This window comes from Flavobacterium sp. AC274 (assembly GCF_979258275.1).
This window is the reverse complement of sequence record NZ_OZ409852.1, coordinates 346,029-403,699: the sequence shown is the minus strand read 5'-3', so window position 1 is coordinate 403,699 and position 57,671 is coordinate 346,029. Positions and strand designations below refer to the sequence as shown.

Below are 57,671 nucleotides of genomic sequence, written 5' to 3'. Positions count from 1 at the left end.
CCCAAAACGGACTTTTTTCAAACCGTTCCAAATGAGCATTAGAATTCGATAATTGTGCAAATAACATGTTGATAGTGTCGCCGGAAAAAGCATCGGAAATAAGGCTTTCCTTAAAAATCTTCAGGATTATAAATTTGGTAAGTGTTGCGTTTTGAACCGATTTTTCGATTGTCGATTCACTTATCTGGAGTTCTTTCAACAGCTTTTCTTCTATTTCGATGTTGATGTTTTGCGACGGAAAAAGGGTGTCCTGATTTAGGTGCAATTCATCGCTGTGATAAAATAACAAGGAACCCGGACCTACTGTTTCGCTAAAATTTTTTCGTTTTTCGGTAGTTCCGCCTTTCAGGAAAAGTGTAATATGTGCATTGTTGTGCGAATGCCAGCCCTCATAAACCTTGTTTTGATACTCCGTTTCAACAACTGCAATTCCCTGCGTATTGTCGAAGATTTTTTTGGTATTGCCTAAGTATTTCTCTTTTTGGAGTTCGTACATTTTGGGTGGATGTGGCGTTTTTACAGCGAGCAAAATACCACTAATTTAAAAAATAAAGAATACGATTTAGTATTGATTTTAAAGGATATGATATTATTGCAGAATTTGTAAGTTTATATCGCTTAACAAAAAGATTATGAAAAAATTAACGGTTATACAACGCACAAATAATGTAATATTTAATTGATTTGTAACAAAAATAAAATGTAGTAGACTAATTAGTCAACTATTTAAATCATTGATTATGTATAAAATTACGTTGAAATCAGTTTTTGTTGCGTCGGCATTTTTTGTTGGTGTCAGCAGTTCTTTTGCACAAGACGTTTTGGTTAACTCATTAAAGTTAAATGCAAGTGATAAAAGTAAAGAGAACTTTAAATTCACAGAACAAATTAATTTAGGAACAACTTCCGTAAAAACACAAGGCTCGTCAGGAACATGCTGGAGTTACGCTACAAACTCTTTTTAGAGTCAGAAATGATTCGTTTAGGGAAACAGCCTGTAGAATTGTCTCAAATTTACTCTGCCAGAAACGTTTATGTTGAAAAAGGAATTAATTATGTTCGCATGCATGGCGCGGTTACTTTGGGTGACGGAGGTGCTTTGCACGATGTAACCAATATGTATAAAAAATACGGAGCCGTACCAAGAGAAGTCTACACAGGTTTAAACTACGGAACCGATAAAAATAAATTTGGCGAAATGGCCGCGCTTATCGAAGGTGTTTTGACTGCTGTAGTTAAAAACCCAAATGGTGAGTTAACGCCAAACTGGCTAAAAGCATACACTGCCGTTATCGATTCTTATTTAGGAAAAGTGCCGGATAATTTTACCTACAAAGGAAAAAATTATACGCCACAATCGTTTGCTAAAGAAGTGGTAGGAATTAACCCTGATGATTACGTTGAAATGTCATCTTTTACAACTGCGCCATATTACCAAAAAACAACAATGATGGTACCGGACAACTGGTCATTTGATCAGGTTTACAACGTAAAAGTAAACGACATGACGGATGTTATCGACAATGCTTTGAAAAAAGGATATACGGTAGCATGGGCGACAGACGTAAGCGAGAAAAGTTTTAGCTGGAAAAATGGTGTGGCATACGTACCAACAAAAAAATTCGACGACATGACCGCTGAAGAAAAGGCAGACATGTTTAACGGACCAAAACCAGAACCGGAAATTACTCCGGAAATGCGTCAGGCTGCGTTTGACAACTACACTACTACAGACGATCACGGAATGCACATTATTGGTCTTGCAAAAGATCAAACAGGAAGAGAATATTACATCGTAAAAAATTCTTGGGGAGAAACAAACGACTACAAAGGTTTCTTGTTCGTAACCAAAAATTTCGTAAAATATAAAACTACTGCTTTAATGGTGAACAAAGGTGGAATTCCTACTGAGATTGCTAAGAAGTTGGGGGTTTAAGAGTTGATATTTTATAAAAAGCGCTGCAAGTAATTGTGGCGCTTTTCTATTTTAGAAATAAATTTATCTTAAAAGGAGTGTTATCTTAAAAAATAATTTAATAAATTTGTATCATGAATCAAGCAGATACAATATTAAGTATTATAAGCTCTCTGATATCCATAACTTCTTTTGTTTGGATAAAAAAATCTCAAGATTCTTTAAAAAAAATAGATTTTTTTTCTACTTTTGCACCCGCTTTCTTTGGTATTTATAAGTTCTTGATTTTTAAGTAATTGACACTTATGTTTTGTTTTTTAATTTTAAATAAAAATTTACGTATACTATTGAGTTTTTTATTAAAGCAGAAAAAATACAATAAAAATTTAGCTTAAAATATTATTATAGAGTACTATTAATTTGTTTTAAGATCTCTAATTCCACATCTTCATTAGCTTTAGATGTTACAGGTCTAACTTGACATGTGTATTTTCTTTGAGTTCTAAAATATTCCGATTTTTCTTTTAATTTTATAAATCTAGCTTGAATAAATCTAGCTCCAGCAAGTATTTTTATTGGAGTATTGCCTGAATTCACAACTTCAATTGATACGCAACCGCAATATCCAGGTTGTACAATTGTTGAGATAGTTAACCCTAATCTGCTATATGAACTTCTCAATGTTAAAATTGCATATACATCTTCTGGTAACTTTATATATTCTAGAGTCGAAAAAAGTATTGGTTGTGAAGGGTGTAAAAGAAAGCTTTCGCCTATTTTTCGTCGCGTTTCAGTAAAATGACTTTTAATGGGTCTTCTGTTAATTAGATCTTCAGTTGTGTCTATATAGGCTTGCCTTCCTTGGTGCAAAGCTAAAAAATCAGTTCCAATTCTTAGATCAACGCTAATTTCGCCAATTTGACTTTTATCTAATAGTGGTTCAATGAAAAGCCTTTTTTTAATAATTAAATTTTCAATGTCTTTTTTAGATAAAATACCATTACTGTCTAATCTAAGGACTTTTCGGATAAGATTTCCTGCCATTTTTGCTTAATTGTATAATTAGAAATTGACTTTTCAATAAGATTATTTATAACATGATATTTTTGTCGAGAATTGAATTTTTTTAAGAAATTGCTTTCTGCAGTATTCCAAAAATCCCACCCTAACTTAAATATATAATGTAGTTCAGAGTTATTATTTATTCTTTGAGGAATTAAATTTTGAAAGTCTGATTTTTTAATATTAATTTCTGTATGTCTGATTTTAAAATCTTGATATCCTGATCTTATTAAAGCTTGATTTATTTCTTGAATTTCATATCGATTTCTTCCCGATAGAAAATCATTAACAACTTCAACTCTTATTTTTGTTGAAGGATGGGTGTGTGAATCAGGATTATGAAAAGATATATAACTTAAAAACAGATTCGATGCATTATTTATGTATTGTGCAGCAAATAAATCTGCAAAATATTCCATAAAATGGTTATAATCTTTTATTTGACTTTCATTATAACTACCAAGTATTCCGTATTTGTTTATTATAATTTTTTCGCTGATATGAAGTTCTGTATCTACAAAATGACCTAATTCGTGATATAGTACAACTATAGATAAATAATCTCTTGACAAGACTTTAGGTAGAACTATCTTAATTAGTCTATTTGTTATATTTAATTTATATCTACGTTCAATGTGTGTATTTAAACCAATAAAAAACTCAGAATTCTCACTTTCAAATAAAAAATCTAAATTCCGATTAGAAAGAGAAGTAACAATTATAAAATTATCTTCTGTAATCCATTCATCTAAAGCTATTTGAAGACAGGATATTATTTCGTATGGAATTATATTTAATGTACTATTGTCTAAAAATTCTAATCCTTTGAAAATATACGTTAATATTTGAAAGTGTAGATTTATTTCTCCATCATCAAATGAACGATAATTACTTTCTTTAATTGCGATAAATAAATTGTGTAATTCAGAAAAATGAGTTTCTTTTTTTATCTGAATATATATTACTTCTACTTTTTGAAAAAGATTCTTCAAGCTGAAGTAATTGAAGTTCGATTGTTCTGTAATTCATGAAAACCTATTTCAAAATAATTAATATTTCTTTATATATATTATTTTGAAAGTTTTGATTTTCAATTTTGATTAAATTTTCGCTATATTTTGCAAGAAGTGTGGTAATAAAAAAGTAATGATCATTGTTAATGCTAAAAACATTTTTATCTCCCTTTGCGACTTGAACTGCTTCAAATATAGCAGAATCTATACTGTTTTTATTTTCGCCATCTATATCACCCGCGATGATGTTCTCTAAAGTATTGATATAAAATGGTGCTTGGGTCTGAAAAGTACTTAATTGGGCTAAATACATAGGATAGTGTTTTAGTTAATGAATCGATTAACTCTGTATATATAATAAATTTAATATTACCAAGCAAATATATTAACTTTTGTTAATAACAAATGTTGATAACTTGTTTTTTTGCAGTAGAATCATTCTTTTTTTGATTTTAAAGCATGATTTTAATCCACAGCTCTTAATTTATTCTTATAAGAAGCAAAAAAAGCATTTTAAATCACATAATAATAGGTATAATTACGTGTTTTTTAAAATTAAATGTTGTTTTTTATTTCGTATATATAATAAATTTAAGAACAATTTTTAATTATTTCAATGTGTTTTTTATATAAATTAACATAATCACTTATTATATATGTGCTTTAAATGTCTGAAAAAAAATTACGAAAAACAATCCTTATGTAATTTAAAGCAAAAAAGAGAAGACCTCGAAGAGTCTTCTCTTTTTTATTGTTATTGTTGTTTCTGTAAAATCTATTTCCCTTTCAACAACTTCTCCAAATATTCAACTTTCTCTTTTTCAGCCAAAACCAAACGCTCATAAAGTTCCACAACTTTATCAAGCGGATTGAAAGTACAACCATAATTAAATGAAGAAGCATTATCGTGATTATTAATTGTATTCCCAATAATATTTAAAACCGCTTCTTCAGAGAAATTTTTAATTCCTTCAACAGAAACACCTAAAACTTCAGCAATTGCTTTCAGTTTTTCTTCATCGATTGTTTCACTGTTTTCAATAGCCGAAATAGCTTGTTGGTTAGTTCCTAAAGCTTGCGCTAATGCTTCTTGTTTCATATCTCGAAGTTCACGAATACGGCTAATTTTTCGCCCTATATGATTTGGTTTTGTTAGTGTGCTCATAATTCAAAGATATTTAAAATTCTTGAGAAATTAGGGTTATAGTACATTACACGTTTTGTGCTGTAAGATACATTTTTAGTGTTTTTATAAGTCTTATGCTAAATTACAGTATATGAAACAAAAATACAATTTTTCGTACAGATGGCAATTGTATCTATTATAAAAACAATTGCAAAGCTTTTAACTGGGAGAAAGTTACACTTAAACGGTTTTTCAGGCAATTTAAGGCAAACATAAATCATAAGTTATTCAAAATCAGTATATTTATATAATGTTTTCACTGACAATAATCTTATTTAATCTATTATGAAAGCTTATGTACGATATTTTATAGCAACTATGTCTGTTCTTTCTTTTCATATTTACGGACAAACAACGAATGATATTGCAATCACTTCCACAAACGGAAATGCAGCTTCAAAAGCTGAAACGGCACCTAAAGAAGATCTCGTTATAGTGGGGTATTATGTAGAAGAAGTTATTAATATGACTTTCGGAAAAAGAATTACAAAATACGAAGTTTCAAAATTAGATATGGTCTACACAAACGATCTGGGACCAAATAATACCAGGACAGTAACTCCGATATACAGAAAAGCCAAAGTAAAAAAAGTCAATACAGCATTAGCATTACAGTCAAAAAGTATTGTTGATACCAGCGCTATAAAAATCGAACCGATCAAAGTAGAAGTAATTGCTCCTACTGAGGCACCAAAGTATATAAGTATAGATATAATTGACACCTATGCAAAAGTTTTGGACAAGGGGTATAAATCTATAATGATGCTTACAAAAGTTGCGGACAAGGCTTATTTTAATGGTGATTTGGTTATGGCGGCTAAATACTATGAAGAACTGTTTAATATGACTTCTGATTTAGAGTCAATTTACTATTATAGATACGCACAGGCATTAAAAGCAATTAACCAAAAGGATAAAGCTGATGAAATGATGCGTATGTTTGAAAGTGTAAACATGAGTAGTAATGAATTGAAGGGCACTAAACTGGTTAAAAACTAAGCTTGAATATTTCAAACTGTTGAGCGTTTGGCTTTTTTACCGCAGAGTGCACAAAGATTTTTTATCTTGTAGTGTGTTCACAAAACACAAAGTTCACAAAGCTAAATCAATACAAAGCTTTGCGTCCCGAAGCTTCGGGATTGCTTTTTTATAAAACCTAATAATAAAAAGACTTTTTGAATTGTGCGGTTAAATTTTTTCCTTGTTCAGATAATATGGTCTTTTCAGGGACTAGACACATATAAACAAAAAAAGACTATCGATTGATAGTCTTTTTTTAAGCTCCCCCTCTTGTCCCGATAGCTATCGGGGCTCTGATTAACAAGATCCTATGGGTATATATCAAAAAAAATACCACTTACAAAAAATAAGTGGTATTTAATAAGCTCCCCCTCTTGGGCTCGAACCAAGGACCCTCTGATTAACAGTCAGATGCTCTAACCAACTGAGCTAAGGAGGAATCACCTTAAAGGTAAATATGTTTGCTAAAAAAGTTGCTCCCCCTCTTGGGCTCGAACCAAGGACCCTCTGATTAACAGTCAGATGCTCTAACCAACTGAGCTAAGGAGGAAGTTGTTGCTCTTTTTAGCGAGTGCAAATATAGTCGAATTTTTAATTTCCCAAAAATATTTTCACACTTTTTATCAAATATTTTTACTTGCCTACAATTGCCTTGTAAATATCGTTTCCGTTAGCAAACAAAAGCAGTGTGATAAGTAATACGAAACCAACCATTTGGGCGTTTTCAAGGAATTTATCGCTCGGTTTACGGCCACTAATTATTTCGTATAATAAAAACATCACATGTCCGCCATCAAGCGCCGGAATTGGCAATAAATTCATAACTCCAAGCATAATCGACAATAAAGCCGTGATCGACCAGAACGTTTCCCAGCTCCAAGAAGTCGGGAAAATGTTAAAAATCGCCGCAAAACCACCTACTTGTTTGTATGCTTTTGTTTCTGGATTAAAAATCATTTTCAATTGTTTTCCGTAACCTACTAATTGGTCTTTCCCTTTTGTAAGTCCAACCGGAATAGATTCGAAAAAGCTATATTCTTTTGTGCTTATTTTATAGTAGCCTAATTTCTCCAGAGATTTAATATCCAAACCTCCAACAACAACACCTAATTTTGCGTCTTTAGAAACGTTTACAGTAATTGGAGTCTCTTTTAGGTCGCGTAATACAACCGCAGGAATAGATTTACCTTTATTAGCCTCTAAAATAACCTTTGCCTCATCAAAATATTTTATTTTTTGCCCATTCAGACTCACAATTAAATCTTTTGGTTTCAAAGCAGCATTTTTAGAATCTTCAGCAACTTTACCCACAACAAACGGCATTCTGATACCTACAAGCAATCCTTTTTCGTGTTTAGATAATTGATCTACAAAATCATTCGGAATATTGATTGTTTGTTGTTGTCCGTTTCTTTCAATCAAAACGTGTTTCGACATGATTACATTCATGTTCATATCGTTGTCAAAATTCTCTACTTTTTTTCCATCAATAGAAATAATTTTATCGCCGGTTCTAAAACCAGCTTTAATCATAGCAGGATTTTCGATGTAAACACCATCTTTCAAATCAGAATTGGCTACATATGTATCGCCGTAAGCAAATGCCATTCCGATATAAATAATAAAAGCAAGGATAAAGTTTACCGTAACTCCTCCCAACATAATAATCAAACGCTGCCATGCCGGTTTAGAACGAAATTCCCACGGCTGAGGTGGTAAAGCCATTTGTTCCTTGTCCATACTTTCGTCGATCATTCCCGAGATTTTCACATAACCACCAAGCGGCAGCCATCCAATTCCGTATTCAGTTTCGCCAATTTTCTTTTTTAAAAGCGAATATTTAACATCAAAAAATAAGTAAAATTTTTCAACCCTTGTTTTAAATAATTTTGCAGGAATAAAATGTCCTAATTCGTGAAGAATAATAAGTAAAGATAAACTCAATAGAAATTGAGAGAGTTTGATAACTATATCCATTTTGTATTTTTAGTTCGTAATTTAACGCACAAAAGTAACGTTTCTATTTTAATTTGATAGTGCAAGATAATACATAAGGTTTTAAATGTTTGTTAATTAATAAACATTTAGATTTCTTGTTTTATGAAGAAGCTTTAACTTTACTTTTTTAAACACTATCGTACCTAATAGGTAGCCCAAATTCATTAAAAGTTACAACTATGGCTTCAAAATTGTTTTCTCCGCTTACTATAAAAAAAATCACTTTAAAAAACAGGATCGTTATTTCGCCCATGTGTCAATATTCCTCAGTTGACGGATTTGCAAACGATTGGCATTTGGTTCATTTAGGAAGCCGTGCCAGCGGCGGAGTTGGCTTGATTATTCAGGAAGCCACAGCGGTTTCCCCGAAGCCCGAATTTCTCCTTCAGACTTAGGAATCTGGAAAGACGAACACATTGAGAAACTAAAAACAATCAACGAATTTATTGTTTCTCAAAATGCAATTCCCGGAATTCAGTTGGCACATGCAGGTCGAAAAGCAAGTGTTTCGGCTCCGTGGATGGGCAATAAAAAGTTAGATTTCGTTCATGGCGGATGGCAAACTGTTGCGCCAAGCGCAATCGCGTATCATGAAGATGAACCTTTTCAACCGGAAGCTTTAGATAAAGTTGGTATTCAAAAAGTAGCGTCAGATTTTAAAGCAGCAACAAAAAGAGCAGTCGAAGCCGGATATCAGGTTATGGAAATTCATGGTGCACACGGCTATTTATTGCACCAGTTTTTATCGCCTTTAACGAATACCAGAACAGATGAATATGGTGGAAGTTTCGAAAACCGAATTCGTTTTACTTTAGAAATCCTGGAAGCAGTTCAATCAGAATGGCCATCAGATTTGCCTTTGTTTATTCGAATTTCAGCCACAGACTGGGCAGAAGGCGGATGGAATCCTGAAGAATCTGTAAAACTTTCGAAAATATTAAAAGAAAAAGGAGTTGATTTAATTGATGTTTCTTCAGGCGGATTGGTTTCGCATCAGCAAATTCAGTTAAAGCCAGGTTATCAGGTTGAATTTGCAGAAAAAATTAAAAATGAAGCGACAATATTAACAGGATCAGTTGGTTTAATTACAGAAGCAAATCAAGCCGAAGAAATTTTACAGAACAATCAGGCCGATTTAGTTCTATTCGCCAGAGAATCGCTAAGAGATCCGAATTTGCCTTTGCATTTCGCCAAAGAACTAAACGAAGATATCCTTTGGCCAAAACAATACGCACGCGCTAAAGTTTAACCAAACATAAATGTTTTTTAATTTGGACCATTCAGAGATTAAGAAAATTAAATTCAAAGCTTAATGAAACTTAATATCTTAATGGTAGAAAAAATTAAACTTATTTTGATAAAAATTATATCATGCAAAAAATTAAAACAGCACTATTATCATACGGAATGTCGGGGAAAGTTTTTCATGCTCCGTTTTTAGATATTCATGAAGGATTTGAATTATTAGGTTCTTGGGAAAGAAGTAAAAAACTCATTCAGGAAGATTATCCAGCCGTAAAAAGCTATCCAACAATCGATGATTTGCTGGCAGATGATGTCGATTTGGTCATCGTAAATACTCCCGTAGGAACACATTATGAATATGCAAAAAAAGTGCTTTTGGCCGGAAAACATGCCGTTGTCGAAAAAGCCTTTACTACAACTGTGTCTGAAGCCGAAGAACTAGCCAAAATTGCCAAAGAAAAAGGATTAAAATTAGCCGTTTTCCAAAACAGAAGATGGGACAGTGATTTTAAAACTATTCAGAAAGTAATTAATGATGGCGTTTTGGGTGATTTAGTCGAAGCCGAATTTCATTTTGACAGATATAATCCGTTATTAAGTGCTAAAGCACATAAAGAAACCGTAAACGACGGCGCGGGAATCCTGAAAGATTTAGGTCCGCATTTAATCGATCAGGCGGTTTGTTTGTTTGGTTCTCCAAAGTCAGTTTTTGGAGATATTCGTTTCACCAGAGAAAATTCTTTGGTCGATGACTGGATCGATTTATTGTTAATTTATGAAGATTTCAGAGTCCGTTTAAAAGCCAGTTTTTTTGTTAGAGAAGCCAATCCTGCCTATACAATTCATGGTAAAAAAGGCTCGTTCTTAAAACCTCGCGGCGATGTTCAGGAAGATGAATTGAAACTGGGCAAAAAACCGAATTTAAAAGACTGGGGAACAGAACCGGAAATCTTTCAGGGAATTTTGCATACAGAAATTAACGGAGAATTAGTTCGCGAAAGAATACCTACACTTCAGGGGAATTATTTTTCGTTTTTTGATGGTGTTTACGATTCAATTGCAAACAATAAAACAGAGCCTGTTACTGCACAAGACGGTGTAAAAGTAATGCAGATCATCGAAGCCGTAATCGCAAGTAATGCAGAGCGAAAAGTGATTAATTTGCCCACGGATTTGGCCGATTAAACGGATTGTCGCTGATTTTTCTTTTGAAAATTTTATTATCAATAAAAAAAATGACGCACTGCTGTATACCTCTACAAATAATATTGTCATTATATGACTAGTTTTTTGCCACAGATTAATCGGATTGAAAAGATTAAAAATCAGCGACAATCCGTTTAATCTGTAAAATCCGTGGGCAAAAAGCTCACAATTTATAAACAATAACGTTATAAATAGACGAACAACGGGAGATAAATAGTCTATAAAGAAGGTTTTTATTATTTTTATACTACCAAACCCAAAAACCGCAAGCTTTGATAGATTTTAATCCGTTATCACTTTTCCAGACCAAAGGGAAAATCAAGAAAGTATTTAGAGAAGCAAAAGCCTCTTATTTAAAACGAATTCGATTTGCTGTCGGAATGTTTTATTTTGGAATGGGATTGAGTTTTGCAACCTGGGCTAGCCGAATTCCGGACATCAAAACCGCCTTGCATTTAACCGAAGGTGATTTAGGATCTATACTTTTTGCGCTTCCGGTGGGGCAGTTAATTATTATGCCTTTTTCAGGAAAAATGGTCACGAAATTCGGCAGTCATCGCATTTTGGTTTTCTCCTTAATTATGTACGTTTTATGTCTGGTTAATTTAGGATTGGCAACAACGGCATTGCAATTATCATTAGGTTTATTTCTATTCGGAATCTTTGGAAACTTAGCCAATATTGCTGTAAATACACAAGGTGTTTATACCGAAGTACTTTTCAAAAAAACAATCATGTCGGCATTTCATGGCATGTGGAGTTTCGCCGGATTCACAGGTGCTTTGGTTGGTTTAGGCATGTTAGCTCTAAATCTTACACCATTATATCATTTTATGATTGTAGGCGTTGTAGTATTACTTATGGTCGCTTTTAATTTTAAATTTTTGGTTAGAGCCAAAGAAAAAATCAAAAATAAAACAGAATCTAAAAAACGATTTACGAAGCCGGATAGCGCCTTGCTTTGGCTTGGTGTAATAGGTTTTTGCAGCATGGCCAGCGAAGGTGTAATGTTCGACTGGAGCGGTGTTTATTTTAAAGATATTGTACAGGCACCGGGACCTTTGGTAGTTTTAGGATATACCTCATTTATGATTACAATGGCAAGTGGAAGATTTTTAGGCGACGGATTAATCAATAAATTTGGTCGCGAACGCGTCATGCAAATTAGCGGTGTCATGATTTCTGCCGGACTTTTCACAGCCGTTTTTCTCCCTTATATTGTTCCGTGTACGATTGCTTTTATGGCAGTGGGTTTAGGCGTTGCTACAATTGTCCCTACTGTTTATAGTATGGCAGGAAAAAACCCAACCGTTCCGCCGGGAGAAGCTTTGACCATAGTTTCTAGTGTAAGTTTCCTTGGTTTCCTTATGGGGCCACCTGTAATTGGTCATATCGCCCAAAATTTCGGACTGCAATTTTCCTTTGCTTTTATAGGGATTTTCGGGGTTTTGATTGCCTTTATGGTTTCTAAGATTAGGACTACGTAATATTTTAATCACGCAAAGTTTTTGTTTCACGTAGATTTAAAAAAGATTTAAGCAGATTTACACGGATAATTAATATTGAATCTGCTCAAATCTGCAAAATCTGCATGAAAAAATTAAAATAAATCTCGGGAACAATGCTTTTATAAAAAAATAATTAACAAGAAATAACTTATTTATTGTTTTTTGTTTTACATTTGAATTTTCAGACTCTATCCCAAAAATCAATTTTATTCTTTGAATGAAGAATTGAAAATGGACTTTCACCAAATTCATTTTCGTTCAAAAAATATTTATTCAAATAAATTGGTTTTTCATGAGGAAAAAGTACTTGATCTTTTTTATTTTATTGCCTTTCAGTCTGGTTTTTGCACAACAGGAAACAGTTATTTCCGGATTAGTACTTGATGCTAAAACGCAAAATCCATTATCGAATGTTGTTGTAAGCATTCAAAATTCTTCTATTACAGAACTTACAAAACCAAACGGAAAATTCGAATTACATGTGGCACTGCAAGGACAGCAATTGCTTTTATTACGTAGTCAGGGTTATAAAGATTTGCTGTTAAAAATTAGCTCAAATCTGGGAATTGTTAATCTGGGAACATTGCAAATGGAAGAAAGTTTTTCTGATGAAATTCCGGGAACATTAATCACCTTATTAGAAAGTGATTTATCTGATGATAATAGCTCTTCTGAAATGACTTCGGGTCTTTTGCAATCTTCAAAAGATGCGTTTATGCAGGCTTCTGCTTTCAGTTGGGGTCAGGCCCGATTCAGGATTCGCGGTCTCGATAGCGAAAACGGAACTATGATGCTTAACGGAATGACCATGAATAAATTATATGATGGCCGGCCACAATGGAGTAATTGGGGAGGTTTGAATGATGTACTTCGAAATCAGGAATTCTCAATAGGAGCAGCTTCATCAGATTATACTTTTGGCGGAATATTAGGAACGCAGCAAATTTCGACAAGAGCTTCATTATACAGAAAAGGTGGCCGACTTTCGTTTTCAGGAAGCAATACAAGTTATAATTGGCGAGCCATTGGTACTTATGCCTCGGGAATGAATTCTCATGGTTGGGCTTTTGCTATTTCTGCAGGAAAACGTATTGGTAATGACGGTTATTTTGACGGAACTAATTTTGATGCAGAATCGTTTTTTATAAGTGTCGAAAAGAAGTTAAACAATAAACACTCCCTAAACTTCACCGGATTTTATACACCAGGCTCACGCGGAAAAAACTCAGCTAATACTGATGAAGTTACACAATTGACAAACGAAAAATACAATTCGTATTGGGGTTTTCAGAATGGAGAAAAACGCAATGCAAGAGTTAAAAAGATCGAAGAACCATTGTTGATGCTTAATCATTATTATAAAATAAATGAAAAAGCAAATTTGAATTCAGCTGTAATGTACCAGTTTGAAAAAGTAGGAAACAGTACAATTGATTATCAAAATACAAATAGTCCCGATCCGGTTTATTATCGAAAATTACCTAGTTATTATACTTCACTTTATGCAAAAGATAATGGCGAGTTTTCGGGAGAATTTACTCCGGATTATGAAAATGCCGAAAAAAGCAGAACTATATTTTTACAGAATTCTCAAATCAATTGGGATGAAATGTATCGAGCAAATCAGAAATCAATAACAAACCCCGAAGGAATAATTACAGGTTATGAATCCGGGCAAAGTCATTATGTTTTATACGAAGACCGAACGGATGATAAAACATTTGCAGCCAATACAAACCTGAATATTCAACTTACAGAAAACAGTGCTTTTGATGGTGGTATAACCTTTCGGAATTTAAAATCACATCAATTTCAATATCTTTTAGATTTACTCGGAGGACAATATTTTGAAGATATTGATGCTTTTTATACTGGAAATGAAGCGCAATCAGATTTACAGAATCCAAATCGTCGGGTAAAAGAAGGTGATACATATGGGTATAATTATAATTTTCTGGCAACAACAATTGAAGCTTTTACACAGTTTAAATTCAACTATAAAAAAATTGATTTCTATTTGGCACAATCTTATTCTGTTTCAGATTATCAAAGAGAAGGATTGTACCAAAACGGAATTTATCCTACTACTTCTCTTGGGAAAAGTCAAAAAGTGAATTTTGAGAATTTTGGTTTCAAAGGCGGATTAACTTATAAAATTTCGGGAAAACAATGGTTGTTTTTTAATGGAATGCATCTTACAAGAGCCCCTTCGATTAGAAATACATTCTCAAATTCTCGTTTAAATAATTCAATTGTTGCAGGTATTGAAAATGAAAACATAAGTAGTGTTGAAGGGAATTATGTTTTTCGCTCACCTAAACTTAAAACAAGAATTACAGCGTATTATACTTTAATAGAAAACACAGCGAAAACTTCCTTTTTTATGCCGAAGGGATTTTTGACAGAGGAGCAAGCTATAATAATACAGACGCTTTTGTGAGTCAGACATTGACGGGTCTTGATAAGAAGAACATTGGATTGGAACTGAGTTTTGAATATCAAATTTTATCAACATTAAAAACGACTTTATCTGTAGGTTACGGCAATTATACTTATGTCAGTAATCCGAATGTTTCGATAACAAATGATGCGAATGCAGCGAAAGGAGACAGGCAAACTTTTGATTTTGGAGAAGCATATCTTAAAAATTATAAACAATCCGGCATGCCACAACAAGCGTACTCGTTAGGATTGGAATATCGTGATCCTAAATTTTGGTGGCTTGCAGCGAATATTAACTATTTAACAGAAAGCTATATTGATGTTTCGCCAATTGCCAGAACAGCCAGGTTTTATAAAAACTCAATAAGTGGACTTGTTTTTCCTGAAGCAACAGAAGAGCGGGCATCACAATTATTGAAACAAGAAAAATTTGATCCCATTTCATTACTCAATATATCAGGGGGTAAATCCTGGCGTATTTATGGCAAAAATATCGGACTTTTTATTAGTGTGAATAATGTTCTTGATTGCACTTATAAAACAGGAGGTTTTGAACAAGCCCGAAATGCCAATTTCAGAGCTCTTAATCAGGATATTTCAAGCGGAACACCATCGTTTGGGCCTAAATATTATTATGGATATGGAAGAACATATTTTGTCAATCTTGCCATCAATTTATAAAACTTAAAAAACAGATTCTTTATGAAAAACAGATTTTTAAATTCATTTTTCGCATCATTTTTCCTCATTTTTTGTTCTTGTAGCAGTGAGGTAGAAATCCCTAAATTAGGTTGCACACAGCCGGATATAACAATAAATCAAACAGTTGAAAAGGTTAAAAACATTTCTGGTTCAACTCCTAAAGTATATAGTTATGATGATGTGATTGAGGCTTACGTTGTATCAAGTGATGAAGGCGGGAATTTTTTAAAACAATTTCCTTTCAAACATTAGCCACAGACAAAATACCAGCAACAGGATTTAGTACGCCCGTTGATGTAACAAACACTTACATAGATTTTCGCATTGGAAATAAAGTTTACATAAAACTTAAAGATCAATTTACAGATTCGTATTATGGTGCGTTGCGTATTGGAAATTTATACGTAAGTAACGCCGGCGACCCAACGATTGGAAGAATTTCGCAAAATGATTATAAAAATGTTCTGAATGCTTCCTGTAACGTTATTGAAGAAGATCAGTTAGTACAGCAAATTTCGATAGAAGAAGCAATAAATGAGAGCAGATTAAATACATTAATAGAGTTAAAAGATGTTCAGTTTGCAGAAGCCGCAATTGGAAGACATTATTTTGAGGAATCGAATAATGTAGGCGGTGCTACTAACTGGAATTTAAGTGATAAAACAGGAAATCAGCTTATCTTTAGAACTAGCAGTTATGCCAATTTCGCCAGTAATATTGTGCCCGACGGAAGTGGAAAAGTTCGTGGTATATTGACAAAATTTGGTTCAGATTATCAGTTAATGCCGAGATTCGCAACTGATGTTGTAATGACAGGAAAGAGAAGCGTTCCGTTCTTTTCAGAAGATTTTCAAACTGTAAAAAACAATGTCAATTTTGCTCTTGCAGGTTGGAGCAATATTGTAGAAAAAGCATCAAAGTTGTGGAAAAGTATGTTGTATGCCGGCAACGGATATGCCGAGTTTAATACTACGAGTACAACTGCTGCAGAAAATATTGCATGGCTTGTTTCTCCTAAAATTAATATGAAAGGTTATAAGAATGCAGTCTTATCTTTTAGAAGTGCTCAACATGATTTAAAAGTAGATTCACCTTTGAACTCTTTAGAAGTTTATGTGTCAACCAATTTTGACGGATCAAGTATTAGCAAAGCAAAATGGACAAAATTAGAAGCCAGATTTCCTTCGTTGTCATCGCCGGCTCGTGAATTTATGAGCTCAGGAGGAATTGATTTATCTGCTTATTCGGGTAATATTAATATTGCTTTTAAATACATTGGTTCTGGTAAAGACAAAACGCTTAATGGTGCTTTTATGGTGGATGATGTTAAGATTTTTGGAGAAAAGGAAGAATAAGTTTTTTAATAGTGAAATTAATTGACTGATTTCTAGTTGATTTGGTAAAAAAGTATAGTTTTTAAACTACAAACTGTTAAAATTTGATAGAATTTTGTATTTTGGTCATCCCAAATTGATACAAATACTATGAAAACCTATTTTATTGCCATCATAATGATGGTTTTTCCATGCTTAGTGCAAAGTCAGGATCAGGACAAACCTGTTCAATTAAAACAGATTAACATTGTAAAAACAAATTACCAAAACTTTAAAGACGGTGAAATTGTAAACAAAACAGTCGTGTTTAAAGATGGTAAAATTCAAACAATTACTACTTCAGATGTTGTGCAGCATTTCTTTTATAATCCAAAAGGATTGTTGGATATGACAGTAAAAGATAAAGTAGGAAGCGATTGGAAAGAAGTCGTAAATTACACTTATAATGCTGATAATAACATTATAAAATTTGTAAAAAAATATCAGGAAGGCAGTGATTATATTACAAAGACTGTAACTTTTACTTATGAAGGAGCAAGAATAAAAGTAATTACTAAAAAAGCACAAATCACCAGAATATTCTTGAAGACATTGAATATATTGTTGAAAACGGAATTATTGTAAGACGTACTTCCCGTGATAGAAATAAAGCAATTATTGGTAAAATCGAGTATGCTTACACCAATGATAATGTTGTAAGACACAGAGGTTTGGTGGGAGATAAAATATCTAAAACCTTTACTTTTGACGACAAAAAATCTGTAGACGCCTTAATCGTTCAGAATTTATTTGGCGATAATTACAAAGTAATTGTTCCAATGATTTCTTATCACGAAGAAGAATTTGCTTTTGAATCAATTTCATACAATAATGAGACAAATTTTAGTCCTTCATCGACAGTTTTGGTTGGTGTAAGCAAAAAATACAAATACAATAAATTAAATTTTCCAATCTCTTGTTCTCAACTTGAAGAGAACGGAATTGTAAAGACAGAAAAGACTTTTATTTACGAATAAACAGACTTTTAAAATAGACTTTTAACCATTTAAAAGTTAAGTTTCATTTAGAATAAACTCTTTATGAATCTTAATTTCTAAATGGTTTTATTTTTTATAAAAAGTCAAATTCTTAAATAGAACTTAAAAACAGAATTCTATAAGCGTTAGTAGCTTACAAATCATTAAATTTGCACCTTATTCAAAGCTATGTTAGAAAAAGAAGTTATAAATTTTGAAAGAACAGCCATTGTAGGTATTGTTACTCAAAATCAAAGTGAAGAAAAACTAAACGAATATCTTGACGAATTAGAGTTTTTGACATTTACCGCTGGTGGTGAAGTTATTAAACGTTTTTCGCAAAAAATGGAACGCCCGAATCCGAAGACTTTTATGGGTACGGGTAAAATTGAAGAAATCAATCTTTTTGTAAAAGAAAACGACATATCGACTCTAATTTTTGATGATGAATTATCGCCATCTCAACAAAAGAATATTTCCAAAATTATTGATTGTAAAATCTTAGACAGAACCAATTTGATCCTGGATATTTTTGCACAAAGAGCCGAAAGCTCTTATGCAAGAACACAGGTAGAGTTGGCGCAATGTATCTATTTATTACCAAGACTTTCCGGTTTATGGACACACCTTGAGCGTCAAAAAGGAGGTATTGGTATGCGTGGTCCCGGTGAAACGGAGATTGAAACGGATAGACGTATTGTACGTGACAGGATTTCGTTGTTGAAGGAAAAAATCAAAACAATCGATAAACAAATGGGGGTCCAGCGTAGTAATCGCGGTGCGATGGTGCGTGTGGCCCTGGTTGGTTATACCAATGTTGGGAAATCGACTTTGATGAATGCGATTGGTAAAAGCGATGTGTTTGTTGAGAATAAATTATTTGCAACTCTTGATACAACAGTTCGAAAAGTGGTGATTAAAAACTTGCCATTCTTATTGTCAGATACGGTTGGATTTATTAGAAAATTACCAACGCAATTGGTTGATTCTTTTAAAAGTACACTTGATGAGGTTAGAGAAGCCGATTTGTTGTTGCACATTGTAGATATTTCACATCCTGATTTTGAGGATCATATCGAATCTGTAAACCAGACTTTGCAGGATATTAAAGCTCATGAAAAACCTGTTATTATGGTTTTTAATAAAATTGATGCTTACAAACATTTGACCATTGATGAGGATGATTTAATGACGGAGAAAACTCCAAGACATTACACGCTTGACGAATGGAAAGCAACATGGATGCATCGTTTAGGTGAAGATAATGCCTTGTTTATTTCGGCTACCAATAAAGAGAATTTTGAGGAATTTAGAGAACGTGTTTACGAAGCTGTTCGCCAGATTCATATTACGAGATTCCCTTATAATAAGTTCTTGTATCCGGATTATAAAGATGCAATCGAAAAAGAAGAACAAGAACAAGATGAAGAATAAATAAATTTTTTTACCGCAAAGATTTTTTATAAACCGCAAAGTTCGCAAAGCAAGATGTTGATTTAGCTTTGCGAACTTTTTATTTATGATACTTTACTATAAAAATCTTTGCGCTCTTTGCGGTAAAATATTCCAAGCATTAAAATCCGAAATTAATTCCTAAGCCAAATACTTCTCTGGTTTGGAAACCCTGAAAAGCATTATCATCATAAATGGCCTGGAATGATAAATTAGCCGATAAATATTTATTTACTTTCATGACAATATTTAATGAGTAATCAATATCTACATTTTGTGGATCTTCAAGATAATTTGAATATAAGTTTAAAGTGTTTTCGGCAGTTACGTTGGTCATTATAGCCAATTTATAATAAAGGGAAGAATAGAAACCTAATTCGTAACGCATAGTTTTATTGGCATCAACTCCAAAATAATCTCCGTCAACATAGGGCAAACCAGTTTTCTGATCAATTCCAGATGTGTAAGCACCGTCTACAAAGGTTAATTTTGATGTTAACGGGGCAAAATTTATTTTTAAGTTAGCATCTTTTGTCCAGTAAATACCGGGACCTGTTGTAAGATAACCAGGAGACATAAATTTGGTGCTTTCGGTTCTTATTTCTTTACCATTTTCATCCTGACCATAAATATATCCTGTGGTAAATTGCGTTCTAAAATTCAGAAAATAAGAATAATACCATTGACCAAAGGCTTTTTTACCAACAATTGAATTTATTTCTAAGCGGTCATCTGTTTTTTTCGAAATCAGCATTTCTGGTTTGCAGAAGTCCGTATGAAGCTAATATTTTGTTGTCCCAGGTTAAATCATCTTTTTTGTAGTTGAAATCGTAGTTGATTCCAAGCGTCCCTGAGAAGCTGTCTTCTCCTCCGGCTATCCAGTTATTGAAACTTGATTGATTTAATAAAAGCGATACAGTTCCTTTGGTTTTCCAACCTTCGCCTTCAATTGTATCATTTATTTTTTTTACTGCTTTTTCGGTATTTTGAATTAATTCCTTTTCAGTATTTTGGGCCTGAGCAAAAGTAAAGTTTAATAAAATGAAGGCTAATAACGTTATCTTTCTCATCGTATCTAGTTTAAGTGTATATTAACAAATATACTAAAAACCGTAGAAAAGTTAAGGATTTATTAAGCGGAAAAGAAAGTTATTTCTTAGATTCTTTGTATAAAGGTACCGCAGAACATGCTTCTCCGTACATAATACTTCTGGCAAATGGCTGCAAATATGTAGTTGCCAAAATATAAGCACGCATAGGAACAGGTTTTCTGGAACAGCCTTTTACAATTACAGGTTTGTTTTTGTATGCCGAATAATCTATTGTAGGTAAAATTTCTTCGTATAAACTTCCGTCAAGATCTTCGATAGTTCCGTTAACTACTTTTTTTGCATAAGGAGCCAATTGTACCGCTACTAAAATTAAAGCCCAAGCCGGAACAATAGCATCTGTACTGCAATGAACAGCAACGTATTGATCCTGATATTGCGACCAATCATGATTTTTTAAATGCTCTCTAAAGTCTTTTTCTTTTAATAAAAAACCTTCTAAAAGCCATTGTGAAATATCGATTTGCACACGATGTCCTTTTGGATAATAATCCTCAAGATCAAAAACTTCCAAAGCGCTATTAGCGACTTTATTGATAATTTCTTCCATATTAAAAGTTAGTTTCAGATTTCAAGTTTCAGGTTCCGTAATGTGAACCCTGAAACTTGAAACTTGGAACATTTTTTAAAGCATTCCTAATTCTAATTTTGCTTCTTCGCTCATTAAATCTTTACTCCAAGGCGGATCAAAAGTAATTTCAACATCAACATCTTTAATATGTTCTATTGTTTTTACCTTTTCTTCCACTTCTCTCGGTAAACTTTCGGCAACCGGGCAGTTTGGAGATGTTAATGTCATCAAGATTTTTACTTCGTAATCTGTATTCACCATTACATCGTAAATTAATCCTAATTCGTAAATATCAACAGGAATCTCAGGATCATAAATGCTTTTTAAAACTTTTACAATTGATTCTCCTAATTCGTTTGTGTCTATTTCTTGTTCCATTTTTTTGTTTTTGTTTTTCTCACCATATAAGTTATATAAGTTCATTTAAAACTAGACGCTTATATTAAAATATAGATGTTTTTATTTTCATTTTTAATCTTCCAGCCAGCGATATAATTCGTTGACATATGTTTTTTGACCTTCGTGATAAATATTTGTTACATTGAAGTTTATCATTAATCCAATTGGGGATTTCAAAAGTTTCATATAAGACATTAGTTTTGCAACATGAATTGGTATGATTTTATCAACTGATTTGAGTTCTAAAACCAAGCAATCGTCAATGAATAAATCACATCTTAAATCTGATTCTAATTCTAATCCTTTGTATTCAATTGGTATTATTAATTCTGATCGAAAATCAATACCTCTCAAAGACAATTCTTTAACCATACATTTATGATAGATACTTTCTAAAAGTCCTGGCCCAATATTTTTATGAACTTCAATCGCTGCTCCATTAACTTGGTATATTAAATCAGTTAAATATTTCTTTGTTATCATTTATTTTTTTGAGCAATAATAACAATTAAAACAAGATAAAACTTACTTTTTTAAAGAATAAATTATAAGCTTCTTTTATATGAACTTATATAACTAATATGGTTTAAAAAAGAAATTTAGTTATTTTTTGCATTAAACGCCAGAGCGTACATTTTGATGTTTTTAATCATCGATACCAAACCATTTGCACGAGTTGCCGATAGATGCTCTTTTAAACCAATTTCATCAATAAAATCAGTATCTGCATTGATTATATCAGCAGCTTTTTGATTAGAGAAAGTGCGAATCAAAATTGCGATAATTCCCTTTGTTAAAATGGCATCACTATCAGCAGTAAAAACAATTTTATCACTGTTTTCTTCGCCGTGTAACCAAACTTTTGACTGACAGCCTTTGATTAAATTCTCGTCGGTTTTATATTTTTCTTCGATTAAAGGAAGACTTTTTCCTAATTCGATGATGTACTCATAACGCTGTACCCAATCATCAAACATCGAAAATTCATCTATTATTTCGTTTTGTATTTCTTTTATTGTCATAACTATTCTTTCGTAAAATCAGTCAGCAAATTAACCAGTTTCTCAATTTCCTTTGGAGGAAAACCATTGTCAAAACCTTTAGTTTCGTATGTTTTCTGATTCTGGGTTATTTTTAAATTTCCAATTGCGGCACCGTCGTAAAAACGTTTTTCAGTTGGTGCTTTTAAATTTGGAATGCTATCTAAATTTATTTTTTCAAATTCGGAAACAATTTTGTTCCATTTTGCAGTATCTATTTTGCTTTCTACAGCTTCTCCACCTCTGGTGTTTGTGATTGAAACAGTTTGATTTTTAACTACTACTGTTTTGTATAACCCTCGAGAAACAGCTGAATATTCTATTTCAGTTGATGTCATATCTGCTTTTTTTGGCTTGAACAACCAGTTCCAATACAAATAACTAAGAGCAATAAAGATATTATTTTCATAAAAATGTTTTTTTTAGCTTAACATGGTTTGTGCTTTCTTAACGGCTTCTACCATTTGGTCAATTTCTTCCTTTGTGTTGTAAAATGAAAACGAAGCACGAATGGTTCCCGGAATACAGAAGAAGCTCATAATAGGCTGTGCACAATGATGACCGGTTCTAACGGCAATTCCTAATTTATCGATAATCGAACCAATATCGTATGGATGAATTCCATCAATATTAAACGAAACTACCGAAGCTTTATTTTTTCCGGTTCCGTAGATTTTCAAACCTTCAATTTCAAGTAAACGTTTTGTAGCGTACTCTAAAAGTTCGTTTTCGTATTGTTGGATATTTTCAAAACCAATATTATTTAGATAATCTACAGCAGTTCCTAAAACAATCCCTCCGGCAATATTTGGAGTTCCGGCTTCAAATTTATGAGGAAGATCGGCGTAAGTTGTTTTCTCGAAAGTCACTTCTTTGATCATTTCACCGCCACCCTGATAAGGAGGCAATTTATTTAACCATTCTTCTTTTCCGTATAAAATTCCGGTTCCGGTTGGACCACACATTTTATGTCCGGAAAAAGCATAAAAATCACAATCTAATTCCTGAACATCAGGTTTTAAATGCGGAACAGCCTGTGCGCCATCAATTAAAACCGCAGCGCCAACTGCATGTGCTTTATCAATAATATATTTGATAGGATTGATGATTCCTAATGCGTTCGAAATATGATTTACCGTAACAATTTTTGTTTTTTCAGAAAGTAAAGCATCAAAAGCTTCGATGATTAATTCTCCGTTTTCATTAATCGGAATCACTTTTAAAATGGCGCCTGTTTTTTCGCATAACATTTGCCATGGCACAATATTACTATGATGCTCCAAAGACGAAACAATAACTTCATCACCCGGTTTTAAAATCGAGGCAAAACCGTTGGCTACTAAATTGATTCCGAATGTTGTTCCCGAAGTAAACAGTACTTCGTGAGCAAATTTTGCATTTATATGGTCTTTCACTTTGCCACGAGAAACCTCGTAAGCGTCAGTAGCTAATTGACTTAAAGTATGAACACCACGGTGAATGTTGGCGTTTATTTCCTGATAATATTTGACTTCGGCATCAATCACAATTTGTGGTTTTTGCGAAGTTGCTCCGTTGTCGAAATATACTAATGGTTTTCCGTTTACTTTTTGTGTAAGAATTGGAAAATCAGCTCTTATTTTTTGAATATCTAGCATGTCTTATTTAGAAAAAATCTATTTACAAAAGTACTAAAACTAAATTGGTTTCTCCATTAAAACTATAATTTCCTTTTATGGTACCATCGATTGCAGGAGTAAATATCAATTATGTAATTTTAATTCTATTTTTTCAATTATATGAAATGTAATTCAAAATTGACTCCTAAAATCGTGACCATAAATTAATTATATTGCATTAAAAATAGTTGCATCATTTATGAAAAAATTTCTAAAATTACTCGTTCTCGTTTTAGTTCTCGCATTTCTGTATTTCGGATTTACAACTTATCCAAAACTGGATTTAATTTCCGGCTTTTCAGCCAAAAGTATTGCTTCGGGGCATTTTATTGATAATCGTTCGAAAGAATTAATCGAAAAAACAGACAATGATATTGACATGATTGATTTGGCAACAAATTCAATTAACGATGCCGGAAAGTTTGCGACTTCTAATGTTTATGGTTTAAAAGAAAGAAAAGCAATTTACAGAGAAGGTCTGGGGGCGACTTTGGTTAATGATGATTACGACATTTCGAAACCTTACTTGCTGCCAAAGCGCACAAAATTAGTTAATAATCTTCCTTTTCCTTATGGGAATAATGAGCCAAAAGATACTACGTTTTCAAATGTAGATTATTCGAAATTAAAGAGCGCTGTAGAAAATGCATTCGACAAAACAGGAGGGAAATCAAAACGTACACGAGCGGTTGTAGTTTTATATAAAGATAAATTGATTGCCGAAAAATACGATACCGGTTTTAATAAAGACAGTAAAATTTTAGGCTGGTCGATGACAAAAAGTATTACGAGTTCGGCTTTTGGAGTGCTTCAAAAACAAGGGAAAATAGACATTTATAAACCGGCACCAATTACAGAATGGCAAAATGACGATCGCAAAATTATCACAATAAACGATTTACTTCACATGAATTCCGGCTTAGAATGGGAAGAAAATTATAGTACGATTTGCGACGCGACAAAAATGCTTTTTCAGGCTGAAGATATGGGAAAAGTGCAATTGGATAAACCAGCGCAGTTTAAACCAAACACACATTGGAATTACTCATCTGGAACAACTAATTTATTATCCAGAATTTTAAGAAATCAGTTTAAAACACAACAAGAATATCTTGATTTTTGGTACAGCGCAGTAATCGATAAAATCGGAATGAACTCGATGATTGTAGAACAAGATATGTCGGGAACTTTTGTAGGTTCGTCTTACGGATGGGCAACACCACGTGACTGGTCAAAATTTGGATTATTATATTTAAGAAAAGGAAACTGGAACGGAGAACAAATCCTAGACGAAAGCTGGGTAAAATATACCGCAACACCAACCAATACTTCTGAAGGAAAATATGGAGCGCAATTTTGGCTAAACGCTGGAGGTAAATTCCCGGATGTTCCGCGTGATATGTTTTATTGCAGTGGTTACCAAGGACAAATGGTGGCGATTATTCCGTCTTTAGATATGGTAATTGTGAGAATGGGAGTTAGAGAAGGTGATAAGAGTTTTGATTTTAATGGGTTTTTGAAAGAAATAATTTCTGCTGTAAAAAAATAAAATTTTACCGCAAAGACGCCAAGTAAAAAGCGCAAAGTTCACAAAGTTTAAAACTAAACTTTGCGAACTTTGCGAAACCTTTGTGTCTTTGCGGTAAAACCTGCCTACAAATCAAATCCTAAATTCACGCCCAATTTCATGGCAATGATTTTAGTAATTCTTTGTTTTAATTCCGGTATTTTAATGCTTTCGATTACTGCATTTGAGAATGCGTACATCAATAAAGCTTTAGCTTCTTTTTTAGGAATTCCACGAGATTGCATGTAGAACATTGCAGTTTCATCAAGCTGACCAACAGTACAACCGTGAGAACATTTTACGTCATCAGCAAAAATTTCCAATTGTGGTTTTGCATTGATAGTTGCTTTGTCACTCAATAAAATGTTGTTGCTTTTTTGGAAAGCATTTGTTTTTTGAGCTTCTTTTTCTACCAAAACTTTTCCGTTGAAAACTCCTGTAGAACGATCAGAAAATATTCCTTTATAATCCTGGAAACTTTCGCAATTTGGCGTTGCGTGGTTTACCAAAGTATAATGATCAACGTGCTGTTTGTCGTTTAAGATAGAAATTCCGTTAAGCGTACTTGTCAATCTTTCACCAAAATGGTAGAAGTTTAAGTTGTTACGCGTAAGATTTCCTCCAAATGAAAAAGTATGTACATAAGCGTGACTTTCTTGTTGTTGAGAAACATAAGTGTTGTCAACTAAATTAGCTTCGCTATTATCGTTTTGAATTTTGTAATAGTCAACAATCGCGCGTTTTTGAGCAAAAATCTCTGTAACCGAATTGGTTAAAACTGGATTTTCGTTTAAACTCTGATGACGCTCGATAATTTGAACATGTGAATTTTCACCCACAATAACCAAATTTCTTGGCTGAACCATTAACGCAGCTTCATTTCCTGTTGAGAAATACATAATCTCAATTGGTTTATCTGCTACTTTCTTTTGTGGAATATTGATAAAAGCTCCTTCAGATGCAAAAGCAGTATTTAACGAAGTCAAGCTGTCATCTTTGCTTGCAATTTGGTTGAAGTACGTATCAATAACCATTTTATATTTTGGTTTGGTCAATGCCGATGACATCAAACAAACATCGATTCCGTCATGTGTTGTAGAAGACAAATGCGAACTGAAAACACCATCAATAAACACTAATTTATAAGTGTCGATTTCGTGTAAAAAGTATTTTTTTACCTGATTAAATTCAATTGCATTTTCCTGCTTAGGAAAAACCGTAAAGTCATTTTTTAAAATGGCGTTTAGCGATGTATATTTCCAAGCTTCTTCTTTTTTGGTTGGGAAACCTTTATTTTCGAAGTTTTTTAAGGCATTTGTGCGTATGTCATGCAAATCTGAATGTACATCGACACGCTCTTCAAAAGCCATAAAAGACGATACTAATTTTTCTTTTAAATCCATTTTCTTAGTTGTTTCCTTCGGAGTTTCAGGTTTCAAGTTTCAGGTTGATCTACTGGAACTTATTTCCTTTGAACTCTTTTTTATTGAGATAAGTGATAAAGTTTTTTATTTTTCCACTTAAGTTTTCATAATCTGTTTTTAAAACTTCAAATTTTTGTTCTGAAATATATTCAAAATCAAAAACTCTATAAAGTTGAGATCTTGTTTCTCCAGCCGAACCTTTTGCGATTGATAAAAATTGTCGAAATTCTAAATTTCCATCTCTTTCAAAACCTTCAGCAATATTATCCATTACTGAACCTGAAGAAGCTTTTATTTGATTTTTAAATCTGAAATCTGATTTTAACTCTGTTTCAACTGCAATGTGGTGAATTTCTTTTGATAATCTTCGAGCTTCTTTCCAGATTTCTAAATCTTCAAATCTATTAATTGTTGCCATAGCCTCTGTTTTTTATTTAAGTTTAAACTGACAAAAGTAGTCTAAACTTGAAACTAAAAAAACCTGAAACCTGAAACAAAAATTTAGTTTTCTGCTTTAATCCAGTCGTATCCTTTTTCTTCCAGTTCGTAGGCCAATTCTTTTCCACCAGATTTTACGATTCTTCCGTTGTACAAAACGTGAACGAAATCCGGAACGATATAATCTAACAAACGTTGGTAGTGCGTGATTACGATAATTGCGTTTTTCTCGCTTTTCAATTTGTTAACTCCGTTAGCCACAATTCTCAAAGCATCGATATCAAGACCAGAGTCGGTTTCGTCTAGGATTGCCAATTTTGGTTCTAACATTGCCATTTGAAAAATTTCGTTTCTTTTTTCTCTCCTCCCGAAAAACCTTCGTTTAAAGAACGAGATAAAAATTTACGATCGATTTCTAATAATTCAGATTTCTCACGAATAACTTTTAGCATTTCGTTAGCGGGCATTTCTTCCTGACCGTTTGCTTTACGAGTTTCGTTGATGGCTGTTTTCATGAAGTTTGTAACGCTAACTCCAGGAATTTCTACAGGATATTGAAACGAAAGGAAAACTCCTTTGTGTGCTCTTTCTTCAGGAGCAAGATCAGCAAGATCTTCTCCGTCAAGGAAAACTTGTCCATCTGTAACTTCGTAGTTTTCGTTTCCGGCAATTACAGCCGAAAGTGTACTTTTTCCAGAACCGTTTGGCCCCATGATGGCGTGTACCTCGCCAGCTTTAACTTCTATATTAATTCCTTTTAGGATTTCTTTATCACCAATTGAGGCGTGAAGGTTTTGTATTGATAACATTGTTTTTTTTATTTTATATAAATGTCAATTCTATTTTTGTTGTTTGGTTTAAGATATTAGCATTAAAATGCGCATGTCCTAAATATTCCATGCCTAAATAATCGGCTGATTTTTTGAACGGAATGTAAAAGCTTTCTTCGATTTCATCGTCGTGCGAATTTGAGATCACGCCAATTTTCTTTCCTCTAAGCTTTCGTCCGGTTTCTTTTTCAATTCGAATTAAATCCGAAAAACGATCAAAGAAAACCTTCATAATTCCACTCATATTATACCAATATATTGGCGTTGCAAAAATTAAAGTGTCATAATTTTCGATGATACCTTTTATTAAAGGAAAAAAATCATCTTCTCTGTTTTTGCTTTCGTAATCGTAATAGGAAATATTAAAATCACTCAAATTAATTACTTCTATTCCGTGTTCTTTAGAAATTTCGTCTACAATTTTTGTTGTATTTCCGTTTTTTCTTGATGAACCTAAAATGATGACTGTTTTATTTCCCATCTTGCAATTATCCAACAGATCCTTCTAAAGAAATCTCTAATAATTTTTGAGCTTCAACAGCAAATTCCATTGGTAATTTGTTCAATACATCTTTACTGAAACCGTTTACAATTAAGGCAATCGCTTTTTCAGTCGGGATACCTCTTTGGTTGCAGTAAAACACCTGATCTTCTCCAATTTTACTTGTAGTTGCTTCGTGCTCGATTTTTGCCGATGGATTTTTACTTTCGATATAAGGGAAAGTATGCGCTCCACAATTGTTCCCCATTAAAAGAGAATCACATTGCGAAAAGTTTCTTGCATTCTCAGCTCTTGGGCTAATCTGCACTAATCCACGGTAACTGTTTTGTGATTTACCAGCCGAGATACCTTTAGAAATAATGGTCGATTTAGTGTTTTTTCCTAAATGGATCATTTTTGTTCCTGTATCGGCTTGTTGGTAATTATTGGTAACGGCAATTGAATAAAATTCTCCTACCGAATTATCTCCTTTAAGTATACAAGAAGGATATTTCCATGTTACAGCAGAACCTGTTTCTACTTGTGTCCATGAAATTTTAGCGTTTGTTTCGCATAAACCTCTTTTGGTTACGAAGTTATAAACACCACCTTTTCCTTCTTTGTTTCCTGGGAACCAGTTTTGAACGGTAGAATATTTAATTTCTGCATCATCCAAAGCGATTAATTCAACTACAGCAGCGTGCAATTGGTTTTCGTCACGACTTGGAGCGGTACAACCTTCAAGGTAAGAAACGTAACTTCCTGCATCTGCAATAACAAGAGTTCTTTCGAATTGTCCTGTTCCTGCCTGATTGATTCTGAAATAAGTTGAAAGTTCCATCGGGCAGCGAACGCCTTTTGGAATATAACAGAAACTTCCGTCAGAGAAAACTGCTGAGTTTAATGCTGCGTAGAAGTTGTCTTTTTGAGGTACAACGGTTCCTAAATATTTACGAACCAATTCCGGATGTTCTTTTATTGCTTCAGAAATTGGACAGAAAATAATTCCTTTTTCTCCCAAAGTTTTCTTGAAAGTAGTTGCCACAGAAACAGAATCGACAACAATATCCATAGCGACATTGTTCATCATTTTTTGTTCATCGACAGAGATACCTAACTTTTTGTACATTTCTAAAAGCTCAGGATCTACATCGTCTAATGTTTTTGAAGGATCTACTTGTTTTGGTGCAGAATAATATGAAATTGCCTGAAAGTCAGGTTTTTCATAATGAACATTTGCCCATTCCGGTTCGATCATTTCTTTCCAGGCACGAAAAGCCTCGATGCGCCAGTCGGTCATCCATTGCGGCTCTTCTTTTTAAGAGAAATAGCTCTTACGATATCTTCGTTTAAACCAATAGGAAAAGTCTCAGACTCAATATTGGTATAAAATCCGTATTCGTATTCTTTGGTTTCGAGTTCGATTTTTAAATCGTCTTCAGTATATTTTGACATTTTTTAGTTTTTTAAAACGCTTTAAAAAGAAATTCAAATCGTTTAAATTTGTGCTTAGATTCTTTTAATTTATAGTGAAAAAGATTCACCGCAACCACAAGTTCTGCTTGCATTTGGGTTATTAAATACAAATCCTTTTCCGTTTAACCCTCCTGAAAACTCCAGAATTGTTCCGGCTAAATATAGAAATGATTTTTTTTCAACTGCAATTGTTATGTCGTTGTCTACAAATATTTTATCGTCGTCGCCTTTCGTTTTATCAAATTTTAAATCATATGACAAACCAGAGCATCCACCGCTTTTCACACCTACGCGTACGTAATCGTGAGCGGCATCAAAACCATCATCACTCATCAAGTCGATGATTTTCTTTTTGGCTGTATCAGAAACTTTTATCATTGTTTATGGTATTTGTTTTTCCTTCATTTTAATTTGCATTTAAAAATGGTAATAATTTATTACATTTTAAAGTGCTGTATTTCAATGTTGAAATTAAATTATCTGCAAAGATACGACTTAAAAACCTTTTTCCATAACGCTTCACATTATTATAACAAATGTTAAAATAGATAATAGTTATTTTGTGAAATCAATTTGTTCTCAAGGTATATTTTTATTTGTTTTTTAAAAATTGTAAAAAAAAGAAAAAAATGATGTTTTTGTAAGATTTACTTATCAATTATTCTGATCAAATGTTAAAAATGGGTATTTATACGCATTGCAGGTTGTTAATTATAGGATATTTTTGCAGAAAATTGTGAGTAATTATGAAAAAACAGAATAAAAACAATTGGTTTAAAGTTCTTTTGGCAATCTTCTTAGTTTTTGGACTAGGGTCTACGCTTTTTATTTTAAGTAAAGAATCATATGAAATTGTTGAGAAACCTATAAAAAGAAGAAGTGATGAAGCCCTAAGATTGAGCCTTGAAGCACTTGCGCAAAAGAATATTTTAGATTCTTTAAATACTTTAAAATTAGCCTACGATGTAGCGATTCTAGAAAAAACAGCTTTATCTCAGGAATTGGAGCTGGAAAAAATAAAGGTAGAAAACTTAATCGAAATTCTAAAAATTTCCAGGAATCCATCTACTTTACAAATAGAGGTTTATCGTAAGCAATTGTCAGATTTAAAAACTTCATTAGAATCTAAGATTGTAGAAATTTCAAATCTAAAATCTCAAAATAAAAATTTATTAACCGAAATCGAGAGTCAGAATGTTGTAATGTACAAGCAAAAAGCTGAAAATGATACTTTAATTTCTAAACAAAGAAAGTTAGAATCAATTTTAAAAGATGCTTCAAAGTTATCTCTAAATGGATTTAAGGTGGTAGCTCTTCGTGAAAAAAAATCTGGAAAAGAGCTTGAAACAGACAAAGCTAAAAATACTGATAAACTTAAAGTAAGTTTTTCTGTTAACGGAAATTCTGCTGCCAAAACAGGAAAAAGGGTTTTTTATGTTCAGGTTTTAGATCAGAAAAACAAAGTTCTGGGCGAAAATAAATTGGTTGAATTTGATAATGATAAAGCACTTGTTTACAGTTTTATTGTAGCGGTAGATTTTCAGGGAAAACCTGCAAATGTTTATGGAGTTTTAAATTCTTATGATTATGATTTTCAAAAAGGAACTTATTTTGTCAACTTCTTCGATAAACAAGAAATTATGGGAAGTTCTTCGATTACGCTTGAATAACTGATTTTGGGCCACAGATTAAACAGATTTTACTGATTTACACAGATTCTTTTTAATTAACCAAGCTTTATAAGCCTTTCTGAGAATAAAAAAACACAGTGAAAATCAGCAGAACCCGTAAAAATCTGTGGGTAATTTTATATATGCCTGAGAATATTATGATTGAATGCTTAGCATAAGGAGATTGGATTTCCTAGTTTTGTTTTTCAATTAGAAATATACTCTTATGAAACTTTACCCGATAGAATCCGGAAATTTTAAATTAGATGGTGGTGCTATGTTTGGTGTTGTACCAAAAACAATTTGGAACAAAACCAATCCTGCCGATGCCAATAACTTAATTGATATTGCAGCGAGATGCTTGCTTATTGAAGACGAAAATCGCCTGATTTTGATTGATACCGGAATGGGAGACAAACAATCTGAAAAGTTTTTTGGATATTACTCGCTTTGGGGTTCGCATTCTATAGATAAATCGTTGGCAAAATATGGTTTTCATCGGGATGATATTACGGATGTTTTTATGACACATTTGCATTTTGATCATTGTGGGGGAAGTGTTCAATGGAATTCGGATAAAACCGGATATGAACCCGCTTTTAAAAACGCTAAATATTGGAGCAACGAAAATCATTGGGAATGGGCAACAAAACCAAATGCTCGTGAAAAAGCTTCTTTTTTATCAGAGAATATTTTGCCAATGCAGGAAAGTGGACAATTGAATTTTATTGAAAGACCAAATGCTGATTTTGGGTATTCAAAAGAATTAGGATTTGACATTTTTTATGTTGACGGTCATACTGAAAAACAAATGATTCCGCATATAAAATACAAAGACACAACAATAGTTTTTTGTGCCGATTTATTGGCAACAGCCGGTCATATTCCGTTACCGTATGTAATGGGTTATGACACAAGACCTTTATTGACAATGCCTGAGAAATCAAAATTCTTAAATGCTGCTGCAGATCATAATTACTATTTATTTCTGGAACACGATGCACACAATCAGATCATAACGGTGGAACATACCGAAAAAGGTGTTCGTTTAAAAGATGTTTTTACTTGTGAGGATATTTTGTAAAGAAATTTAAAACATAAAAAAAATCCCATTTTCATGAATTTGAAAATGGGATTTTTTAGTTTATAATTGTAATAGTTAGTTGGTTTTAAACTTCCAAACCTGACCGATAGTTTCTCCTCCTTTATTATCTTTTACGACAACTTTCCAGAAGTATTCTTTTGTGGCTTCAAGCGTTACAGCATATGAAGTTGAACTTGTATTCTCGCTTACTTTTGCTGTAGGAGGATTTGTTGTTCCAAAATACACATCATAAGTAAGAACATCTGTAGCGTCTACATCTGTAGCTTTCCATTGTAAAGTGGCAGTTGCTGTAGTTAATGCAATATTTATTGATGGTTCAACCAATTCCGGGGCAAAAGGCAAATGATTAACTACAGCTTCACCAGAAGTATAAAGTTTAAAAGTGGATGAAGAAATGCTTGACAAACCTTTGCTGTCAGTTGCTTTTATTCTCCAGTAATAAGCCGTATTTTTCTCTAATGGAATAGATGTATTATTTGTTGCAACATCAACTGTTTTTACAATTTGAGAAAATGAATTATCTTTCGCAACTTCAATGTGATACGTTATAGCGTCGTTATTAACATCTGTAGAAGCATTCCATTGAAAGTTAACAGTATTGTCTACACATAATTTATTATCTGTTGGAGCAACTAAAGTGGGTACAGTTGGAGCCTCATTTTGAGGAGTTTCAGGGTCATCGCTTCCGCCACCACAAGCTGAAACAAGCAAACTAATGATTGATAGGTATATAAAATTCTTCATTTTTATTTTTTTATAATTTTAATGTATTCCGGAGTTTCTAAATAGATCTTGGCAGCATAAATTCCTGAAGGCTGATTTTCAAGATTTAATTGTGCTTTTCCGTTTTCGACGTTATAGGCTTTAGTAGAAACTAATTGACCTCCAAAATTGTATAACTCTATTTTAACTTCATTTTTGCTCGTTGGAATTTCAACTTCAAACTTTCCAGAAGTTGGGTTTGGATATGCTGATAAAACACTTCCAACTTCCAAAACACTTACTTTTTTAGAAAAAGTACCTTCGCAGGCTTTTGCTGTTGCAACCTCTATTAATCCGCCTTTTTCTAAGTTTACATTAAAGTTTGTATCAGTTGTCTGAAACTGTTCTGAACCATCAACATATACTGTAAAAGGAGCAGTTCCTTCGGTAATTTCTACTTGTACATTTTTAGAAGTTATGGTTGATTTTCCAGCTGCAGAAGTACCTTTATTAATTGTTACATTAAAGTTTTGTTCAAAAAATTCGTTAGGAATAGTAATTGCAATAGTGTAGTTTCCAGGAGTTAAATTGGAATAATTCAAAGCGTTATTGATAAACGCTAATGTTTTTCCGTTAATTTTTGCCTCATAAGCATAAGTTTCTTTGGCAGTGATATTTATTTGTCCATTATTTTCACCAAGACAAGTTTCTGCTTTTGCCTCTACAGTAAAATTATTTGCAGGAACAGTAAGAGGTCCGGCACAATCCTCAGAAAATCTAACAGTAGGATCTGCATAATAAGACCAGTTTGTTTTGGCATATTTAGCGTCAGTAACCTGAATACATTTTAGATCTGGATTGTTTTTGTAATTAGGAACATCAAGATTGATGTAAAGTTCTTTTATGCCATTTTGTAAATTTAAACTGGTAAGCTTGTTATTGTTACAATTTACGTAACGTACCTTTTTGTTTTTTGATATATCAAAAGTAGTTAACTGATTATTGTAAAAATCAACATATTCTAACGCTAAATTATTTACAGTGTTTAAAACTGTAAGCTTATTTTTTGGAACCAGTAAATTAGATAATAAAAGATTTTTTGTTACATCTATTTCAGTAAGTTGATTTTGAAATAAATTAACCTCAGTTAATTTTAAATTTTTAGATAAATCAATAGTAGATAAATTATTATCACCAGCAGATAATTTTTTTAATTCAGGTAAAAACGTAACATCCAATTCATTTAATTGAAGCGATGTACATTCTAATTCCTTAATTTTTAAATTTTTAGAAATGTCAAAGCCAGATATTGTATTTGTACCACAAGAAAGGATTACCAGATTGATATTTTTTGTAACATCCAAACTAGTTAATTTATTACTTGAACAATTTAGATCTATTAAGTTTGTTGATGCAGTTATGTTTATATTAGTTAATAAATTACCACTGCAGTTAAAGTAAACTAAACTTGGTTTATTAGTTGTGTCTAATTCGGTTAATTTATTATTTTCAACATATAACTGCACTAAGTTGTTTTGATTAGTAAGATTAAGACTGGTCAATTCATTGTTACTGCAAGCTAATAAAGCTAATTTGTTGTTTGTAACATCCAGATTTTTTAACTTATTACTTTTACAGCTAATTTGATCTAACTTTTTATTGTTAGATACATTCAATTCTGTCAGGGCATTGCGAGAAACATCTATATAATACAAATCTGTATTATTTGAAATGTCTAATGATGTTAGCATGTTTGAAGAACAGTTCAGGTTATTCAACTTTGTATTTTTGCTCAGATCTAAATTAGTCAGTTTATTACCTTCACAGTATAATTGTGTTAATGCAGTATTTTTAGAAACATCCAGTTTAGTGATTTTTCCACAACCGCCGCCATTGCTTGTAATACAGCCGTTTCTGCATTCTAATACCTCTAATGCAGTAAAGTCTTCTATACCAGTTAAATCAGCAACTAGTGTTGGCTCAACTTTTAATGATTTTACAGCAGCAATTCTTGGAGTTAACACTTTTCCATCAGGTTCACCGGAATCGATACCTAACTCAATCAATCTTTTTTCAAACTCTTTATCAGGAATAAGTGTATATGATGGCGCAGAACACGCTGTTGAGGTATAATTAAAGTATAGATCTTTTTTTGTCCAGTTTTGTGTTGAATAATTTACATCGTCAACTTGTACGCAATACAAATTTGGGTTTCCTATTAAATTTATAGTTGTAATTTTGGTATTGTTACCGTTTTTTAAGTTTATTTCACTTAATGTGGTAGTGTATTGACAAATCACTGTATTTAAATTAGTGTTTTTAGATAAATCCAGTATTTTAATCTGACCCCAGTTGCAATTAAAATAATTTAATTTTAAATTTTTAGAGACATCAATGCTTGTTAGCTTTTTTGTTCCACAAGAAATTGATGTTAAATTGATGTTTTTTGTAACATCTATATTTGCTATTTCTGTATCAGAAAAATCAACACGATCTAATAAAATATTATTAGACAAATCAAGAGTTTTCAATGGATTTATAAAACAGTTTAGCTGAAGTAAATTCAGGTTTTTTGAGACATCAATTGACGTTAATGAATTAGAGTCACAATATAAGGCGTATAGATTTGTATTTTTAGAGACATCTAAAGTAGTTAATTTGTTATTGCTTACGTTTAAAAGACTTAATCCTGTATTTTTACTAACATCAAAAGAAGTTACTTTTGTACCTGAACAAGTGAATGTTGTTAAAGCCTGATGTTTTGAAATATCAATTGTATCGATTAAAGTGTTATCTAATGATAATTTTTGCAGATTAGGGTTGTTAGTTATGTTAATTACAGCTATTTTATTTTCTCCGCAATCTAATGTTGTTAGTTTTTTATTATTAGAAACATCTAAACTGGTCAATTTATTTATGGAACAATTTAAAGATATTAGGTTAGTGTTTTTAGAGACATCTAATGTTTTTAATAAACCATCAGCTTCTGCAGTGGGATAATAATAATTACCTCCAGTTGCAGACAATGTTTCCAGTGGCTGTAAAATCCTGAATTCCTGTTAAATCAGAAACTACTCTGGTATCGACTGTTAATGATTTAACGGTTTGAATTTTCGATGTTAATACTTTTCCATCTATTGCACCACTGTCAATACCTAAAGAGATTAATTTTTTTTCGAATTCAATATCTGGAATCAAAGTATATTGCAAAGGAATATCCGCAACATCTACAACAGAAACATTGTCAATTAAAACTTCAGAATTTGCAGAGCCGTTAGCGTAGATATCTACTTCAATGTTTTCTGAAACAGTTGGGGTATAATCAAATTCAATTTTTCTCCATTCTGTAGAAGAAAAAGTAACATCAGATTTTTTAATTATTTCTTCTTTGAAAGTACTTGGTTTATGGTATAAACTCAAATCAACAGAAGACAAAGCTCCTCTTAAAATCTTATGGTATAAAGTTACACGATAGGTTTTATTTGCCGTAACAGGAAAATATTCGCTGTTAATGTAATTGAAAGTTCCGGTAACAATATTTACATTGACACTTGATGAACCATTTTGAGCTGTTGTGCTCTGAGAAACAAATCCACTAAAATAACGATACCAGTTGTCTGGCTGCGAGGATGAAGACCAAATTTCAAAGTTTCCATTCGGGACTAAATTGGTCTGCGCATAAAAAGAAAAATTTGCTAATAATAGCAACAAGAGTAGTTTTGTTTTCATAGATTACATTTATGGTTTTGGAAATACAAGAATACGAATTACAATTGGGGTTTTATTACGGGATCCCGTATTAAAAAATAAATAATTTTATATCTTTTTGATTGTGCTTAACGTGTTGATTAAAAGATAAATCAGGCTGTAAAATATAGATGAGAAATGTTGGCTTAGAAGATATTAAAGTAAAAAAGTCTCATTTTCAAGTAAATGAAAATGAGACTTTTTAGCTAAAATAATTCAACTATTCTACTATAATTTTTTTAGCAGATGCTGCATCACCATTGATCAGGTATATATAATAAACACCTTTTGGCAAGCCAGATAAATTGATTGTATTATTTGTGTTAATTGAATTTAGACTAAATGTTTTTACTAATTGCCCAAATTCATTATAAACATTCGCTTGCTCTAAAATGATATTGCTAATATTTACTTCTCCATTAGTTGGATTTGGATAAATCGTGGCTTTGGTAAAAACAGTATCATTAACGCCTAATGTTTTACAAGTGTTAGAATAAGTAGTTGTTGATTCTTTAATATTCGACCAATTAGCATTCGAATAAGCTGCATCATCAACCTGAATACAACTAAGAGTTGTAAGACCTAAGAAGGTTGTATATAAACCGGAATCAGATTTTTTTCCAGTATTTGATGGTAAAGCAAAGTTTTTATTATTTCCGTTTTGAATATTTAACGATATTAACGGATTAAAAATAACATGCGCCAGTGTAAGTTTTTTGTTATTAGACAAATCCAATGTCGTCAATTGATTTGATGAAGCGCTTAAATGTATCAATTCCGGATTATTTCTTAAATCCAGCGCTTTTATTTGATTATTATAGCAATAAAGATCTTCTAATTTGCTGTTTTTAGAAACATTTAGTTCAGATATATTATTTAAAGAACATTCCAAAGCTATTAAATTTGGAAGGTTTGAAATATTAATTGTTGTTAAGTTATTACTTCCGCAAAAAAGTATTTCAATAGCAGGATTTGCCGAAACATCAATATTGTTAAGTAAATTTCTGTCTGCAGCTACAATGTGCAGGTTTTTATTTTGAGATAAATCGATAGTTTTAATCTGATTTAAACTAAAAGTTAGATTATATAAGTCTTTATTCGAACTAACGTCTAAACTTGTTAATTGATTATCATGTAGTGACAACTTAGTCAGTAATTTATTTTGACTGACATTAATATTGCTTATTTGATTAAAATTACAGTCTAAATAAGTTAAGGCAGTAAATTTTTCAATTCCTGTTAAGTCTTTAATATTGCTGTTAGACAAATCAAGATAAGTAACTTTGCTAATATTTGAAGTTGCAATTTTTCCGTTTAGTCCGTCTGTATCAATTCCTAATGAAATTAATTTTTGTTCAAAATTACTATCAGGAATTAAGGTATAATTAATGCAGTCTAAGCTATAATTGGCCGTACCGTCTTTAAGGTCTAACCACTTTTGATTAGCATAAGTTTCATCATCAACAATAATACAAGTTAAATTAGAATTCTTTACAAATATAGAATTCAGATTTAAATTTTTATTGTTACCATTTTTTAAATTCAAACTAACCAAATTATTATTGCTGCAATCGATAAAGGTTAATGCTTTATTTTTAGAAAGATCTAAATAAGATATGTAACTTGAATTACAGTCTAATGAAATTAAAGCGGTATTTGCTGTCAGATCTAATTGATTTAAACCATAATTATTGTTAATTATCAGCGACGTCAATTTTGTATTTTTAGAAAGATCAACAGTACTGAATTTATTTGACGAGCAATTCAAAGATTCTAAATTTGTAAAACTCTGAATACCGGTTAAATCAGAAATAAAAGCAGAAGAAACATTTAAGGTTGTCACCGTATTTATACTCGAAGTAAGTACTTTTCCATTTATTCCATCTGTATCAATTCCTAAATCAATTAGTTTTTTCTCGAAATTAACATCAGGAACTAATGTGTAAGCTGCCTGACAAGGAGTTGTGCTGTAAACGGCAATATTATCTTTACTTGTTTTCCAGTTATAATTCGAATACACGGCGTTATCAACAAGAATACAAGTTAACTTTGGGTTTGACGTAAAATTAGTATCATATAAATCGATGTTATTTCCATTTTTTAAATTCAGACTTTCAAGCTGATTGGAATTACAATATAAAGTACCAAGTTTTGTGTTTTTAGTAAAATCAAGATTTTTTAATTGATTGTTATCGCAACGCAAAGCGTTCATATCCGGATTGCTAGAAAGATCCAGATTTGTTAATTGATTATTTCCACAAATTAGTTCGTTTAATAAAATGTTTTTTGAAACATCCAGAGTTGTCAATTTATTTTTTCCACAGTAAAGAGAAGTTAATAACACGTTTTTAGACACATCCAGACTTGTTAGTTTATTGTCTTCACAGTTTAAAAGTTCCAGACTTTTAAAGTCTTGTATACCGGTTAAATCTGAAATAGAACTTGAAATAATAAATAACTGAGTAATTGATGCAATACTTTTGGTCAGTACTTTTCCATTTTTCCCATCAGTATCAATTTCATATTCGATAAGTTTATCTTCAAAATTAGAATCAGGAATCAATGTAAAAGCAGTATCACAAAAAGTATCAGAATAAGTTGCTTCTTTATCTTTTTTCCATGTAACATAATTAGCAGTAGCCACGGCTGCATTATCAACCAAAATACAATTCAGGGTAGGATTGTATCCAAATGAAGCTCTTATTATTTTATTATTGTTTCCGTTTTTTACATTTATAGATTCAAGATTGTTAGTACTGCATTCAAAAATGGTCAAAGCAATATTTTTAGAAGCATCCAGGTTTTTTAATTTATTATCAGTGCAGGATAATTGTTTTAGCTCAAGATTACCCGAAACATCTAAAGTTTCTATTTTGTTCAAATTACAAAGAAACCATGTTAATGTCGTGTTTTTCGAAATATTGAGATTTGTTAATTGATTTGTAGAACAATTTAAATTAACTAAAGCCGTATTCTGAGTAACATCTAAAGCCGCTAATTGATTTTGAGAACAATCTAAATAAGTCAGCATCTTATTTTTTGACACATTTAAACTTGTTAGTTTATTTCTGTCGCAAGATAAAGTCGTTAAAGCTGTATTTGACGAAAAATCAAGATTTGTAAAAGAATTAGAATAACAGGTTAATTTTGTTAAAGCAGTGTTTTTAGAAAGATCCAGATTTGTCAGTTTGTTCGATGGAATGCTCAGTTCTGTTAAATTGGTATTTTTTGACAAATCTATCGTTGTCAGGATATTACCGCCGCAATTTAAAATATTCAAATCTTTAAAACTTTGAATTCCTGTAAGATCAGATATTAAGCTGCTTGCCACATTTAAAGAAGTTACACCCAAAACGCTTGATATGGCAATCTGACCATTTTTACCATCTTTATCAATGCCCAGTTGAATTAATTTATCTTCAAAATAAGAATCCGGAATTAAAACAGAGCAAGTAACTTCATTATAGCTTGCAATACTCTCTTTTGAATCTGCCCAATTTGTGTCAGAATAAGAAGCATTGTCTACTAAAATACAAGCCAGTTTTGGATTGTTTTTGAAATCAGGTTCAATTAGAAGATTGTTTTTTCCGTTTTTCAAATTCAGGTATTCAAGTTTATTTCTGTTACAATTTAAATTGATCAGAGTGGTGTTTTTTGAAAAATCCAATACCGCAAATTGATTGCCTCCACAGTCTAAAGTTGTTAAAACAGTATTCTTAGAAATATCTAATGATTTTAATTGATTCCCATTAAAATTAAAACTAAGCAGTTTTGTGTTTTTAGATACATTAATATTCAAAAACTGATTGCTTGCACAATCGAAATTAATAAGATTCACATTCTGAGAAACATCAATAGAAGTTAAATTATTATTGCTGCAGATTAAATCTGTTAATAAAGTGTTTTTAGAAAGATTTAAAAAAATCAGATCATTTTTATCACAGTCTAAATAAGTCAGATCATAATTTTGAGAAAGATCTAAAATACTTATACTGTTTTCAAAACAGATTAACTTTTTCAAAGAGGTAAAATTTTCAATTCCCTTTAAATCACTAATTGAACTCGAAGATACGTCCAGAGTTGTTATTGTATTAATACTTGCAGTAAGCACCTTCCCGTCGATACTGCCCGAATCAATACCAAGAGCAATTAATTTAGTTTCAAATTTAACATCTGGAATTAAAGTATAAAGATCGCAAGTAGAATGATTAAAATTTGCCGAAGCATCTTTCTTAGCTCCCCAATTTGCATCAGAATATGCTTTGTTATCTACCAGAATACAGCTTAAAGATGGATTTGTTCTTAAATCAATCGTTTTTAAAATAGTATTGTTGTTATTCTTTAAATTCAAATCTGTCAATTTATTATTGGAACAGTTTAAACTTTTTAAAGAAGAATTTAAGCTAAAATCTAATTGCGTTATTTGATTAGAAGCACTCGAAAAATTAACCAATGCTAAATTTTTTGACGTATCAAGTCCAGTCAATTGGTTCGAATCCACTTTTAGATCCGTCAAAGCAATATTATTTTTAATATCCAGATTAGTTAGCCTATTTGAAGACGCATCGATATTAAACAATTTTAGATTTTTAGAAAGATTTAAATTTGTTAGTTGATTAGATGGACAATACAAAACTTGTAAATCAGCAAAATCTTCGATTCCCGTTAAGTCTGCAATAGAACTCGATGCTATATCAAGCGATCCAACTCTTGAAATATTAAATGTCAGTACTTTTCCGTTTTTTCCATCTTTATCAATTCCCTGAGCAATTAATTTATCCTCAAATTTTGAGTCAGGAATTGCCGTATAACCATAACAATTCGTACTAAAAACAGATGTAGCTTCTTTTAAACTTAACCAATAACGATTAGAATATATTGGATCATCTACCTGAACACATGAAAGTCCATAATCTCGTCTTATATCAAAAATAGTAAAATTGATATTATTGCCGTTTTTTAAGTTTAAAGAAGTCAGAGAAGACACATCATTACATTTGAATGAAGTTAATTTTGGGCAATTAGAAATATCGATGCTTTTGATTCGTGAACCTGAACAATCAAAAGTAATTAACTCCTTATTTTTAGAAAGATCTAATGCCGTTAATGTTGGATTCGAGCAGATTAGACTTTTCAATGCTGTATTACTAGTAACATCTAAACTTGTTATTGGACTAAATGAACTGTAAACATCGGTCAACAATACATTTTTAGAAATATCTATACTTGTAATTTTATTAGTACCAAAATAAAAGGTTTTTAAGGCAGTATTGCTAGTGACATCTAAACTAACTAACTCATTTTTTTGAAGATCTAACCAATTCAGGTTAATATTCTTTGAAAGATCAATTGTAGTTAACTTATTAGAGGAAGCTGACAAAGAAGTCAAAGCTGTTAATTTCGTAATATCTAATGTTGTAACGTTATTTTCAGCACAGCTAAGGGTTACTAAACTAACAAAGTCCTGAATACCTGTTAAATCAGTAATAGAACTATTATGTACATCTAAAACTGTTAATTTTGAAATTTTAGACGTAAGTACTTGTCCGTCAGTAACACCAGAATCAATTCCTGAAGAGATTAATTTTTTCTCAAAATTAATATCCGGGATCAGCGTATACTGTGCATAAATTGAAAAATTTGATAAGAATAGAAATAAAATTAAGAGTAAAGTTTTTCTCATATAGTAAAGTTCTGGGTTATTAGAAAGTATCGTTTTTGATTTAAATATATTTTTTTCTGCAAATTTGAAAAAGCCGGAATTGTTGATCTTGCTTTAAAAATAAAAGCAGCATAAGTAGTTTTATACTACCAAATTGCATTTGATTTTAGGCAGTACAAGTATACAAATAAGAATTGAAGTTTTATTAGGTAAAAACGTATTGAAAAGATTAATTGAATTTAAGTTTATAAGCTGTATGGCTTGTTTTAAATTCCAACAAAAAGAGATAATGTAAATAAAAGCTTTCTTTTACATTAAAAAAGCATCTAAATTGCTACAAATAAATCATAACACAGTGTTAACAGTTAGTTTTTTGTAACAAAAAAGTATAATTTAGACCCATCTTTTAACTTTACATTTATAATATAGATACATGAGTCATATAAAACCTCTCAAATTATCTGCTTTTGCATTACTTGTTTTAGCAGGTTGCAGCGCTACTATGCAAGCGCAAGTTTCCACTTCTAAAGAATTTATTACAGCTCCTTTAGCGGTTGTTAAAAAAGCTCCGGTTACCGAAAATGAATTAAAAAGATGGAGTCATCTTGATTTAATCAAAGATTCTATTCCGGGAATGAGTGTTGATAAGGCTTATGCCGAATTATTACAAGGAAAAACAGGTAAAAAAGTAATTGTAGGTATCGTTGATTCTGGTGTTGATATTGAGCACGAAGATTTGAAAGGAATGATATGGACAAATCCTAAAGAAATTGCTGGTAACGGAATCGATGATGATAAAAACGGATTTATAGATGATGTTCACGGATGGAATTTCCTTGGAAATGCTGTCGCTGAAAATCTTGAAATGACTCGTATTATCAAAAAGAAAGACGATGGATCTGCTGAATACAAAAATGCATTAGCTCAGTATACTGAAAAATACGAGAAAGCATTAAAAGATAAAGAACAGGTAGATTTTTTATTGGATGTTCATGCAACGATTAAAAAAGAGTTAAACAAAACAACTTACAAAGTTGAAGATCTAAGCGCTATTACTTCTACAGATCCAAAAGTGACAAGAAGTAAAATGATCATGACTCAGGTTTTTACCAATGCAGGGCCAACTTTTGATCCAGAAGCTGATTTTGAAGAATACAGAGAGCAAGTTTACGATCAGTTAAATTACAACTTAAATAAAGAATTTGACGGAAGAAAAGTCGTAGGAGATAATCCTGAAGACATTAAAGACAATCATTATGGAAATAATATTGTTTTTGGTCCGGACAAAGAAAAAGCACTTCACGGAACACACGTTGCAGGAATTATTGCGCAAATTCGCGGTAATAATTTAGGCGGAGACGGAGTTGCATCGAATGTTGAAATCTTAACCGTAAGAGCCGTTCCTGATGGGGATGAGTACGATAAAGATATCGCATTGGCCATTCGCTATGCGGTTGATAACGGAGCAAAAGTAATCAACGGAAGTTTCGGAAAAAGCTTTTCTCCGCACAAACAATGGGTTTACGATGCCATAAAATATGCTAAGAAAAAAGATGTTTTAATTGTTCACGCTGCTGGTAATGACGGTTATAATATCGACGAAACAAAAAACATTAACTATCCAAATGATTCAGAAGATAACATCAAAGAATTTTCAGATAATGTAATTACTATTGGAGCCATTAATAAATCTTATGGAGAAAGCGTAATTGCTAATTTTTCTAACTTCGGAAAAATAAATGTTGACGTTTTTGCTCCGGGTGAAGAAATTTATGCAACAGTGCCAAACAATAAATACAAGTTTTTACAGGGAACTTCAATGGCATCTCCAAATGCGGCTGGAGTAGCGGCATTAATTCGTTCTTATTATCCAAAATTAAAAGCTTCGCAAGTAAAACAAATTTTAATGGATTCAGGAGTTGCTCTTCCGGCAAAAGTATTTTTAGGCGAAAGTGAAAATCCAAATCAGGAACCTGTAGCAGTTTCTTCTGCAGAGTCATCAAAAACAGCTAAAATGGTAAATGCTTACAATGCATTATTAATGGCTGAAAAAATGTCTAAAAAATAATACCATAAATATACTAATCCAGTGGAAGAGTGCGAACTCTTCCATTTTTTATTATAAAAATCATGCATAAAATTATTCTACTTTCTTTTTTGAGTTTTGGTTTAAACTCAGCTTTTGCACAAAGTGCTCCGTATTGGCAACAACATGCTGATTATAAAATGGAGGTTTCGATGGATGTAAAAAACTATCAGTACAAAGGAAAACAAGAATTGGTTTATACCAATAATTCTCCTGATACTTTAAGAAAGGTGTTCTATCATTTATTTCCAAATGCTTTTCAGCCTGGAAGTGAAATGGATGCCCGTCTTCATTTTATAAAAGATCCGGACGGAAGAATGGTCAATAAAGTAAAAGGTGCTGATGGAAAAGATGTAAAACAAAGCAGAATTGAAACTTTAAAACCAAATGAAATCGGTTTTTTAAAAATTAACAATCTTAAACAAGATGGTGTTTCGGCTCAAACAAGAGTTTCCGGAACAATTCTGGAAGTAACTTTGGCAAAACCAATTTTACCAAATTCTAAATCAACTTTTACATTAGATTTCGACGGGCAAGTTCCTGTACAAGTTCGTCGTTCCGGAAGAAATAATTCAGAAGGAGTTGAATTATCAATGTCACAATGGTATCCAAAATTAGCCGAATTTGACTTCGAAGGCTGGCACGCAGATCCATACATCGCAAGAGAATTTCACGGTGTTTGGGGTAATTTTGATGTAAAAATTACAATTGATAAAGAGTATACTATTGGAGGTTCAGGATATTTGCAGGATAAAAACGAAATTGGTCACGGTTACGAAGATGCCGGTGTAACGGTTACATATCCTAAAAAGGCAAAAACATTAACGTGGCATTTTATAGCGCCAAATGTTCATGATTTTACCTGGGCGGCTGATAAAGAATATACACATGATATTGTAAAAGGACCAAATGATGTCGATTTGCATTTCTTCTACAAAAACAATCCAAAAACAACGGCAAACTGGAAACAATTAGAACCTCTAATGGTGAAAGTTATGGAGTATTACAATCACAGAGTTGGGCAATATCCATACAAACAATATTCATTTATTCAAGGTGGAGATGGAGGAATGGAATATGCAATGTGTACACTAATGTTAGGAAACGGAACGCTGGAAGGAATTCTGGGAACAGCAACACACGAATTAGGACATTCATGGTTTCAGCACATTTTGGCTTCAAACGAATCTAAACACCCATGGATGGATGAAGGTTTTACAACCTATATTGAAGATAGCGCTTTGAATGAATTAAAAGGAGATAAAAAAGAAGTAAATCCGTTTAAAGGGAATTATGCTGCTTATTACCAATTGGTTCAATCAGGAAAAGAACAGCCACAAACAACACATGGCGATCGTTACGATGAAAACAGACCTTATAGTATTTCATCTTATATAAAAGGAAGTATCTTTTTATCGCAATTAGAATATGTAATTGGAAAAGAGAATCTTGACGCTACTTTAAAAGATATTTTAATGATTTCAAATTCAAACACCCAACTCCAAATGATATCAAAAGATCGGCAGAAAGAGTTTCAGGAGCTGAGTTAGATTGGTATTTAATTGATTGGGCACAAACAGCCAATACTATTGATTACGGCATTAAAGATGTTGCTGAGAATGCAGGAAAAACAACCGTTACTCTGGAAAGAATTGGAAGAATGCCAATGCCAATCGATTTAAAAGTAGAATATACAGACGGAACTTCTGAAAATTTTTATATTCCTTTGAGAATGATGAATTTCATCAAACCGAATCCAAATCCAAACGAAAAAAGAACAGTTTTAGAAGATTGGGCTTGGGCAATGTCAAACTACAGTTTTACAATTGACAAGAACAAAACAGCAATCAAAAAAATCACAATTGATCCAAGCGGATTAATGGCTGATATAAAAGCTGCCAATAATGTTTTTGAGGTGAAGTAATTTACTTGATAAAATAACAAAAGCCCTTAAAATTAATTTTTTAAGGGCTTTTCTATTCAGTAATGAATCTATAAAACAGGTTTTATATCAGTTGCAATATCATTTTGTCTATTCTTTTTTAAAGGAAACATTTTTCTGTAACTTAATACTCTCCATAGCCATTCAACCGGGCCATAATTGAATTTTGAAAGCCACCATTTGCTTATGAACAACTGAATTGTAAAAACAAAAACAGCCAAGAAAAAGTAAAACCAATAAGGCAGTGTATTGTAAATTTTGAAACCAATTCCTGAGAAAAGAAAACACGCAATAATATTTTGCATCAGATAATTGGTCAGCGTCATTTTACCGCTTACTCTAAAATAACTAAAAATTGTTTTCAGTTTTCCGTTGGTATACAACAAACAAATTCCAGACGAAATACAAAGCATCGTATTTATTATGATCCAAAAAACGGGATGAAAAACCGTGAAAATTATTTTCTGCTTAATTGCAATTTCAAAAAGAGCACCTGCAATTATGGCCAGAATTAACGTAATTAAAAAGTTCTTTTTAATAGTTTTTTAAATTCAGGTAAACGATTAAAAAAGTTAATTTTTTGGGCATAAAAACCTAAAAGCATAAGAGCAAACATCACAACATGAACCGTAACAGCATAACGAAGACTAATCATTTCCTGATAATAAGTTCCCAGTAAATTAAATTGAAATACATCCAGCCAATTATCAGAATAAAATAGTTTTAAATATTTAGCCGTAGACTGTACATCGGGTAATGTTTGTTTTATCGAATTAATATAAGCGCTAAGAAACGGAACAGATAAAAGAAGTATTCCGCAAGTTATTAAAATTGTTTTTGGAGAACTTCTGTAAAAGAATAAAAGTAACAACCCTAAAAAAGCATAATCTTTTAAGATATCGCCAAGCCAAAAAGCAGAATTTATAAAAGCAAAAAGAAATAAAATAAACATTCTCCAGCAAAAAAAGGAAACAGGATTTTTACCTTTTTCTGCAACATTATTAATAAGAACTGCAAATCCGTAGCCAAATAAAATGCTTAACAAAGTCCAGGATTTAGCAGAAAAAATAAAGATTGAAATAACTGATAATCTCAGAAAAAATGCCTTTTTTCATGATAAACCGTTCTAATCCAATGTAGCGGAAATCAACATAATTGCCAATCGCAACGCCCAATAATGCCCATCCTCTTAAAATATCAACAATAGCGGTTCTTTTATCTTCCTGAATGGGTTGAAATGAATTTGTCATAAATTAAAATGGTTTTTTGGTTTAATGTGTTCAAATGTAAGAAAATAATCAGAAAATCAATTTTTATAACATTATGTGAAATCAAAATATGAGATAAAAAAATCTCGAAATAAATTCAGCATTTTTTGTTTTAGACTGTTCTTACTTCCGAAATAATTTCCGACTGTTTTTTCTTCTTAAGCGGAAATAATTTTCGATAACTGGCACATCTCCAAAGCCATTCAATTGGTCCGTAATTGTATTTAGACAACCACCATTTACTTATAAATAATTGAAGAATAAAGACAAAAATAGCGAGTGCAAAGAAAAACCAATAGGGCATTGTAGCTTTGATTCCCAAACCAATTCCGGAAAAAATAAGAGCCGCCAGAATATTTTGAGCAATATAATTGGTCAAAGTCATTTTGCCGCCGGCACCAAAATAACTGAAAATCGTTTTGAGTTTTCCATTAACGAATAACAGCGTAATTCCGGTTGCGATAAAAACCATTGTACTTAAAATCAGCCAGAAATACGGGTGGAAAAATTTAAGAAAACCCGCTTTGTATTCAATAGCCAAGAAAAAAATAATACCAATTGTAACGGCAATAACTAAACTGCTTATAAGTATATATTTCAAAAGTTTTTTCATTTCGTTCAGCCTGTCAAAAAAGTTTAATTTTTGAAGCATAACCCCAAAAAGCATACAGCCCAGCATTACAATATGTGCCGTAATAGCATATCCGGGAGCAATGATTTGTTGGTAAAAAGAAGCCAGTAAATTAAATTTAAAAAATTCCAGCCAGTTTCCGGAATAATACAATTTTAAATATTCAGGATTTGAAATAATGTCTATTCTTTCAAAATTAAAGCTTTTGATATAGGCCATTACAAAAGGAATAATAAGAATAAGGACAGCAGAAATAATACCTAATGTTTTTGCTGAACATTTATAAAAAAGCAATAATACAAGTCCTAAAAAAGCATAATCTTTTAATATGTCCCCAAACCAAAAAGCAGAATGAATAAAAGCCAGTATAAAAAGCAAAAACATTCGCCAGCTAAAAAAAGTAACAGGGTTTTTACCCTTTTCGGTGACATTATTAATTAAAACAGCAAAGCCATAGCCAAATAAAATGGTTAATAAAGTCCATGATTTTCCTGCGAAAAAAACTGATCAAACTTAGATAATATTTCAGATAAAAAACTGTTGGTTTCGTTTGGTACACTAATGTGCGGAAGACCGCAATAATTGCCAATAACTACACCTAATATGGCCCAGCCACGAAGAATATCGACAATAGCAGTTCTTTTGCCTTGTTCGATAGGATGATAAGAATTTGTCATTTGATTAACGTTTTTGTTGTGATTTGATTGATGATTTTAGATAAATTTGAAATTATTCTGATACAGCCAAAAATAAGAAATTATGCAATCGAATAATTATCTTTAAAATATCTTTCATAAAAAAAGCGTGATAATCTAAAGAATTACTTTCAGATTATCACGCCTTAAAGGGTTGATGAATATTGGAGCTTAACTCAAATGTTCAATCATATCTTTTGTCATAGATTCAAGATCAAAGGTATGTTTCCAGTTCCAGTCTTCTCTTGCAGAACGGTCATCAATACTTGCCGGCCAGCTGTCTGCAATTTTCTGGCGGAAATCAGGTTCGTAAGTAATCTCAAATTCAGGAATATGTTTTTTAATTTCAGCAGCAATTTCAGTTGGAGTAAAACTCATTGCAGCCAAATTATATGATGAATGTATTTTGATATCTTCCGCAGGAGCTTTCATAATATTGATGGTCGCTTCAATCGCATCATCCATATACATCATTGGCATTTTGGTTTCTGAGGATAAAAAGCATTCGTATTTTTTATCTGCGATAGCCTTATAAAAAATATCAACCGCATAATCTGTAGTTCCACCGCCCGGAGGAGTAGACCAGCTAATTAAACCAGGATAACGAATACTGCGAACATCAACACCATAAATATTATGGTAATATTCACACCATCTTTCACCCGCTTGTTTGCTGATTCCATAAACTGTTGAAGGTTCCATTATGGTATATTGAGGGGTATTTTCTTTAGGGGTTGTAGGACCAAAAACGGCAATACTCGACGGCCAGAAAATCTTTTTTATTTTTTTGCTTTCGCCAGATTCAAAACATGAAAAAGAGAATTCATATTCAAATCCCATGCAAAAGCAGGATTTTTTTCGGCTGTAGCCGATAAAAGCGCTGCCATCAAATAAATATCAGTAATTTGATGTATTTCAACAAGATGCTCAATTTGATTAAAATCTAATGCATTGACCACTTCAAAAGGCCCTGAATTTACAACGTCAGTATTTAATTTTCGAATATCAGAAGCAATTACATTTTCTGTTCCGTATAACTTACGCAGCTTTTGAGTCAACTCTGTCCCAATCTGACCGCAAGCGCCAATGATCAATATTTTTGGATTCATTTATGAAGATTTAGTCTTGCAAATATAACGTTTTCGCAAATAATTTTATTTTTTACATGACTAAATTATAAAATTAACAACAATGAAGTTTGTTTTTTGGATTATTCGCTGAACCTGCTGAGGTACATTTGCCACGAATTCACGAATTTTCTTTTTCCTGGTTGATTAATAAATCAATAAAATTCGTGAATTCGTGGCTATTAAATAGTCGTTAAAGTTTACGTTTTGTAATGAAAATCAGAATTCGTAATTGTAAATTTACTTTGTAACTTTGTAGCTTAATGTTTTGCCAAATGAAATATAAAATATCTCTTTTTCTACTTTTAATTTTTGTGTTGAATTCTTGTCAGGATGAAAACGAAAAACGTCTAGCTGAGAACAAAAAAGAAGCAAAAAAGAAAGAAAAAATCTTCGATAATATTAATAAAGCCTGGGTTTTTATTGATGAACCGATCAATGAAGTCTCGGAAAAAAATGAAAGAGAATGGACTGAATGGCGTGATTTTTTAAAAGAAATTGGAGAGAAACCGAGAAAGACAATTGGTGCATTTCAAAAAAATCAGCAGCAATTTCAAAAAAAGCGATGGCTTTAAACAACAATATTCCGGCGCAATTTAATCAGCCACAAATAAAAGCGCGAATTTCAATTTTGATTACCAAAGTCAAAATGATGGATTTATTTATTCATTTAAATCAAATTCCGGATGAAAAGGTTACTTTTTTAATTGGAGAAATAAATAAGGAAATGGTTTCTTTAGAAAGACAGTTTGACAAAATTGTAGAGAAAAGTAAGATTCCGAAAGAACAAGGAGAAGAAGATTTCCTGAGAATGTTAGATACAACACGTGCCATTCCGAACACAACAGCAGCGCCCATAATGCCGCCGCCACGAAATATAGATCAAAATTCACCAAAAGTTGAGTAAAAACGCCTTATATACTACGTATGACAATTTGCCTAAAACACAGCAGATTGCCACACAATTACTGGAGCAGAATCAGGTAAAAATGCATCTTAGCGGATTGTTAGGATCGGCTGTTTCGTTTATAATCCGCGGAGTTTTCAAAAAAACCGAATTGCCTTTTTTAGTTGTTTTAGACAATAAAGAAGAAGCGGCTTATTATTTAAATGATTTAGAACAAATGATTGGCGAGCAGGATGTTTTGTTTTATCCCGCTTCATTTCGTCGTCCGTACCAGGTTGATGAAACAGATAATGCCAATGTTTTGCTTCGCGCTGAGGTTTTAAACCGAATAAATTCAAGAAAAAACCAGCCATCATTGTTACGTATCCTGAAGCTCTTTTTGAGAAAGTAGTTACGCGTCAGCAATTAGATAAAAACACCTTGAAAGTGGCTTTAAACGATAAAATTTCAATTGATTTTATTAATGAAGTTTTGTTTGAATACGAGTTTAAAAGAGTTGATTTTATTACAGAACCAGGAGAATTTTCGGTTCGTGGAGGAATTGTAGACGTGTTTTCTTTTTCAAATGATCATCCGTATCGAATTGAGTTTTTTGGAAATGAAGTTGACAGTATCAGAAGCTTTGATGTAGAAACACAATTATCTGTAGAAACACATAAAAAAATTACGATTATCCCGAATGTTGAAAACAAAATATTTCAGGAAAACCGTGAAAGTTTCTTAGATTATATTGCCGAGAAAACGGTAATTTTTATTCAAAATACCGACGGACTTTTTAGTCAGTTAGATAAACAATTTGCAAGAGCAGAAGAAGCTTTTGGAAAACTTTCCGGAGAAATAAAGCATGCAACTCCCGAACAATTATTTTTAAATCAGAGTTCGTTTATTAAACGAGCTTTGGATTTTTCGATTGTAGAATTGGCTTCAAAACCCATTTTTAAAACGACAAAAAAATTCGAATTTCATTTTCAGCCTCAGCCATCCTTCAATAAACAATTTGATTTATTGCTGAATAATTTGAGCGAAAATCATTTTAACGGATATAAAAATTATTTGTTCTGTTCGAATGAAACGCAGGCAAAACGCTTTCATGATATTTTTGAATCGCTTGATGAAGCGAATTCTGAAAACATCAGAAAACAGTATAATACTATTGTACTGCCTCTTTACCAGGGTTTTATTGACGAAGAAAATCAAATAACGGCTTATACGGATCACCAGATTTTTGAGCGTTATCATAAATTCAACATCAAAAATGGTTATTCTAAAAAGCAAAATATTACGCTGAAGGAATTAACCGCACTTTCGGTTGGCGATTATGTGACACACATAGATCACGGAATTGGAAAGTTTGGCGGATTACAGAAAATTCAGGTTGAAGGTAAAACGCAGGAAGCCATAAAATTGGTTTATGCTGATAATGATATTGTGTATGTAAGCATTCACTCGCTTCATAAAATCTCCAAATACAACGGAAAAGACGGAACGCCTCCAAAAATTTATAAATTAGGATCGAACGCCTGGAAAATATTAAAACAAAAAACCAAGGCGCGCGTCAAACATATTGCATTCAACCTGATTCAGTTATATGCAAAACGCCGATTGGAAAAAGGGTTTCAATTTGCACCAGACAGTTATCTGCAGAACGAATTAGAAAGTTCGTTTATTTATGAAGATACGCCGGATCAAACCAAATCTACGCAGGAAGTAAAAGCCGATATGGAAAGCGATCGCCCAATGGATCGTTTGGTTTGTGGTGATGTTGGTTTTGGTAAAACAGAGGTTGCGATTCGTGCTGCTTTTAAAGCGGTTGATAACAGCAAACAAGTTGCCGTTTTGGTGCCCACCACGATTTTGGCGTACCAGCATTACAGAACTTTCACAGAAAGGTTAAAAGATATGCCGGTTTCTGTTGGTTATTTAAACCGATTTAGAACAGCAAAACAAAAAACGCAAACCTTAAAAGATTTAGCCGAAGGAAAACTCGATATTGTCATCGGAACACACCAATTGGTTAACAAAAATGTGGTTTTTAAAGACTTAGGTTTATTGATTGTTGATGAGGAACAAAAGTTTGGCGTAAACGTAAAAGATAAATTAAAAACGATTGCTGCAAATGTTGACACGCTGACATTAACAGCAACACCAATTCCGCGAACGCTTCAGTTTTCGTTAATGGCTGCGCGCGATTTATCCGTAATTACAACGCCTCCGCCAAATCGATATCCGATAGAAACGAATGTTGTTGGTTTTAATGAAGAAGTAATCCGCGATGCAATTTCGTATGAGATTCAACGAAACGGACAAGTTTTCTTTATCAATAACCGCATTGAAAATATTAAAGAAGTGGCAGGAATGATCCAGCGTTTGGTACCAAACGCCAGAGTCGGAATTGGTCACGGACAAATGGACGGAGCGAAACTGGAAGAATTAATGCTGGCTTTCATGAACGGAGATTTTGATGTTTTGGTAGCAACCACAATCATCGAAAGTGGTTTGGATGTACCAAATGCGAACACGATTTTCATTAACAATGCCAACAATTTCGGATTGTCAGATTTGCATCAAATGCGTGGACGTGTTGGGCGAAGTAACAAAAAAGCATTCTGTTATTTCATCTGTCCGCCATATTCTTCTATGACCGAAGATGCCAGAAAACGTATTCAGGCTTTGGAACAATTTAGTGAATTGGGAAGCGGTTTCAACATTGCGATGAAAGATCTTGAAATTCGTGGTGCGGGAGATTTATTAGGTGGCGAACAAAGTGGTTTCATCAATGAAATTGGCTTTGATACGTACCAAAAAATCATGAACGAAGCTATCGAAGAATTAAAAGAAAACGAATTCAAAGATTTATATCCGGAAGAAAATAATATCGATACCAAAGAATACGTAAAAGAAATTCAGATCGATGCCGATTTTGAGCTTTTATTCCCGGATGAATACATTAATAATGTCTCAGAACGTTTGGTCTTATACAACGAATTGGGCGGGATAAAAGACGAAGCCGGACTTCAGGAATACGAAAGAAAACTAATCGACCGTTTCGGGCCATTACCAAAACAAGCAACAGCATTACTAAATAGCATCCGTATAAAATGGATTGCTACAAAAGTGGGAATTGAAAAATTAGTCTTGAAACAAGGCAAAATGATTGGTTATTTTGTTTCAGATCAGCAATCAGATTATTATCAATCGTCTAAGTTCAGAAACGTTTTGCAATTTATTCAAAAGCATAGTTCGCTTTGTAAAATGAAAGAAAAACAAACCGTAAACGGACTACGTTTGCTATTGACTTTCGAAAATGTAAAATCAATAAAACGAGCCTTGGAATTGATGGAATTGTTTGAGGAATAAATTATCTTAAATGATAGCCACGAATTCACGAATTATTTCAAAATTGATTCGTGAATTCGTGGCGAAAAAACTAATCTAAATATTAAGTTTTATTTATCTTTTACTTAAGAAAAAACTTAGAAGTAATAAGGTTTCTTTGGATGAAATTTCCAAACCAACTTTATATGCAATACCACATTATCCTTTTGTTTTTATTTTTTGGATTAACTTCAATTTTTGCTCAGGAAAAACCACAAATTATAGCTGTTGACACTTTAAAATCTGAAACCATTGATCCGCTTCGTCCGGCAAAAGCCGCATTTTATTCGGCTATTTTTCCGGGTTTAGGACAGATATACAATAAAAAGTACTGGAAACTTCCTTTAGTTTATGGAGCTATTGGAACAAGCGCTTATTTTTATTTTGACAGTCAGAAAAACTATAATATTTACAGAGACGAATACAAAAACAGACTTGCAGGAAACACAAGTGATTCTGAATATTTGTCCAGATTAAGTGAAAGTCAATTAATAACTGCTCAAAAGCAATTTCAGAGAAACAGAGATTTATCGGCTTTGTTTGTTGTTGGGTTTTATATTTTAAATATAATCGACGCTAATATTGACGCTGCTTTATCCCAATTTAATGTAAGTGAAAAATTAGCTTTTAAACCTGCTATTAATAGGAATACATTAACATCAAAAGATGATTTTGGAGTAGCTTTAAATTATTCGTTTTAAAAAAGGTTGCCACGCATTTGCTTCGCCTGTTCGCTATCGCTCGGGTCACAAATCCCCACGAATTAAATTTAGTTTACACATAAAAAAATTAGTGCTAATTAGAGAAATTCATTGCAAACAAAAAAGTAAGCCCAAATGAAAATTTCATTCGGGCTTACTTTTTAAGCAAATATTCATTCGAGCTAATTCGAAATTCGTGGCTAAAAAAACTTACTTAACAATCAGTTTTTTATTCACATTCAAATCTTTAGAATTAATATTTACAATATAAATTCCAGAAGTTAAATGATGATTAATTTGCCCAGAAGCCGAAAGTCTTTCTTTTAAAACAATTCTTCCATTCATGTCAGAAACCGTAATTAAAGCCGAATCTCCAGCTTCTAATTCAGGTAATAAAACCTGAAAATTATCTGTAGAAGGATTTGGATAAATAGCAACTACTTTTTCAGATTCAGAAACGGCATCAATTTTTAAAGCAGATTTCCCTGTTCCAACAGTTGTTGGTTCTAGTTGCCATTGTGCGCTAAACCAGCCATCTTGCGAGTTTCCGTATTGCGCAGATCCGGTTTGGTTTTCAACATGAATAATGTTTCCGGACTGCCATCTGTTTCTTAATCTTGTCCATGTTCCATCGATATAATCGCTTGACCATTGTGCACTCCAAAAAGTGGTATCGGTAATATTAGATTGTACACTTCCGGTTTGACCTTCAATATTAATTAATTCTCCTGTTGCTACATTTTTTAATACAAAATAAGTGGCGTCTATTGCAATTTTTTGCCATTTATAACTGTTGCCGGAAACTGTTGTTCCGTAACCAACATTTGCACCGGCATCAGATAAATAAGCGCCTGTCCACCTGTTTTTTATTGTATAATATGTTCCACCGGTTGAAGTGGTCGAAACGGTTATTGTACAAGTACTTGTTTTACTTCCATCAACTGTTGTAACGGTGATTGTTGCTGTTCCATTCGCTATAGCGGTAATTAAACCAGAACTGTTTACACTTGCTACAGCCGTATTATTAGAACTATAAGTAACATTTTTGTTTGTTGCGTTTGCCGGAAGAACCGTTGGGGTTAATTGCTGTGTAGCTCCAACTGATAATGAAGTAGAAGATGGACTTATACTCACACTGGTTACCGCGACACCTGTTCCCGGATTAGAATCATACCAGATTGCGTTCATATACCAACCCGTTTTGTTTCTGCTTAAATCTGCAGATTGACTTGTTCCGTCATTAAAAATTAAATTAGTTGAAGTTACATTCGTGAATGTGTAGCTGTACCAGCCATTTCCGGCATTGGTCATGTTTACGCCCGGCCATGAAGCATCTGCCAAAACTCCGGTTGGTAAAGCACTCCAATAATAAATCTTGATTCCGGTTCCCCAATTTGATGGTTTATAGAAATACACCGTAAAATTAGTATTCGGAATTACAGTAATAGTTGCCGTAGCGGTTTTATTTCCATCCTGAGTTTTTGCCGTAATAATTGCTGTTCCTGCCGAAACTGCAGTTACCAATCCAGACGAATTTACAGTTGCAATTGCTGTATTACTGGAACTCCACGTTACCGTTTTGTTTGTTGCATTTGCAGGAGTAATTGTAGCCGAAAGCTGTTGTGTATTTCCAACATACAAACTTGCCGTGGTTGGCGTAACACTTACAGAAGCTACCGGAATCGATGCCACTGTTATAGCTGAAGTCGCAGTTTTATTTCCATCAACCGTTTTTACTATAATTGTTGTTGTTCCTGCAGAAACCGCTGTAACCAATCCGGATGCATTTACTGTGGCAACTGCAGTATTGCTCGATGTCCAGGTTAAGTTTTGATTTGTTGCATTTGCCGGAGCAATAGTTGGATTTAATTGTTGTGTAGATCCTAAACCAACCGTTGCTGAAGTTGGATTTACAGAAACTCCTGTAACTGCAACAACAGGTGCATTTGTATTCGTTAAAA

Annotated in this window: 42 protein-coding genes, 2 tRNA genes and 9 pseudogenes (2 of these 53 cut by a window edge); 21 read left to right on the top strand and 32 right to left on the bottom strand. The window is 32.5% G+C overall.

Annotation, left to right across the window (positions count from 1 at the left end; genetic code table 11):
* Positions 1 to 496, bottom strand: partial view of an AraC family transcriptional regulator gene (locus ACZZZT_RS01795; protein WP_463459232.1) — the 5' portion only. Its footprint begins 302 nt before the window's first position; only the first 496 of its 798 coding nucleotides appear in the window; its start codon is at positions 494 to 496; its stop codon lies beyond the left edge, outside the window.
* Between the two features lie 244 nt (positions 497 to 740).
* Between ACZZZT_RS01795 and ACZZZT_RS01790 the strand changes: the two are divergent.
* A pseudogene (locus ACZZZT_RS01790) lies at positions 741 to 1,936 on the top strand (C1 family peptidase).
* Between the two features lie 381 nt (positions 1,937 to 2,317).
* On the opposite strand, the gene dcd reads toward ACZZZT_RS01790, so the two are convergent.
* From dcd to ACZZZT_RS01770, 4 genes are all read right to left on the bottom strand, one after another.
* Positions 2,318 to 2,959 carry a dCTP deaminase gene (gene dcd / locus ACZZZT_RS01785; protein WP_463459231.1) on the bottom strand — a complete coding sequence of 214 codons (642 nt, stop codon included), beginning with the start codon at positions 2,957 to 2,959 and terminating at the stop codon, positions 2,318 to 2,320.
* Positions 2,923 to 3,969, bottom strand: coding sequence for a hypothetical protein (locus tag ACZZZT_RS01780; RefSeq protein ID WP_463459230.1), 1,047 nt, complete (start codon positions 3,967 to 3,969; stop codon positions 2,923 to 2,925). Before ACZZZT_RS01780 ends, dcd begins: the two co-directional genes overlap by 37 nt.
* A 43-nt stretch (positions 3,970 to 4,012) precedes the next feature.
* Positions 4,013 to 4,303: a hypothetical protein gene (locus ACZZZT_RS01775; protein ID WP_456313831.1), complete on the bottom strand. Its 291-nt coding sequence runs from the start codon at positions 4,301 to 4,303 to the stop codon at positions 4,013 to 4,015.
* 462 nt (positions 4,304 to 4,765) lie between these two features.
* On the bottom strand, positions 4,766 to 5,155 hold the full coding sequence (locus ACZZZT_RS01770; RefSeq protein ID WP_042564789.1) for a helix-turn-helix domain-containing protein: 390 nt from the start codon (positions 5,153 to 5,155) through the stop codon (positions 4,766 to 4,768).
* Positions 5,156 to 5,461: 306 nt separating this feature from the next.
* Between ACZZZT_RS01770 and ACZZZT_RS01765 the strand changes: the two genes are divergently transcribed.
* Positions 5,462 to 6,175, top strand: coding sequence for a hypothetical protein (locus ACZZZT_RS01765; RefSeq protein ID WP_463459229.1), 714 nt, complete (start codon positions 5,462 to 5,464; stop codon positions 6,173 to 6,175).
* Positions 6,176 to 6,561: 386 nt separating this feature from the next.
* Here ACZZZT_RS01765 and ACZZZT_RS01760 read toward each other — a convergent pair.
* From ACZZZT_RS01760 to rseP, 3 genes are all read right to left on the bottom strand, one after another.
* Positions 6,562 to 6,635, bottom strand: a tRNA-Asn gene (locus ACZZZT_RS01760).
* Positions 6,636 to 6,672: 37 nt separating this feature from the next.
* Positions 6,673 to 6,746: transfer RNA gene (locus ACZZZT_RS01755), tRNA-Asn, on the bottom strand.
* Between the two features lie 83 nt (positions 6,747 to 6,829).
* Positions 6,830 to 8,173: an RIP metalloprotease RseP gene (rseP, locus tag ACZZZT_RS01750; RefSeq protein WP_302094196.1), complete on the bottom strand. Its 1,344-nt coding sequence runs from the start codon at positions 8,171 to 8,173 to the stop codon at positions 6,830 to 6,832.
* A 200-nt stretch (positions 8,174 to 8,373) separates the two neighbouring features.
* Between rseP and ACZZZT_RS01745 the strand changes: the two are divergent.
* From ACZZZT_RS01745 to hflX, 10 genes and pseudogenes are all read left to right on the top strand, one after another.
* Positions 8,374 to 9,443: pseudogene (locus ACZZZT_RS01745) on the top strand (NADH:flavin oxidoreductase/NADH oxidase).
* Positions 9,444 to 9,565: 122 nt separating this feature from the next.
* On the top strand, positions 9,566 to 10,624 hold the full coding sequence (locus ACZZZT_RS01740) for a Gfo/Idh/MocA family oxidoreductase (protein ID WP_463459228.1): 1,059 nt from the start codon (positions 9,566 to 9,568) through the stop codon (positions 10,622 to 10,624).
* A 293-nt stretch (positions 10,625 to 10,917) separates the two neighbouring features.
* On the top strand, positions 10,918 to 12,132 hold the full coding sequence (locus ACZZZT_RS01735) for an MFS transporter (protein ID WP_463459227.1): 1,215 nt from the start codon (positions 10,918 to 10,920) through the stop codon (positions 12,130 to 12,132).
* 313 nt (positions 12,133 to 12,445) lie between these two features.
* Complete coding sequence (locus ACZZZT_RS01730) at positions 12,446 to 14,593, top strand: TonB-dependent receptor (protein ID WP_463459226.1); 2,148 nt, start codon at positions 12,446 to 12,448, stop codon at positions 14,591 to 14,593.
* Positions 14,590 to 15,276 carry a hypothetical protein gene (locus ACZZZT_RS01725; RefSeq protein ID WP_463459225.1) on the top strand — a complete coding sequence of 229 codons (687 nt, stop codon included), beginning with the start codon at positions 14,590 to 14,592 and terminating at the stop codon, positions 15,274 to 15,276. The genes ACZZZT_RS01730 and ACZZZT_RS01725 overlap by 4 nt, the downstream gene beginning before the upstream one ends.
* 21 nt (positions 15,277 to 15,297) lie before the next feature.
* A pseudogene (locus ACZZZT_RS01720) lies at positions 15,298 to 16,043 on the top strand (DUF5689 domain-containing protein); the annotation flags it as partial.
* 36 nt (positions 16,044 to 16,079) lie between these two features.
* Complete coding sequence (locus ACZZZT_RS01715; protein ID WP_463462365.1) at positions 16,080 to 16,652, top strand: choice-of-anchor J domain-containing protein; 573 nt, start codon at positions 16,080 to 16,082, stop codon at positions 16,650 to 16,652.
* Positions 16,653 to 16,781: 129 nt separating this feature from the next.
* Positions 16,782 to 17,255, top strand: a complete 474-nt coding sequence (locus ACZZZT_RS01710) for a hypothetical protein (RefSeq protein WP_463459224.1) — start codon at positions 16,782 to 16,784, stop codon at positions 17,253 to 17,255.
* An 89-nt stretch (positions 17,256 to 17,344) separates the two neighbouring features.
* Positions 17,345 to 17,647, top strand: coding sequence for a hypothetical protein (locus tag ACZZZT_RS01705; RefSeq protein WP_463459223.1), 303 nt, complete (start codon positions 17,345 to 17,347; stop codon positions 17,645 to 17,647).
* 189 nt (positions 17,648 to 17,836) lie between these two features.
* Positions 17,837 to 19,081 carry a GTPase HflX gene (gene hflX / locus ACZZZT_RS01700; protein WP_073394555.1) on the top strand — a complete coding sequence of 415 codons (1,245 nt, stop codon included), beginning with the start codon at positions 17,837 to 17,839 and terminating at the stop codon, positions 19,079 to 19,081.
* Between the two features lie 139 nt (positions 19,082 to 19,220).
* Here the strand turns inward: hflX and ACZZZT_RS01695 are convergent.
* The 7 genes and pseudogenes from ACZZZT_RS01695 to ACZZZT_RS01665 all read right to left on the bottom strand — a co-directional run bounded on the left by ACZZZT_RS01695 (position 19,221) and on the right by ACZZZT_RS01665 (position 23,855).
* A pseudogene (locus tag ACZZZT_RS01695) lies at positions 19,221 to 20,169 on the bottom strand (DUF3078 domain-containing protein).
* A 79-nt stretch (positions 20,170 to 20,248) separates the two neighbouring features.
* Positions 20,249 to 20,758, bottom strand: coding sequence for a DUF2480 family protein (locus tag ACZZZT_RS01690; protein ID WP_318801588.1), 510 nt, complete (start codon positions 20,756 to 20,758; stop codon positions 20,249 to 20,251).
* A 75-nt stretch (positions 20,759 to 20,833) separates the two neighbouring features.
* On the bottom strand, positions 20,834 to 21,157 hold the full coding sequence (locus ACZZZT_RS01685; protein ID WP_042564763.1) for an SUF system Fe-S cluster assembly protein: 324 nt from the start codon (positions 21,155 to 21,157) through the stop codon (positions 20,834 to 20,836).
* A gap of 93 nt (positions 21,158 to 21,250) precedes the next feature.
* Positions 21,251 to 21,661 (bottom strand): GxxExxY protein, encoded by a 411-nt coding sequence (locus ACZZZT_RS01680; RefSeq protein WP_463459222.1) that lies wholly within the window; start codon positions 21,659 to 21,661, stop codon positions 21,251 to 21,253.
* 116 nt (positions 21,662 to 21,777) lie between these two features.
* The gene (locus ACZZZT_RS01675) at positions 21,778 to 22,200 is read right to left on the bottom strand and encodes a SufE family protein (protein ID WP_042564762.1); all 423 of its coding nucleotides are present in this window, start codon (positions 22,198 to 22,200) and stop codon (positions 21,778 to 21,780) included.
* A gap of 2 nt (positions 22,201 to 22,202) precedes the next feature.
* Positions 22,203 to 22,556: a hypothetical protein gene (locus ACZZZT_RS01670; protein ID WP_463459221.1), complete on the bottom strand. Its 354-nt coding sequence runs from the start codon at positions 22,554 to 22,556 to the stop codon at positions 22,203 to 22,205.
* A gap of 84 nt (positions 22,557 to 22,640) precedes the next feature.
* Positions 22,641 to 23,855, bottom strand: a complete 1,215-nt coding sequence (locus ACZZZT_RS01665) for an aminotransferase class V-fold PLP-dependent enzyme (RefSeq protein WP_463459220.1) — start codon at positions 23,853 to 23,855, stop codon at positions 22,641 to 22,643.
* A gap of 220 nt (positions 23,856 to 24,075) precedes the next feature.
* Between ACZZZT_RS01665 and ACZZZT_RS01660 the strand changes: the two genes are divergently transcribed.
* Complete coding sequence (locus ACZZZT_RS01660) at positions 24,076 to 25,425, top strand: serine hydrolase domain-containing protein (protein ID WP_463459219.1); 1,350 nt, start codon at positions 24,076 to 24,078, stop codon at positions 25,423 to 25,425.
* A gap of 104 nt (positions 25,426 to 25,529) precedes the next feature.
* On the opposite strand, the gene sufD is transcribed toward ACZZZT_RS01660, so the two are convergent.
* From sufD to ACZZZT_RS01630, 6 genes and pseudogenes are all read right to left on the bottom strand, one after another.
* Entirely contained in the window at positions 25,530 to 26,846 is a 1,317-nt protein-coding gene (gene sufD / locus ACZZZT_RS01655; protein WP_042564757.1) for a Fe-S cluster assembly protein SufD, read from the bottom strand.
* A gap of 49 nt (positions 26,847 to 26,895) precedes the next feature.
* The gene (locus ACZZZT_RS01650) at positions 26,896 to 27,285 is read right to left on the bottom strand and encodes a four helix bundle protein (protein WP_463459218.1); all 390 of its coding nucleotides are present in this window, start codon (positions 27,283 to 27,285) and stop codon (positions 26,896 to 26,898) included.
* A gap of 83 nt (positions 27,286 to 27,368) precedes the next feature.
* Positions 27,369 to 28,114, bottom strand: a pseudogene (gene sufC / locus ACZZZT_RS01645) (Fe-S cluster assembly ATPase SufC).
* Positions 28,115 to 28,127: 13 nt separating this feature from the next.
* Positions 28,128 to 28,616: a flavodoxin family protein gene (locus ACZZZT_RS01640; RefSeq protein ID WP_042564755.1), complete on the bottom strand. Its 489-nt coding sequence runs from the start codon at positions 28,614 to 28,616 to the stop codon at positions 28,128 to 28,130.
* Positions 28,617 to 28,623: 7 nt separating this feature from the next.
* Positions 28,624 to 30,071: pseudogene (gene sufB / locus ACZZZT_RS01635) on the bottom strand (Fe-S cluster assembly protein SufB).
* A 69-nt stretch (positions 30,072 to 30,140) separates the two neighbouring features.
* Positions 30,141 to 30,470, bottom strand: coding sequence for a HesB/IscA family protein (locus tag ACZZZT_RS01630; protein WP_035686721.1), 330 nt, complete (start codon positions 30,468 to 30,470; stop codon positions 30,141 to 30,143).
* Positions 30,471 to 30,838: 368 nt separating this feature from the next.
* On the opposite strand from ACZZZT_RS01630, the gene ACZZZT_RS01625 reads away from it, so the two are divergent.
* Together ACZZZT_RS01625 and ACZZZT_RS01620 are read left to right on the top strand one after the other, a co-directional pair.
* Positions 30,839 to 31,762 carry a hypothetical protein gene (locus tag ACZZZT_RS01625; RefSeq protein ID WP_463459217.1) on the top strand — a complete coding sequence of 308 codons (924 nt, stop codon included), beginning with the start codon at positions 30,839 to 30,841 and terminating at the stop codon, positions 31,760 to 31,762.
* 226 nt (positions 31,763 to 31,988) lie between these two features.
* Positions 31,989 to 32,846 carry an MBL fold metallo-hydrolase gene (locus ACZZZT_RS01620; RefSeq protein WP_463459216.1) on the top strand — a complete coding sequence of 286 codons (858 nt, stop codon included), beginning with the start codon at positions 31,989 to 31,991 and terminating at the stop codon, positions 32,844 to 32,846.
* A gap of 75 nt (positions 32,847 to 32,921) precedes the next feature.
* Here the strand turns inward: ACZZZT_RS01620 and ACZZZT_RS01615 are convergent, their stop codons facing one another.
* From ACZZZT_RS01615 to ACZZZT_RS01600, 4 genes are all read right to left on the bottom strand, one after another.
* Positions 32,922 to 33,611 (bottom strand): glycoside hydrolase family 78 protein, encoded by a 690-nt coding sequence (locus ACZZZT_RS01615; RefSeq protein WP_463459215.1) that lies wholly within the window; start codon positions 33,609 to 33,611, stop codon positions 32,922 to 32,924.
* Positions 33,612 to 33,613: 2 nt separating this feature from the next.
* Positions 33,614 to 36,595: a T9SS type A sorting domain-containing protein gene (locus ACZZZT_RS01610; RefSeq protein ID WP_463459214.1), complete on the bottom strand. Its 2,982-nt coding sequence runs from the start codon at positions 36,593 to 36,595 to the stop codon at positions 33,614 to 33,616.
* Complete coding sequence (locus ACZZZT_RS01605; protein ID WP_463459213.1) at positions 36,576 to 37,298, bottom strand: carbohydrate binding domain-containing protein; 723 nt, start codon at positions 37,296 to 37,298, stop codon at positions 36,576 to 36,578. Before ACZZZT_RS01605 ends, ACZZZT_RS01610 begins: the two co-directional genes overlap by 20 nt.
* Positions 37,299 to 37,536: 238 nt before the next feature.
* On the bottom strand, positions 37,537 to 42,999 hold the full coding sequence (locus ACZZZT_RS01600) for a leucine-rich repeat domain-containing protein (protein WP_463459212.1): 5,463 nt from the start codon (positions 42,997 to 42,999) through the stop codon (positions 37,537 to 37,539).
* A gap of 412 nt (positions 43,000 to 43,411) precedes the next feature.
* Between ACZZZT_RS01600 and ACZZZT_RS01595 the strand changes: the two genes are divergently transcribed.
* The gene (locus tag ACZZZT_RS01595; RefSeq protein ID WP_463459211.1) at positions 43,412 to 45,046 is read left to right on the top strand and encodes a S8 family peptidase; all 1,635 of its coding nucleotides are present in this window, start codon (positions 43,412 to 43,414) and stop codon (positions 45,044 to 45,046) included.
* A gap of 62 nt (positions 45,047 to 45,108) precedes the next feature.
* Positions 45,109 to 46,988: pseudogene (locus ACZZZT_RS01590) on the top strand (M1 family metallopeptidase).
* 68 nt (positions 46,989 to 47,056) lie between these two features.
* Here ACZZZT_RS01590 and ACZZZT_RS01585 read toward each other — a convergent pair.
* From ACZZZT_RS01585 to ACZZZT_RS01560, 6 genes and pseudogenes are all read right to left on the bottom strand, one after another.
* Positions 47,057 to 47,479, bottom strand: a complete 423-nt coding sequence (locus ACZZZT_RS01585; protein ID WP_463462364.1) for a DUF418 domain-containing protein — start codon at positions 47,477 to 47,479, stop codon at positions 47,057 to 47,059.
* 47 nt (positions 47,480 to 47,526) lie between these two features.
* Entirely contained in the window at positions 47,527 to 48,051 is a 525-nt protein-coding gene (locus ACZZZT_RS01580) for a DUF418 domain-containing protein (protein ID WP_463459210.1), read from the bottom strand.
* A gap of 10 nt (positions 48,052 to 48,061) precedes the next feature.
* Positions 48,062 to 48,256, bottom strand: coding sequence for a hypothetical protein (locus ACZZZT_RS01575; RefSeq protein WP_463459209.1), 195 nt, complete (start codon positions 48,254 to 48,256; stop codon positions 48,062 to 48,064).
* A 130-nt stretch (positions 48,257 to 48,386) separates the two neighbouring features.
* Positions 48,387 to 49,283, bottom strand: coding sequence for a DUF418 domain-containing protein (locus ACZZZT_RS01570; RefSeq protein ID WP_463459208.1), 897 nt, complete (start codon positions 49,281 to 49,283; stop codon positions 48,387 to 48,389).
* A gap of 92 nt (positions 49,284 to 49,375) precedes the next feature.
* The gene (locus ACZZZT_RS01565; protein ID WP_463459207.1) at positions 49,376 to 49,582 is read right to left on the bottom strand and encodes a hypothetical protein; all 207 of its coding nucleotides are present in this window, start codon (positions 49,580 to 49,582) and stop codon (positions 49,376 to 49,378) included.
* 189 nt (positions 49,583 to 49,771) lie between these two features.
* Positions 49,772 to 50,709: pseudogene (locus tag ACZZZT_RS01560) on the bottom strand (L-threonine 3-dehydrogenase).
* 293 nt (positions 50,710 to 51,002) lie between these two features.
* Between ACZZZT_RS01560 and ACZZZT_RS01555 the strand changes: the two are divergent.
* From ACZZZT_RS01555 to ACZZZT_RS01540, 4 genes and pseudogenes are all read left to right on the top strand, one after another.
* Positions 51,003 to 51,302 (top strand): hypothetical protein, encoded by a 300-nt coding sequence (locus ACZZZT_RS01555; RefSeq protein WP_463459206.1) that lies wholly within the window; start codon positions 51,003 to 51,005, stop codon positions 51,300 to 51,302.
* Positions 51,293 to 51,634, top strand: coding sequence for a hypothetical protein (locus tag ACZZZT_RS01550; RefSeq protein WP_463459205.1), 342 nt, complete (start codon positions 51,293 to 51,295; stop codon positions 51,632 to 51,634). Before ACZZZT_RS01555 ends, ACZZZT_RS01550 begins: the two co-directional genes overlap by 10 nt.
* Positions 51,627 to 54,991, top strand: a pseudogene (gene mfd, locus ACZZZT_RS01545) (transcription-repair coupling factor). Before ACZZZT_RS01550 ends, mfd begins: the two are co-directional and overlap by 8 nt.
* A gap of 164 nt (positions 54,992 to 55,155) precedes the next feature.
* Positions 55,156 to 55,710 (top strand): DUF5683 domain-containing protein, encoded by a 555-nt coding sequence (locus ACZZZT_RS01540; protein ID WP_463459204.1) that lies wholly within the window; start codon positions 55,156 to 55,158, stop codon positions 55,708 to 55,710.
* A 210-nt stretch (positions 55,711 to 55,920) separates the two neighbouring features.
* On the opposite strand, the gene ACZZZT_RS01535 is transcribed toward ACZZZT_RS01540, so the two are convergent.
* Positions 55,921 to 57,671 carry the 3' portion of an Ig-like domain-containing protein gene (locus ACZZZT_RS01535; RefSeq protein ID WP_463459203.1) on the bottom strand. The gene runs 1,363 nt beyond the window's last position, so 1,751 of the gene's 3,114 nt are visible here — the last part of the coding sequence; the start codon falls outside the window, past its right edge; the stop codon is at positions 55,921 to 55,923.

Coding starts and splice junctions, on each gene's coding strand:
- ACZZZT_RS01550 (WP_463459205.1), top strand. CDS start 51,293: ATGGCTTTAAACAACAATATTCCGGCGCAATTTAATCAGCCACAAATA.
- ACZZZT_RS01765 (WP_463459229.1), top strand. CDS start 5,462: ATGAAAGCTTATGTACGATATTTTATAGCAACTATGTCTGTTCTTTCT.
- ACZZZT_RS01640 (WP_042564755.1), bottom strand. CDS start 28,616: ATGGGAAATAAAACAGTCATCATTTTAGGTTCATCAAGAAAAAACGGA.
- ACZZZT_RS01775 (WP_456313831.1), bottom strand. CDS start 4,303: ATGTATTTAGCCCAATTAAGTACTTTTCAGACCCAAGCACCATTTTAT.
- ACZZZT_RS01565 (WP_463459207.1), bottom strand. CDS start 49,582: ATGACAAATTCTTATCATCCTATCGAACAAGGCAAAAGAACTGCTATT.
- ACZZZT_RS01740 (WP_463459228.1), top strand. CDS start 9,566: ATGCAAAAAATTAAAACAGCACTATTATCATACGGAATGTCGGGGAAA.
- ACZZZT_RS01600 (WP_463459212.1), bottom strand. CDS start 42,999: ATGAGAAAAACTTTACTCTTAATTTTATTTCTATTCTTATCAAATTTT.
- ACZZZT_RS01630 (WP_035686721.1), bottom strand. CDS start 30,470: ATGATAAAAGTTTCTGATACAGCCAAAAAGAAAATCATCGACTTGATG.
- ACZZZT_RS01670 (WP_463459221.1), bottom strand. CDS start 22,556: ATGACATCAACTGAAATAGAATATTCAGCTGTTTCTCGAGGGTTATAC.
- ACZZZT_RS01625 (WP_463459217.1), top strand. CDS start 30,839: ATGAAAAAACAGAATAAAAACAATTGGTTTAAAGTTCTTTTGGCAATC.
- dcd (WP_463459231.1), bottom strand. CDS start 2,959: ATGGCAGGAAATCTTATCCGAAAAGTCCTTAGATTAGACAGTAATGGT.
- ACZZZT_RS01605 (WP_463459213.1), bottom strand. CDS start 37,298: ATGAAAACAAAACTACTCTTGTTGCTATTATTAGCAAATTTTTCTTTT.
- ACZZZT_RS01715 (WP_463462365.1), top strand. CDS start 16,080: ATGCCGAGATTCGCAACTGATGTTGTAATGACAGGAAAGAGAAGCGTT.
- ACZZZT_RS01595 (WP_463459211.1), top strand. CDS start 43,412: ATGAGTCATATAAAACCTCTCAAATTATCTGCTTTTGCATTACTTGTT.
- ACZZZT_RS01620 (WP_463459216.1), top strand. CDS start 31,989: ATGAAACTTTACCCGATAGAATCCGGAAATTTTAAATTAGATGGTGGT.
- ACZZZT_RS01555 (WP_463459206.1), top strand. CDS start 51,003: ATGAAATATAAAATATCTCTTTTTCTACTTTTAATTTTTGTGTTGAAT.
- ACZZZT_RS01660 (WP_463459219.1), top strand. CDS start 24,076: ATGAAAAAATTTCTAAAATTACTCGTTCTCGTTTTAGTTCTCGCATTT.
- ACZZZT_RS01680 (WP_463459222.1), bottom strand. CDS start 21,661: ATGATAACAAAGAAATATTTAACTGATTTAATATACCAAGTTAATGGA.
- ACZZZT_RS01770 (WP_042564789.1), bottom strand. CDS start 5,155: ATGAGCACACTAACAAAACCAAATCATATAGGGCGAAAAATTAGCCGT.
- ACZZZT_RS01730 (WP_463459226.1), top strand. CDS start 12,446: ATGAGGAAAAAGTACTTGATCTTTTTTATTTTATTGCCTTTCAGTCTG.
- ACZZZT_RS01710 (WP_463459224.1), top strand. CDS start 16,782: ATGAAAACCTATTTTATTGCCATCATAATGATGGTTTTTCCATGCTTA.
- hflX (WP_073394555.1), top strand. CDS start 17,837: ATGTTAGAAAAAGAAGTTATAAATTTTGAAAGAACAGCCATTGTAGGT.
- ACZZZT_RS01675 (WP_042564762.1), bottom strand. CDS start 22,200: ATGACAATAAAAGAAATACAAAACGAAATAATAGATGAATTTTCGATG.
- ACZZZT_RS01690 (WP_318801588.1), bottom strand. CDS start 20,758: ATGGAAGAAATTATCAATAAAGTCGCTAATAGCGCTTTGGAAGTTTTT.
- ACZZZT_RS01575 (WP_463459209.1), bottom strand. CDS start 48,256: ATGACAAATTCATTTCAACCCATTCAGGAAGATAAAAGAACCGCTATT.
- ACZZZT_RS01685 (WP_042564763.1), bottom strand. CDS start 21,157: ATGGAACAAGAAATAGACACAAACGAATTAGGAGAATCAATTGTAAAA.
- sufD (WP_042564757.1), bottom strand. CDS start 26,846: ATGGATTTAAAAGAAAAATTAGTATCGTCTTTTATGGCTTTTGAAGAG.
- ACZZZT_RS01615 (WP_463459215.1), bottom strand. CDS start 33,611: ATGAAGAATTTTATATACCTATCAATCATTAGTTTGCTTGTTTCAGCT.
- ACZZZT_RS01665 (WP_463459220.1), bottom strand. CDS start 23,855: ATGCTAGATATTCAAAAAATAAGAGCTGATTTTCCAATTCTTACACAA.
- ACZZZT_RS01540 (WP_463459204.1), top strand. CDS start 55,156: ATGCAATACCACATTATCCTTTTGTTTTTATTTTTTGGATTAACTTCA.
- ACZZZT_RS01650 (WP_463459218.1), bottom strand. CDS start 27,285: ATGGCAACAATTAATAGATTTGAAGATTTAGAAATCTGGAAAGAAGCT.
- rseP (WP_302094196.1), bottom strand. CDS start 8,173: ATGGATATAGTTATCAAACTCTCTCAATTTCTATTGAGTTTATCTTTA.